Consider the following 42731-nt stretch of genomic DNA (forward strand, 5'->3'; position numbering starts at 1 on the left):
GACCAGGCACATCCACACGCTGTAGTACAGCATGATAAAGAACACCGTGACGATGATGATGATCGTCATGAGCAGGTTGGGCAGCGACTGGCTGATCATCTGACGTAGCGTGTCGATGTCGTTGGTGTAGTGGCTCATGATATCGCCGCGCTGGTGCGTGTCGAAGTAGCGGATCGGCAGGTCCTGCATGCGGTTGAACATCATCTCGCGCAGCTTCTCGAGCGAGCCCTGCGTGACGATAGCCATGGCGCGGTTCCAGAAGAGCGAGGACAGGACGCCGACGCCGTAGATGCAGGCGAGGGTGGTCACGAGCTGTGCGATTTTGGGCTGCGCGGCTTCCCAATCGCCCGACTGCCACGATTCGCTAATAATTTGCAGGGCGCTCTGCAGGAAGGTCGCGCCGATGGAGTTGATGATGGCGCAGAGCACCACGCCGGCGACGACGAGGGGCAAAAGCACAGGATAGAAGCCAAAGAGCGTCTTGATGAGGCGCGACATGGTGCCGCCCTTGCGGTTGAGCGCGCGCTCGGCGGTCGTTGCCTTACTCATGTGCCTCGCCTCCTTCCTGGGTCTGAGCTTGCGTTGCGGATGCCTCGGTGTCGGCCTCGACGGCCCCTTCGCCCTCGGCAGACATCTTGTTTTGAGAGGTAAAGGTCTCGCGGTAGATCTCGCTCGTCTTGAGCAGCTCTTCGTGGTTGCCGATCTGTGCGATGCGGCCGCCCTCCATGACAATGATGCGGTCTGCGTCCTGCACGGAGCTGATGCGCTGGGCGATGATGAGCTTGGTCGTGTTGGGCAGATAACTTGCCAGACCTGCGCGAATCTTGGCGTCAGTCTTGGTGTCGACGGCGCTGGTGGAGTCGTCCAGGATCAAGATCTTGGGGCGACGCAGCAGGGCGCGTGCAATGCACAGGCGCTGCTTCTGACCGCCCGAAACATTAGAGCCGCCCTGGTCGATCCAGGTGTCGTAGCCCTTGGGGAAACCGTCGACAAACTCGTCGGCGCAGGCCAGATGCGCCGCCTCGCGGACTTCCTCGTCGGTGGCGTTCGGGTCGCCCCAACGCAGGTTCTCGGCGACGGTGCCGCTAAACAGCACGTTTTTCTGCAGCACCATGGCGACCTGGTGACGCAGCGCGTCCAGGTCGTAGTCGCGCACGTCCACGCCGCCCACGCGCACAGCGCCTTCGGTGGTGTCGTACAGGCGGGCGATGAGGTTAACGAGCGTGGACTTGGCCGAGCCGGTGCCGCCGATGATGCCGATGGTCTCGCCGCTCGTAATGTGCAGGTCGATATCGTCGAGCGCCTGGCGCTTCGCATGCTTGGAATACTTAAAGCTCACGTGGTCAAAGTCGATGGAACCGTCGGCAACCTCGAGCACGGGCTCGGCGGGATCGGCGATCGTGGGCTCGGCGGCCAGCACCTCGGCAATGCGGTGTGCCGATTCGTCGGCCATGGTCACCATGACAAAGATCATCGACAGCTGCATCAGGCTCATGAGAATCTGGAAACCATAGGTAAAGGTCGAGGAGAGCTGGCCCACGTCGAACAGCGTGCCCTGGCTCGTGATGATGAGCTTGGAGCCCAGGTAGATGATGACGACAAACGCGCCGTTGACGCAGATGTTCATCATGGGGTTGTTAAAGGCGAGCAGCTTCTCGGCGCGGGTGAAGTCCATCTGGACGTCGCGCGCGGCGGTCGCGAACTTCTCCTTCTCAAAGTCTTCGCGTACGTAGCTCTTAACCACGCGCATGCCGGTGACGTTTTCCTCGACGGACTCGTTAAGGGCATCGTACTTGTGGAACACGCGCGAGAAGATGGGGCGCACCTTAAAGATGATAAAGAACAGTCCAAAGCCCAGCAGCGGAATGATGACCAGGTAGACCATGGCGACGCTGCCGCCCATGATAAATGCCATGGTAAAGGCGAAGATCAAGACCAGCGGCGCGCGCACGGCGATGCGGATGATCATCATAAAGGCCTGCTGCACGTTGTTGATGTCGGTGGTCAGGCGCGTGACGAGCGAGGAGCTCGAGAACTCATCGATGTTGGCAAAGCTGAACGTCTGGATTTTGTAGAACAGGTCGTGACGCAGATTCTTGGCGAAGCCGCAACTCGCATGGCTGCAGGTGATGCCGGCCGCGGCGCCAAAAGCAAGCGACGTAAGCGCGATGAGCACCAAAAAACCCGCGGTGGGAAGCATCTCGGCTACGGTGGCACCGTCTTTGATGGCGTCGATTAGGTTGGCGGTGATAAATGGAATCAGCATCTCGCAGAGCACCTCGCCAAGCACGAGCAATGGCGTGGCAACAGTGACTTTCATATAGTCGCGGATGCTGCCCATGAGGGTTTTAATCATCCAGTTCCTCCCAGGTTACACGGATTTTCTCGAGCATTTCGGCGAGCTGCTCGCGCTCGTCGTGGGTGAGGGCACTAAAGGCTTGCTCTCTAAAGCGAATGCGGGCCGCCTGGTCGATGCGGGCGTTTTCCCGGCCGGTTTCGGTCAGGCGAATGGTGAGCTGCCGTCGATCCTTGGGGTTACGGCTGCGCTCGATGAGGCCGTTGAGCTCGAGCTTGGACAGGATCTCGGAAAGCGACCCCGGCTTGAGGTCAAAGTGCATGCCGAGTTCCTGCTGCGACATCTCGCCGCCGGGTTGCTTGGCCAGCAGGCAGATGATGGGCGCCTTGCCGGACACGCCTCCGCCATGAAAATGCATGTAATGGCCGCAAAAGCCCAGGCCGCTCAGGATGCGCTTGGCGAGTTTGTCTTCGGCGCTGACCGCTTCGGGTATGTCTACCGGTTGCGACGGGTCACCGCCGGGCTCATGCGGAAGGACGAGTGGTTCAACACACATATCTAAGCTTCGCTCCTTTCTTTAGTTAGGTAGTGCAATTGTTTTGTGCCTAACTAATTTAGGAGTGCAAGAAATAAATGTCAAGGTACCAAACTTATTAAGTTACGGCGTTTTACCAAACGCCGTAACCGCTCGACGCTGCAAACGCTCCTAAGCGGCAATCTGATCCCTTGGGGACGAAGGAAAAGGTATCGTTTTGGGCTGCGATGATGCCTTTCGAAGCGGCCTTGCCAAAAACTATGCCTAATTACTACGATGAATCCAGCATCGCTGACCACAACAGCTGTTTCTGAAAAAACGCAAGCTATCTACCTGCGGTTTTGTTGGAGAGAAATTCGCTGTGGTTGGAGGCGGGCGGTTAAACGTAGTAAATAGGCATAGTTTTGAAATGGAGCTATATGAGTAGCATCAACTAGGCCGCTATGGAGCAAACAGCCCCCATTTCCGAAACCTTTCCGCAACAATTTGACCTCCACGGTGCCAGCGCCCGTTCACAACGTCCCCTGCGCTACACTTAGTCGCACTGTGGCGCTGCCGCGCCGCGCCCGAAACAAGGGAGACCCTCATGAAGAATACTCAGCTGCTGCTGATTAACGATATGTGCGGCTACGGCAAGGTCGCGCTTTCCGCCATGCTGCCGGTGCTGTCGCACATGGGCTACCGTATCCATAACCTGCCGACGGCACTTGTGTCCGATACGCTCAACTATCCCAAGTTCTACATCCACGACACCACCGAGTACGTGCGCCAGAGCCTCGCCATCTGGGAGGAGCTCGGCTTTGAGTTCGACGCCATCTCCACCGGTTTTATCGTGACCGAGGAAGAGACGCGTATCATCTCGGACTTTTGCCACCGCCGCGCGCAAAAGGGCACCAAGGTGTTCGTCGATCCCATCATGGGCGACAACGGCAAGCTCTATGCCGGTGTGCCCGAGTCCACGATTGGCCTTATGCGGCACCTGCTGGAGTGCGCAGACTACGCGGTGCCCAACTACACCGAGGCCTGTCTGCTCGCCGATACGCCTATTGCAGAGCAGATCACGCCCGATGAGGCCCGCGCCCTTGTGGACGCCGTGCGCGAGCTGGGTGCCAAGTCGGTGGTCATTACGAGCGCCGTGGTAAATGGCACGAACGCGGTTATCGGTTACGACCATGTGGCGGGGGAGTACTTCACGATTCCCTTTGAGCTCATTCCGGTCTATTTCCCGGGCACGGGCGATACGTTCTCGGCGGTGCTCATGGGCCGCGTTATGGCAGGTTGGAGTCTGCAGCGCGCGACGTCCGATGCCATGCGTGTGGTGGCTGAGCTTATCGAGCGCAATGCCGACCAAGAGGACAAGTCGGCCGGCCTTCCCATCGAGGCCTGCCTGGATGTGATTGACCATGAGTAACGCTGGCGAGGGCGGCGTCAAGCCTGCGGGCGAGAACAGGCCGCTCGGCGCGCCGCGTGGCAAGCGGCCGCGTATCCGCGTGAGCTGCGTGGACCAGCTGGGGACGTGCCGCTGCCACCATGGTCACAAGCCGGGCGACGTCTTTGACTTTGACCGAGACCGCGGCAAGATGTGCGCCATGGCCTGTCACGTGGGCTTTCCCTATATCGATATCCTGCGCTATGGCGGAACCGTGCCTGGCAACGAGCCTGGCACGGCAAAGTTCTGCTGCCCCGAGATTGATACGCTGAACGTCTGGCTTGCCGAGATCGTCGACGAGTAACCGAGCGAGGATTTTCTCCCGTCGAAATATCGAGCGTGGATTATCTCCCGTTTTGGGCGCAATTTCGCACTCAAAGTGGGAGATAGTCCTCGCTCGATTTGTATGCGAGAATCCCGACCTCACTTATGCCCATGCTTAGGCGCACGCGTCGTTGTTCTGTGCGCGAGTAAGCTCAAATTTCTGCATTTCATCCAATTTCGGTACTAAAAATCTCTGCATTTCATCGATAATAGTCGATATAAATATCTGCATTTCATTTATCGAGGCGATGGGAGAGCTCATGTTGCGCAGGAAAATCGCTGATGATCTTGATTGTTGGCAGAGATCCATTGAACGAAAGGCGTTGTTCGTCACGGGTTCTCGCCAAATCGGTAAGAGCTACTCGATTCGCGAGTTCGGTAAGTCAAACTACGCAACCTATATCGAGCTCAATCTCGCGGAAAATCGCCAGGCAAAAGATGCTCTTCTCGAGGCACGGGATGCCGATGATTTCATCAGCAGGGTGACGCTTCTTTCGGGAAAGCCGATAGCGCCAGGCAAAACGCTCGTGTTTATCGATGAGGTCCAAGAGGCCCCCGACATCATGACGATGGCAAAGTTCCTTGTTGAGGACGGGAGGTGCCACTGGGCGTTTTCGGGGTCAATGCTCGGGACCCAGTTCAAGGGCGTTAGGTCCTATCCTGTGGGATATGTTCACGAGCTTAGGATGTTCCCGCTCGATTTTGAGGAGTTTTGCTGGGCGATCGGGGTGAGCGAGGGAGCTCGCCAAACGATACGCGATGCGTGTATCAGCGAAAAGCCCATTCCTGATTACATTCATGACGCGATGATGGCAAACTTCAGGACCTATACCGTTGTCGGCGGAATGCCGGAGGTCGTGCAGCGTTTCCTTGACACGCAGGGCGACCTTGCCTCTGTTCGTCAGCTACAGTCAGAGCTCAACGAACAGTACCGGCGGGATATCTCTAAGTATGCAAGCGGGCGAGCCCTTCAGGTGCAGAGCATTTACGATCAGCTCCCTATTATGCTCGAGGGCGAAAACAAACGCTTCGTGCTCAATTCCATTGACCCCAAGGCGCATTACGACAAGTACCAGCGAGATTTTGTCTGGCTTGTCGATGCCGGCGTTGCTCTCAAGGCCGATATCGTAACCGAGCCAAAATCGCCCCTGCTCAAGACGGCGCGGCCATCGCAGTTCAAGCTATATCAATCGGATACGGGCATGTTGATGGCGCGCTACCCCGTTGGAGTCGCCCAGGCGGCGTATCTTGATAGCAAGGAGCCCAATCTGGGCGGCATTTACGAAAACGTGGTGGCCCAGCAGCTGGCTGCCCAGAATCGCCAGCTTTACTACTATCAGACGAAAAAGCGCGGCGAAGTGGACTTTGTGGTCGACGGACCGGATGGGACGGCTGTCCCGATCGAGGTTAAATCGGGCTCCTATTACCACGCGCACGCTGCGCTCGGCCATGTGCTTGATACGGCCGAATATGGCGTAAGGCTCGGGATTGTTTTCTCGAGAGGCAACGTTGAGCGCAACGGAGCTGTTCTTTATTTGCCGCTATATGCGACCTGGGTCCTTTCGGATGTTTTGGGCGACTCTTGTGCCGAGGGGATAAAGCTGGAGGTCAAGCCGGTCTAGGGCCAGTCCCGAATGTGACAAAGGAGCAGTCTCTTGGTCGTATCGAGTTCCACTGCCCGAGAAAATGAGCGTGGATTTTCTCCCGTTTAGAGCGCACTTGAACGCTCAAAGTGGGAGATTTTCCACGCTCGATCTGTATACGAGAGAAAATCCACGCTCGATGTATACCGATGACGCGGTTCGCGCGGTTTGTGCGCCCGCGAACCTACATCTGCTCGAGCATGGCAGTGCAACCGGCGAGCACATCGCGGTAGGTGGCATCGAAGTTGCCGGTGTACCAGGGATCGGCCACGTCGCCGGGGTGCTCGGTCCAATCGAGCAAGCGCGTAATCTTGCCGTCGGGGTCGTCGCCAAAGATGCGACGCAGGCCGCGCGCGTTCTCAGCATCCATATAGACAATGTGATCCCAGTTGCCATACTCTGTGCGACGCACCTGGCGGGCACGGTGCGCAACGACGGGAATCCCGACCTCGCGTAGCTTGGCAACGGTACCGTGATGTGGCGGGTTGCCGATCTCCTCGGTCGAGGTCGCGGCGGAATCAATGACAAACTCGCCCGCGCGCCCAGCGCGGTGCACCAGCTCGGTAAACACCGACTCGGCCATCGTCGAGCGGCAGATGTTCCCATGGCAGATAAACAGTACGCGTTGCATATGCGGTTTCCTTTCGATCGTCATCATCGAGCTCGAGTATCGCATCTACGCCTGCGCCTACGCCTACGCCCTCGCCCGCTTGCGCTCCCAGCGAGCCAACTTAATCGTCACCAGCGTGAGCATCCAGGCCGCAAGCGAGAACGCAGCGCCCACGGCGCCCACGTAGGCAATGCCAACGCTGCTTACCACGGCGCCGCCCACCGCAGTGCCAAACGAGATGCCGACGTTAAACGCCATGGGCTCAACCGAACTCGCGAGCACCATCGACTTGGGATGGCGGCTGCGCGCCACGTCCATAAAGTGTGTGATGCACGACACCGAGAACAGGTACATGAGCATCGCCAAGCTAAAGACAAAGACCAGCGCGAGCGGCATGGTGCCGCCCACAGCAAACAACCCGAGTAACGCCACAGCCTGCAGCACAAACGTCACGAGCAGCGCCTTCATGCCAAAGCGCGCATCAATCCATCCGCCCAGGATGTTCGAGATCAGGCAGAACACGCCGTAGGCCATGAGCGTGGTGCTGGCTTCGACCGTGCCCATGCCCAGCACCTGCTCCAGATAGGGCGTCATATAGCCGTAAAACACATAGACCGATCCCACGCCAAACAAGAAGATGAGCATGCCGGTGATGATACTCGGTTCGCGCAGCAGACTCGCCTGTTCGCGGAAGGTAGCGGGTTCGTCGGTCTGTCCGGCGCGCGGCATAAACGCCACGAGCGCTCCGCAGATCAGAACGGCAAAGGCCAGCGTGCCGTACATGGCAACGTGCCAGTCGAGCGTGTCGGCCACAAGCTTGCCGATCGAAGTGACAAAGACCATTGCTACGGAAAACGCACCATATACCACCGAGATGGCAAGCGAAGTTTGCTGCGGGGACAGCAGCTCGGGGATGTACGTCACACCCACGGCGAGCAGTGCGCCCGAGACGGATCCCAGGACAATGCGCGAGATAAAGAGCACCTGGAAGTTGGGCGCCAACGCCATGACCAGGTTGCCGAGCACAAAGACGATGCTGTAGTACACGAGCAACTGGTAGCGGCGGAATCGCCCCGTGCTGAGCGCAAGCACCGGCGTGGCGATGGCATAGACGAGCGCGAACACGCTGATGAGCTGGCCCGCAGTGGCAAGTGATACGCCGAGTTCCGTTGCCAAGTCGCTTTCGATGCCGATGACCACGAACTCTGAGCAGCCGAGCGAGAATCCCAACAGCACGAGCAGCGCCAGGCAGAGCTTGGTGCGCGCGGGGGAGAGCGCGGCGGCGGTTGACTTACTTTTAGACGTGGTTGCGGCGGTCAAGGTTGTCACTCCAATGTCGCATGAATAAGCGGGATTCAATCCCTGCAACTCTAACAGAATGTGCCAGGTGCCTGCCCCCTTTGTCGCAGGCTGTGCTTGCCTGTATAGTCGCAATACAGGTGAAAATGGTCTCAGGTACATTGCGGGCGACAGGAGATCCCATGGGTATGCACACGACAAAGGTTGCAGCAGGCGAGGGCAAGTTTGCGCTCGAGGCCCAGTTGACGGTGACGCCGCGAGGCATGGCGGTGTACGCCTGCTCGCCGGAGTTCGCGCACCTGGGCGCCACGGCGCAGGCCATTCCGCGCCCCGAGCCCGGCCGCACGGCGACAGTGAGCATCCTGGCTGTTCCGTGCCATCGAGACGAAATTCCGGCGCACGATATCGCGGCGGCGCTGGCCACGCGCTTTGGCGTGCCGGTCGTTGCGAGCACGGGCTTTCATGTTGAACAGGCGAGCGGGGGCGACCTGCAGCGCGTGCTCGACACCACCAAGGAGCTCATCGCCGCGCTCGAGGAGGCCGCAGCCCGCATTCTGCGCGCCGGCTGGGATGAGGGCGGCGCGGGTGCCGAGGTCGTGGCGGTCAATGCCGCGACCGGCGAGACGCTTGGCCCCGTCGACCGCATCGATGCCCATGCCGGTGAGGGCATTCTGCATCAGGCATTTCTGACGCTTCTGGTCGAGGGCCAGGGCGAAGACGCGCGCCTGCTGCTCTGTCGTCGCAGTCCGCTCAAACGCCTGTGGGGCGGGGTGCTGGCCGATGGCTGTGCCGGCCATCCGCTCCCCGGGGAAGACGTCGCGGCCGCCACGGCACGTCGCATCAACGAAGAGCTTGGCATCACGCGCGAGCCCGATCAGCTCAAGCACCTCGGACGCGTGGTGTACCGCGAGGACCACGGCGACGGCCGCTGCGAGTGCGAATGGTGCGAGGTGTTCGTAGCCCATGTTGAGCCGGGCGAGCTGCATATCAACCAAGAGGAGATCTCGGAGGTGCGCCCGGTCGCCCCGTCCGAGCTCGACGGCTACCTGCGGGGTCGCCCCGAGCAGCTGGCCCCCTGGCTCCGCGAGGCCCTCAGCGACCCATCCATCCGTACGGATCTCGCTATGTGAAACAAAAGACAGTCCCTTTGCCACATCCAAACCGTCACAACATTCGATGAAAATCTCGAAATCGAGGAAAAGCGTCGAATGTTGTGACGGTTTTTGCCCAGAGGATCGCTTCTCATCCAAAAATCCCGCTTGACTGTATTGCAACAACACAGCGCAACGTAAGGGGTGTCCGATAACGGGCGCCCCTTTTTAAGTGGCAACGTGGCTGCGAATCCGGAGCGCCCCCCAACAAGAAAGGTGGGGAGATGGAAGCGGAAAAGAAGGCGTTTAAGATCACCAAGCGCGAAATTGGCTTTGTGCTGGGTATCGTTGTCTTTTTGCTGGTGAAGTTTCTTCCTTTGGCGGAGCTGAGCTCGACGGTCGAGCTCACGGTCGGCGCTCAGACCTGTCTGGCACTGACGCTCGCCACGGTGGTGTTCTGGGCATGTGGCGTGGCGCAGTCGGGCTTTGTGGGCCTGCTCTACTGCGCGCTGCTCGTTCTGTTCAAGGTGTGCGTGGACGACACGGGCGCCGCGAGCATCTCGGCGACAGTCGCCTCCACGTTTAGCTCGTGGACCAAAGCCACCATGTGGCTCGTCATTGGTGCCTACCTCATCGCCAGCGCGGTCAAGGAGTCAGGCCTGGGCGAGCGCATCGCCTATGCGTTTATGCTCAAGTTCGTGCGCGACGCCAAGTCGCTCATCATCTCGATCTTCGCGCTCACCTTTGTGCTGTCGCTGCTGATCCCGCATCCGTTCCCCCGCGCCTTCCTCATCCTCGCCGTCGTCTCGGTCATCGCCGAGTCCGCCGGCTACGGTGACGACGACAAGGGTAAGCTCGGCTTCCTCGTGTTTGCCGCTGCTGCCCCGGGCTCCATGTTCTTCCTGACGGGCGACTCCACACTCAACCCGCTCGTCGCGCAGTACAGCGCCGAGGCCGGCGGCATGAGCCCGTCCTTCGTCGACTGGTTCCTGTACATGAGCGTGCCTATGCTGGTCGCGCTGCTGTGCACCCTGTTCCTGGGCCTCTTCCTCTTTAAGCCCAGCAAGGAGCTCGTTTACGATCGCGAGCAGATCGTGGCCAAGCAGGCCGCGCTCGGCATGCTCTCCGTCAAGGAGATCCGCACCATCGTGTGGCTTGTCATCGCCATCGCGCTGTGGCTTACCGTCTCGGGCGATTACATCGGCTGGGTGACACTTGCCATCGGTGTCGCGCTCGCCATGCCCATCATCGGCGAGGTTCTCACTCCTGCCAGCTGGAACGCTGTCGACATCAAGTCCCTCATGTTCCTGACGGCCGCCATGGCCGTGGGTTCCGTGGGCGGCGCCACCGGCATGAACGCCTGGATCGCCGACGTCGTGCTTCCCAGCTCCGTGCCCGAGAACATCTTCCTGTTCGCCCTGCTCGTCGCCGCGCTCTCCATGATCATCCACATGTTCATGGGCTCGGTCATGGCCGTGCTCGGTGTGTGCGTGCCGGCGTTCATCAGCTTCGCGGCCGGCTCCAGCGTAAGCCCGCTTGCCGTGGCGCTCATCGTCTTCACGTCCATCAACATCCACTACATCCTGCCGTTCCACAACCTGCCGATCCTTATCGGCGAGGGCAAGGACGCCGGCGGCTACACCTCCAAAGAGGCCATGCGCATGGGTATTCCCCTCACCGCGGTCGTCTTTATCGTCGTGCTGGTCGAGGCCGCCTGGTTCCACCTCTTTGGCCTGATGTAAGCAGTCGAGTGCTTGGCTGTAATTAGCCGAGTGCTTGAACTGCGAGTGCCCGAGCGCCCCATCTATGAGCGCTGCGGCCCCATTACGTTACCAAGCCCGGCGGCATCCTCGCCGCCGGGCACTCTCCCGAAAGGAGCATGCTATGTCCACTACCGATGCTTCCCAGATCCACGACCTGCGCTCCGCGCTCGACTTTTTGCGCGAGATGCCGGGCCAGCTGCTCGAGACCGACACTCAGGTCGACGCGGACGCCGAGGTCTCGGGCGTCTACCGTCACGTCGGCGCCGGCGGCACCGTTATGCGCCCGACCAAAGAGGGTCCGGCGATGGTCTTCAACAACGTCAAGGGCTTTGACGATGCCAAAGTCTGCATCGGCATGCTTGCCAGCCGCAAGCGCGTTGCCGCCCTGCTCGACCTGGACGAGGAGCACCTGGGCCTCGAGATCGGCAAGCGCTTCGAGAACCTGATCGCGCCCGAGCAGATCGCCGAGGGTGCGCACGTCGACTGTCAGGAGGTCGTGTACAAGGCGACCGACGAGGGCTTTGACCTGCGCAAGATCGTTCCCGCTCCTACCAACACGCCCGTCGACGGCGGCCCCTACATCACCATGGGCCTCGCCTACGGCACGAGCCCCGACGGCTCCCAGTCCGACGTGACCATCCACCGCTTCTCCTGCGTCGACAAGGATAAGCTTGCCATGTGGATTACCCCCGGCAGCCGTCACCTGGGCGCGTTCTTTGACGAGTACTGCCAGCGCGGCGAAGACATGCCCATCTCCATCTCCATCGGTTTGGACCCCGCCGTGTACATGTGCTGCGGTTTTGAGGCTCCCACCACACCGCTCGGCTTCAACGAGCTGCAAATTGCCGGCGCCCTGCGCGGCCACGCTGTCGAGCTTGCCGACTGCGTCACCGTTCCGCAGAAGTGCATCGCCAATGCCGAGTACGTGCTCGAGGGCTACCTCATGCACGACGAGACCATCAACGAGGACGTCAACGGCCACGGCTACGCCATGCCCGAGTTCCCCGGTTACACCGGCGGCGCCAAGGTCTGCCCGGTGATCAAGATCACCGCCGTCACCACGCGTGTCAACCCCATTATGGAGAGCTGCATCGGCCCTTCGCACGAGCACGTGTCCATGGCCGGTATCCCCACCGAGGCTTCCATCTACAAGATGGTCGAGACCGCTATCCCGGGCCGCCTGCTCAACGTCCACGCTGCTCCCTGTGGCGGCGGCAAGTTCGTTGCCATCATGCAGTTCAAGAAGTCGAGCAAAAATGACGAGGGCCGTCAGCGCAACGCCGCCATGCTCGCCTTCTCGGCATTCTCCGAGCTCAAGCATGTGATCCTGGTTGACGAAGACGTCGACATCTTCGACATGAGCGACGTGATGTGGGCCATGACCACGCGCTTCCAGGCCGACGTGGACCTCATCGCCATCCCCGGCTGCCACTGCCACGTGCTCGACCCGTCCAACGACCCCGCGTTCGACCCTTCGATCCGCGAGCACGGCATCGCCTGCAAGGCCATCTTCGACTGCACGGTCCCGTTCGACCTCAAGAAGAACTTCATCCGCTCGCAGTTCATGGAGATCGACAAGGACAAGTGGGCCAAGGAGATTGCTTTCTAGTAAGTAGCCCTACCAAGTAGTTAAGGAGTTGTCATGCCTGAGTCTTCTGTCCGTCCCCGTCGCATTGTCGTTGGCGTGTCTGGCGCCAGCGGTGCCGCGCTGGGCCTTGAGTGCCTCAAATGCCTGCGTCAGGCCGGTGCCGAGTCGGCGCTTGTCGTCACGCGCGGGGGAGAGATTACCATCGAGCAGGAGCTCGGCATGACGCTCGACGAGTTTGCGTGCCATGCCGATGTGGTCTACGACAACAAGAACATCGGCGCCGCCATCGCAAGCGGCACCTATCCGGTCGACGGCATGATCGTGGCGCCCTGCTCCATGAAGACGCTCGCCGGCATTGCGAGCGGCTACAGCGAAAACCTGTTGTTGCGCGCGGCCGACGTGCAGATGAAAGAGCAGCGCCGCCTGGTGCTCATGGTGCGCGAGACGCCCTTCAGCGCCATTCACGTCGATAACATGGCGCGCCTGGCGCGCGTGCCCGGCATCATGCTCATGCCGCCCATGCTCACGTTTTACAACGGCCCCGCCACGCTCGATGACGCGGTGCATCACATCGCCGCCAAGGCGCTCGAGGCCGTCGGCGTGTCATGTGCAAACTATAAGCGCTGGTCATAGGCGTCTTTAGGGTAGGATACGAGTAGTGTTTGAGCCCGCTGCCCCTGTGGGCGGCGGGCTTTGTGCGCAAAAAGGATGTGTCGGGAGGACCTATGCAGACGGGCATGTATGCGATTAGCGAGATGGCGAGTTTGTTTAACGTTTCGCGCCAAACGCTCATCTACTACGACAAGATCGGCCTGTTTAAGCCCGCCGTGGTTAACGAAAAAGGCTACCGTTTCTATTCGCCCACGCAGATCCCGCTCATGCGTCTGATCTGCATGCTGCGCGACCTGGGGCTCGAACTCGACGAGATTGACCGCCTGACCTCGACGTTCGACATTGGCGAGATGACCGATCACCTGCGCTCGCGGGTGCAGGCGCTCGACAAGCAGATTGCCGGGCTCAAGGCTGAGCGCACGAGTGTGCAGGAACGCCTGAGCTTTTACGACGAGGCAGTCTACTGGCGCGAGCGCGAGGGCAGTCCGGAACTCAAGCAATTCGAGCGCCGCTACGTGGTCTTTGAGGAGTTTCCGGGCGATATCGAGCGCGGTCGCTCGATGCTTCACCCCACGCTCATGCGGGCAATCCTGCGCATGCGCACGCTGACGGGCACGCGCCCCATGCGCGGTTGGGGCGCCATGCTGCGTCGCGAGGCGCTGCATTCCGACGATCCCATCGCCGGTGCCGGCTCCTTTGCCGTACTGCCGCGCGGTGCCGAGGAGCTGCTGCCGAGCGACGCTGCCGAGCTGGCAGAGATCGGCATCGAAGTGCTGCCCGAGGGCACATACCTGTGCATGAGCCGCTGGGGCATGCCGTACGAGCCCGAAGGCATCCGCGCCATCGTGGCCTGCATGGACGAGCACGCGCTCCAGCCCATCGGCAACGCCTTCGACTTTTGCTACCTCGATACCACGAGCTACGACGAGTCCCACCAAGAGGACTTCTGCTGCATCCAAATCCCCGTCGCCCTCCAGATGTGACAAGGGGACTGCTCCTTCGTCGCATTCGTGGTGTGGCTGCTGCCTAAACCGTCACAACATTCGGCGAAAATCTCGAAAACGAGGAAAAGCGTCGAATGTTGTGACGCTTTTCCTGTCTGTGCCGGCGAGCTCCCGTGTCATCTGGGGGTATAAGGCTAGCAAGTGTTTATTTGCGAGGCCAAGGGGGCGCCCCGTATGGATATCGATAACTTTGAATGGTGGTATAGCGAGGGCGAGGCTCCGGACGAGGAGTGGGACGAGCCCGCGCCGCGTGACGTGTCGAGCGACGAGGACGAGACCGGCAGCGATGCTGCTGTCGAGCCTGACGCCGCCTCCGATGCCGCCGAGCCTCTGACCTTTGAGCAGGCTTGGGCCCAGGCTGAGGCCGACGAGGCAAAGGCCGATGCCACGGCCACACTGGGTGAGCCAGCCGACATGTCCATCTCGCCGGCAAAGACCCCGCAGCCGCGTCACACTATCGATCCCGACAGCACGGCATCCTTCAGCATTCTCGACGTGCCCTCGCAGGGTGCCCAGGCGCCTGCGCCCACACATCGCCCCGATCTGGCTCGCGAGGAAGATGCGGGACGTCGCTCTCCGCTTGGCCCCATCCTTATCGCCTTTATGGCCGGCGTTATCGCATGCTCGGTAATTGGAAACGTCTGGAGCCATGTTGAACAACAGCGCAAAGACGCCGCCAAGGTCGAGATGTCTGTCGAGCAATCGCTCAGCCGCACGCGCTCGGTGCATGTATCGGTCGAGGTCAAGGACGGCGCGACGTGGGACACCGCGCGCGGCGACAGCCAGATGCTCGTCCATATCGTGGGTCGCACGCTCAAGGGGCAAGCGATCGACGAGTACCAATACGTCAATTCCGAAGGTGACGGCATCGAGCTCAAGCCCGGCGACTACGAGCTCACGGTCGATGAGCCGCCCGTCGCCACCGACGGCACGCGTTACCGTGCCTCAAAGCGCATGGTTCCGGTGAGTTTTAATTCACAGGCGCCCGATACGGTCGATAGCACGCCGCAGGGCGGGTTTGACCTTTACGCTATTGCTCAATAACTGCACCTGTCGCTCAACCCCGCCGCCAAGAGTGGGACAATAGCCCTCGACACTGTTGTTTACTTTTGGAGGAAGTAGCATGTCCACCGTCACTACCATCAAGCGCGGCGGCCTCACCGCGGCCATCGATTCCATGGGTGCCCAGCTCACGAGCCTTGCCCTCAACGGCAACGAGTACTTGTGGCAGGGCGACCCCGCCTTTTGGGGCAAGCATGCGCCGATTCTGTTCCCCATCGTGGGATCGCTGCGCAACAACACGGCGACGTCTGCGGCTGGCACCTGCGAGATGCCGCGCCACGGCCTCGCGCGCATCGTCGAGCACAAGCTGGTCGAGGTCTCCGAGGACGGCTCGTCCGTCACCTACGAGATCACCGACACGCCCGAGTCGCTCAAGGCCTTCCCGTTCCACTTTAAGCTCAACATGACCTATGCCCTGACCGGTGACGCCACGCTTACCCAGACCTTTGCCGTCACCAACACCGGCGACGTGGAACTGCCGTTCTCGGTGGGCGGCCATCCTGCATTTAACGTGCCCGCCCCCGGTGCCGAGGACGAGACGTTCGAGGATTACGAGCTGGCGTTTACCGAGGCCTGGACTAATGAGGCCCCCGTCATCACGCCCGATGGCCTCATGACGTTCGAGGGTAGCTACAAGGCCCCCGATAACTCGGACGTGCTGCCCATCACGCACCGCAGCTTCGATAACGATGCCATCATGTTCGCCGATACCCCGGGCTCCACGCTTACGCTGCGCGGCCGCAAGTCGGGCCACGGCGTCAAGATCGACTTTGAGGGCTTTAAGTACATCGGCGTGTGGTCTGCCGCCAACGACGCCCCGTTTGTGGCGCTCGAGCCCTGGACCGGCCACACCACCATGGACACCGAGGACGATGTCTTTGAGCACAAGGTCAACACCATTACGCTGGCGCCGGGTGCTACCGACACCCGTTCCTTTAGCGTTACCCTGCTCTAGAGGTTCCGCCGTTCTAACGAACGACGGACCGGTCGACGCTGCGCGCCACCCAGAGCGACAATTTGTCATTCAAAAGGCAAGGCATGACCAGAAGGTCTATGCCTTGCCTTTTTTATGCCAAGCGGTGCATGGGGGGACAGGCTGCTTTGCGCCAATCGTCCTCGTGTATCTATTATTTTTTCGCGCACATGCCGCGCTGCTGGTTGCGGGCGTATATCCTGTCTTATTGTCAGTAAGGCAAAATAGGGAAGGCATCAGATGCAACCTCGACTACAGCGCGACGCGCAGGCCCAGCCGGTGTGCAGTCGTCGCATCTTCTTGGGTAGCGCCCTCGCTGCGAGCGCTTCCGTCGTCGCCGGCGTGCTTGCCGGCTGCCAGCGCCCGTCCACGCTCAAAGTGGTCCAGCCCACGACGGGTGGCGGTCGCGACGACCTGTCCGATTCCGTGATCGGCAAGGACAAGATCCGTATCGGCATGGAGGCGGCCTACGCCCCGTACAACTGGCAGGTTTCCGAGGCCAGCGAGTACACTATTCCCATCGACAACGTGCAGGGCGCTTACGCCGATGGTTACGACGTGCAGATTGCGAAGATTGTCTGCAAGGCTCTCGGCGGCGAGCCCGTCGCCGTCAAGCAAAGCTTCTCGGGCCTTATCGACTCGCTTAACAACGGCCAGATCGACCTCATCATCGCCGGCATGAGCGCCACGCCCGAGCGCGAGGAGTCCGTTGGCTTTTCCAAGCCGTATTTTATCGGCTACTTTGGCCTGTTCGTAAAAGAGGGCTCGCCCTACCAAAACGCGACCAAGCTCAGTGACTTTAGCGGCGCCACGGTGCTCGGCCAAAAGGACACGATGCTCGATACCGTCATCGACGAGATCCCAGGCGTTGTTCACAAAAATCCGGTCGATTCGGTGCCCACGGTGTTCTCGAACCTGCTGCGGGGCACCTGCGACGCCGTGACCTACAACACCGAGAACGAGAAGGGCTATATGGCCCAAAACCCGGGCATCGTGCCCATTCGCTTTGCGGAGGGCGAGGGCTTTAAGCAGGAGGTTACGACAAACGTCGGCTGCCGCAAGGGCTCGGACAAGCTGCTCAAACTTATCAATAAGACGCTCAAGGGCATCAGCCAAGAGGAACGCGACCAGATGTGGGACGCGTGCCTCGACCGTCAGCCGGCATAGGGAGGCAGCATGAAAGCTATCAATCGTCTGGCCTCCTTTATCAAGGCCGACCACCGTTATGTGTATCTGGGCACGAGCGCTATCGCGGCGCTCGGTCTGGCGTTTAGCCAGCGCAACCCAACGCCGCTGAGCTTCTTGGCGCCCACGGGCGTGTTCCAGGATTGTCTCTGGGCGATTCTGTGGGCCTGGATCGTCGTATCGGTGGCAGCGCTCGTCACCAAGCTTATGCACTGGAACGACTATCGCGAAACGTCGCCGTTCGCATCCGAGCGTTGCCGTCGCGGCGCGCGCCTGGGCAGCTATGTCGTGGTTGCCATCGCGGCGATCTTCTTTATCGACCGCTGCGTCATGTCGTTTATCGACCTGGTGCAGGTGAGCATTGTCTCGGACTCCAATCCCAGCGACTTTCTGTCGAGCTTGGTCTACATGACCTACAAGAGCGGCGACTTCTTTATCCGCGGCATCGAGATCACCATCGCGCTTGCCACCTTCGGCACCGTCATCGCCTTCTTCTTGGCGCTGCTCTTTGTGTTCTTGCGCACCCAGACCTTCGATCGCGTCGACAACGACCTGGTGCGCTTCTTTAAGAGTATTGGCCGAGGCTTTGCGACCGTCTATTCCACCGTCGTGCGCGGCACGCCCATGATGGTCCAGGGTCTGCTCATCTATTACGCGGGCTTTACCGTTCTGCGCAGCATGGGCTTCGAGACCGCCCAGGCCAACCAGATCTGGAGTACCTTTACCGCGGGCCTCGTCACCATCTCGCTCAACTCTACTGCCTACATGATGGAGGTCCTGCGCGGCGGCATCGAGTCGATCGACCCCGGTCAGGCCGAGGCGGCGCGCTCGCTGGGTCTGTCGCAGTGGCAGGCCATGCGCAAAGTCGTGTTTCCCCAGGGCATTAAAAACGCGATCCCGGCGCTCACCAACGAGCTCATCATCAACATCAAGGACTCGTCGGTGCTCTCGGTCATCGGCGTGTTCGACCTCATGTACGCCACTACCACCGTCGCCGGCGTGTACTACCGCCAGATGGAGGTCTACTGCGTAGCGCTCGTGGTCTACCTGATCCTGACGTTCGTGGCAGGCCGCCTGCTCGAGGCCTTTGGTCGCCGTCTGGGTGCCGAGGCGCCCCAGACGCTGCCGAGCTCTAACTAGGAGGAGCAACCATGACTCAGAATAACTCCGCGGTTGCAGACGCTTGCGAGCCGCTTATCCGCGTCGAGGGCCTGCGCAAGAGCTTTGGCTCACTCGAGGTGCTCAAGGGCATCGATCTGTCCATCAATCCCGGCGAGGTCGTCACCATCATCGGCGCCTCGGGCTCGGGCAAGTCGACGTTTCTGCGCTGCCTTAACCTGCTCGAGACCCCGGACGCGGGCCATATCTGGTTTCACGGCCAAGACCTTACCGCCGAGCGCTGCAACATCAATAAACTGCGCGAGGACATTGGCATGGTGTTCCAGGGCTTTAACCTGTTCAACAACATGGATGTGCTCGACAACTGTACGCTCGCGCCCGTTATGCTCAAAAAGATGAGCAAGGCCGAGGCCGAAAAGGTCGCGACGGAGCATCTGGCGAGCGTGGGACTCGAAAAGTTCGCGCACGCCGCCGTGGGCCGCCTGTCCGGTGGTCAAAAACAGCGCGTGGCCATCGCCCGCGCCCTGTGCATGAGCCCGCAGATCATGCTGTTCGACGAACCGACCTCCGCACTCGACCCCGAGATCGTGGGCGAGGTGCTCGAGGTCATGCGCAAGCTCGCGGCCGACGGTATGACCATGGTTGTCGTCACGCACGAGATGGCCTTTGCCCGCACGGTGTCCGACCGCGTGGTCTTTATGGACAAGGGCGTGGTGCTCGAGGACGCCGCGCCGGCCGAGCTCTTCGGCAACCCCAAACACCAGCGCACTCGCGAGTTCCTCTCTCGCTATCTCGAAGACAAATAACCGACCGCAAACGCTTACGTTGCAGGGCCGCTCCCGTGGGGCGGCCTTTGTCGTCACAATCGAAAGGATGTCATGGCCGAGGTTTGGCGCTTCTTTGCGCATGAGGACGATTTTGCGGATATGGACGAGGCCGGCGCGTGCGAGCGCTTGGGTCGCGTGCTGTCGTTTCCGACCATCTCGAGCATGGATGCCGAGGCGGTGGACTGGCAGCCCTTCGACGACCTGCGCGCCTATATGCAGCAGGCCTGGCCGCACGTGTTTGCGGCGGGCGAGGTCGAGCTTATCGGCCATTCGCTGCTGGTGGCGCTTGCCGGCAGCGATCCGGCTCTTAAGCCCGTTATGCTCATGGGCCACATGGACGTGGTCCCCGTGGTGCCGGGCACCGAGGCCGACTGGACGCATGCTCCCTTTAGCGGACAGGTGGACGACACCTACATTTGGGGTCGCGGCGCTATCGACATGAAAGACCAGGTCGCAGGTATTCTCGAGGCGGTTGAGTATGCGTTGGTGCACGGCTGGGAGCACGAGCGCACCCTGCTGCTGGCTTTTGGCCAGGACGAGGAAACCACGCAGTACGGCGCGGGGGCGATCGGTCGCGTGCTCGAGGAGCGCGGTATTGAACTTGAATACCTGCTCGACGAGGGTGACTACCGTATTGTTTCGGCTGCCGAGTACGGCGCGGGCGAGGGCTGGCTTATGCATGCCGACCTTGCCGAGAAGGGCTACGCCGATATTGTGCTCAAGACGAAGAGTGAGGGAGGGCATTCGTCAAACCCCTACGGTGGCACATCGCTCGAGGTACTGAGCCGCGCTATCGCCGCAATCTGCGATATCGAGTGGCCGACGCGTGTGACCGATCTGCTTGCCGCACAGCTTGTCGAGCTGGGGCTCTGCACGGCCGACGAGATTGCCTCCAACAAGGACACCATCGTGTGCGAGTGCCTCGCCAGCAAAAAACTCTATCCGCTCGTGACCACTACCTGCGCGCCGACCCAAATCGAGGGCGGTAGCACCGGCGCTAACGTGATGCCGCAGGATATGTGGGCCAATATCAACTTCCGCATGCTCGAGGGCACGGGCGTGGCCGATGTCGCTACTCGCTGCCGCGAGGCCGTTGCCGCGGCGGGCCTTGCCGGGCGCGTGGAGGTCGAACTCGGCCCCGGCAGCTCCGAGCCCTCGCCGTCCCCGCGTGTCGGCGGGCCGGGGCTCGAGGCCGTCCGCACCATCGCCGCCCGCTATTTCCGTGATCCTTTGGGGACGGAGGAAAACGGATCATCGGCGGCGGGCGGGGTTCCTGTCAGCATCGTCCCCTCAACCGTGATTGGCGCCACCGATGCTGCCAACTACCAGCGCATTTGCCCCGAGTGCATTCGCTTCTCGGCCTTTATGGTCGACGATGACGAGTGCGACCGCGGCGTCCATGGCACTAACGAGCGCATCACCCGCCGCGCCTACCTCCAGGGCGTACGCTTCCTCATCGCCCTACTCCACACGCTCTAGAATCTGACAAAGCGACAGCCCCTTTGTTAGCCGTTGGGGGCGCTCTTAAACGACTAGTCGTTAAGGAACGTACCCAACGGCTACGTCCACTCATTCCGTGCGGGTTATATGCAGGTTTGCCTGCGCACGCTATCATGTATGGGTTAGATCGCAACTATGTACCCCACACGCGAAGGGATGCGCATGTATCTGAAGATCGACATGCTCTAGCTGGGCTTACCCCCGCAGCGGCGCCATGCGCCCCATCGATTCTGCCGATTTTCACCTTCACGCATATAAAGGAGTCCCGCCATGCGCGACAAGCTCGAAAAGATCATCAAGGCCTACGAGGAGCTCGAGAAGAAGCTTTCCGACCCGGCCGTCGCCTCCGACATCAAGGAGTTCACGCGTCTCAACAAGGAGTACGCGCACCAGTCCGACCTCATTGCCGCCTCGCGCGAGTACATCGGCGCGCTCGATGACATCGAGGCTGCCAAGGAAATGCTCCACGATACTACCGATGCCGATGAGAAAGAGATGCTCCAGATGGACATCTCCGAAAACGAGGCCAAGCTTCCCCAGCTCGAGGAAGACATTAAGTACATGCTCATCCCGAGCGACCCCAACGACGACAAGAACACCATCGTCGAGATTCGCTCCGCCGCCGGTGGCGACGAGGCGGCCATCTTCGCCGGCGACCTGTACAAGATGTACCAGCGCTTCTGCGAGTCGCGTGGCTGGAAGACCACCGTGCTCGATTCCAGCCCCAGCGAGGCCGGCGGCTTTAAGTCCATCGAGTTCAAGGTCGAGGGCGACCGCGTCTACTCCGTCATGAAGTTCGAGTCCGGCGTGCACCGCGTCCAGCGCGTTCCCAAGACCGAGTCCCAGGGCCGTATCCAGACCTCCACGGCAACCGTCGCCGTGCTTCCCGAGGCCGAGGAGATTGACGTCCAGATCAACCAGTCTGACCTGCGCATCGACACCTACTGCGCTTCGGGCCCTGGCGGTCAGTGCGTTAACACTACCTACTCCGCCGTGCGCATCACCCACCTGCCCACCAACACCGTGGTGCAGTCGCAGGAGCAGCGTTCCCAGATCCAGAACCGCGAGGTCTGCATGCAGATGCTGCGTGCCCGTCTGTACGAGATGGAGCTCGAGAAGCAGCAGGCAGAGCTCGGTGCCGAGCGCCAGAGCCAGATCGGCCACGGCAACCGTTCCGAGAAGATCCGTACCTACAACCAGCCCCAGGACCGCGTGACCGATCACCGCATCGGCTTCAACTCCACCTACAACGGCGTCCTTCTGGGCGACCAGCTCGGCACCGTCATCGAGGCACTCGCCGCCGCCGAGCGAGCCGAGAAGCTGGCACAGGCAGTTTAAGTTACGGCGTTTTACCAAACGCCGTAACGGCTCGACGCTGCAAACGCCCCTAAGCGGCAATCTGACGTTCAATCGTCGGTCGCGTACCAAAGTACGCTTCCCTCCTCTTTCACGTCACCTTGCTCGCTTAGGGGCGTTTTCGCTGATTTATGCTCAACCCGTGGCGGGGCACTCATTGGGGACAGACTTAAATGAGTAGTCGTTGGGGACGTTCTTAAATGACTAGTCAAACAAGAACGTCCAACGACTAGGTTGGGTACATTGCTTTGGGATGTTATTCAATCTGCTTTGATAGTTATTGAGCCGTTCACCTGCGCAAAGCAATGATCGGCATGCGTCTATCGCCGAAAATAATGCTTAAATTATCGTTCGAGAAGTCGTGGGGCGAGTTTTGGCGTGTCGTGCGTCAAGCGATGTGGCAAGTTCTTGGTTAGATATTGGTCAGTTTTGGGGCAACCTTGCCAAAAGCTTGACGGATGCAGATTTAGACGTCGACGAATGAACACTCTAGGCAGGCTCCAAGCAAAATTCTGGGCTGATTCTCGATAATCGCCTTTAATCGCCCCTTGCCAAGCGCTGGCCTCGCTTACAATCTGCTCCGACATTCGCGCGCCGTCCGGCGCTTAAGAGGGGAGGGCCCCATGGCAAACGAGATTTGGACCATCAAGCGTTGTCTCGAGTGGACCAAGGAGTACCTGGCCGAGCGCGGCGAGGAGCATCCCCGTCTTTCTGCCGAGTGGCTGCTGTGCGCGGCCACGGGCCTGGCGCGTATCGACTTGTATATGCGCATGGACGAGACGCTTAACGCAGCCCAGCTCGAGACCATGCACGCGGCCGTCGTTCGTCGCGCCAAAGGCGAGCCGCTGCAGTACATCACGGGCAGCACGCAGTTTCGCATGATCGACGTCGCGTGCGCCCCCGGCGTGCTCATCCCGCGCCCCGAGACCGAGATGCTCGTCGAAGAAGTCCTGAACTATCTGGATACCGAGGTGCTGAGCCCCGAGGCCGCTGCCCGTCAGCGTGTTGAGCTGCCTTGGAACGATGAGGTCGAGCAGGCACGCAAGGCCGAGGCCGCATTGGCCGACGAGCGAGCGACGGCCGAGCGCCGTGCCGCCAACCTCACAGCTGCCGACGAGGCGGCGCTAGGCGGCGATGTGCTGGGCAGTCGCGCTTATGCCGAGGAACTGGCCGATCGCGAGGTCGAGGAAGCCGCCGCGCAGGCGGCAGAAGCCGAAGCGGCAGAAGCAGAGGCCATGGAAACCCCCGAGCCCGAGCTCGACGAATACGGCATCGCCATTGAGGACAACGACCAACAGGCGACTCCCGCGCAAGATGCCGCCGAGGCCAACGTATCTGCCCCAGCCGAGCCCCGCACTGCCCGCGTTCTCGAGGTCGGCTGCGGCACGGGCTGCATTTCGCTCTCCCTTGCCTGGGAGCGCCGCGGCCACGTTACCTGCACTGCTACCGATATCGAGCCGCGCGCCATCGATCTGGCCACCAAAAACCGTGATGCGCTTGGCCTCACGTCCGACGAGGTCGCCTTCAGCCTCACAAACCTGGTGAGTTCCATTCCCCGCGAAGAGTGGGGCACCTTTGATGTGCTCGTCTCCAACCCACCTTACATCCCGACCGACGTCATGCGCTCGCTGCCGCATGAGGTCAAGGACTTTGAGCCCGATCTGGCGCTCGAGGGCGGTGCCGACGGTCTCGATATCTTCCGCCGCCTGCTCAACGCGGCGCCCTACATGCTGCGTGCCGGCGGCCTGTTTGCCTGCGAGCTCTACGAGGGCGCGCTCGACGCCGCGGCCGAGCTCTGTCGTCAAGCAGGCCTTTCGGACGTGCGTATCGTCCACGACCTCACCGATCGCCCCCGCATTGTCCGAGCCATCGTCATCGAGCCCAAGCAACGCCAGTAATATTTATTAACTGGTTAGCAAAAATTATAAAGTAGTTTATAATTAGGACGGCTGAAAGAGGTCGGCCCATGCAACCTCCTACCTTTCGGGAAATCATTGCCCTACTCAAGCACGATGGATTCGTGAAGGTCGCGCAAGTCGGTAGTCATGCTAAGTATGTTTCTGGTGACCGCGTTGTCACCGTGAACGGCTCTGGTGGTGATCGACCAAAGAAGGGCACGTGGGCAAGTATTCGTCGCCAAGCTGGATGGTAGTTGGAGGCAAAATGAGGCAGCGATTTACCTATGACTGCGTTCTCATAAAAGAAGACGATGGTTACTGCGCTAGCTTCCCGCAGATTCCCGGCGCCTTTGCCGATGGCGATACGCGCGAAGAAGCGATTGCCCATGCCACCGAGGCACTGATGGCGTTTTTGGCCGACGACCTCAACAACGGTTTGACTCCGGCAGGGTACGAACGCTCGGCCGAGGTCGTGGCCCTTTCAGTCGAAATCGACCACGAGGACGCTCGGGAAGCGGCGTGCCGAACATTTAAAGACGCAGCGCTGGACCTCAAAGTCTCCGCTCCGCGGATTACCGCGCTGGTCAAAGCCGGAAAGCTCGATGTTGAACTCGTCGACGGCCGTCGGATGATAACGATAGACAGCATCGAGCGTTACGCCGCCCAAGAACGTCACGCCGGCAGGCCAAAGAAGTTCGACGCAGTCCAATAACCCCCTCACTTTCACCGACTACTAGAGCCGCTCACCAAACCAACATGCGCTCTGGGCAAATAGGTTGAACGTTTCGTGCGAGAATGCCCCACAGTAAACAAACTTGCACCAGAGCGTAAGGGGCTGGCATACACATGCAGACGGTCTATCGGGTATACGAGGGAACGCGCGAGCCGCATCGGCTTGCCGTCGAGCGCACGGCCGAGGTGCTCGGCCGCGGCGGCCTGGCTTTGATCCCGACCGAGACCGTCTACGGTGTCGCCGTGGCAGTCAACGCCTTCTCGGACGCCGTGCCCCAAGATACAAGCGAATTCCCATCGTGGCCGCGCGATCCGCAGGCTGCCGTCAATGGCGCCGCAGTTCCTGCGCTCGGCACCGGCTATCGCCGTATCTTCACTCTCAAGCAACGTGAACTCACGCAAACCGTCGCTTGGCTGGTCGATGGCGTCGAAGCACTCGACCGCTATGGCGTGGATATCCCGGAAGATGCCCGCGTACTCGCGCGACGATGCTGGCCGGGAGCCCTGACTATCGTGGTCAAGGCAGCCCCCTGCGTGCCGACCTTTATGCGCGCTGCCGACGACACGGTGGCACTTCGCGCTTCGGCCTCGCCCGTGGTGCAGGCGCTCATTCGCGCCTGTGGCAGCCCCCTTGCCTGCACTAGCGCCAACACGCATGGCGCGCCCGCGCCGGCAAGTTTTATCACGGTGGATGGTCGCATCCTGGAGGGGGTCGATGTTGCCGTCGACGCCGGTGAGACCCCGTGTCGCGACGCCTCGACCATCGTGTCGTTTCAGCACGGCGAGCTCCAGATCCTGCGCCAAGGCGCACTTCCCGCATCAGAGATCGAACGGGTCCTGTCCGACCCGATGCAATAGAAAGGTTTAAGCGATGTCGTTGAATCTGGGCAGCCTGGGCATGGAAGATGCCTCGTTTGACTTTGGCGGTTCCTACATCATGGCGCTCGACTGCGGCACCACCTCGGTACTTGCGACCATCGTCGACGAGTACGGCTGCATCGTCGCGCAGGCACGTCGCAGCGTCAAAACCAGCTTTCCGCGTCCCGGCTGGGTGGAGCAAGACCCCATGGCGGTCCTTGCTAGCCAGATCGCCGTCATGATGGAAGTCCAGTTTAAGAGCGGTATCCACTCCGACCGCATTGCCGCCATCGGCATCTCCAACCAGCGCGAGACCACGGTGGTCTGGGATCGCGTGAGCGGTCAGCCGATCTATAACGCTATCGTATGGCAGTGCCGCCGTACCGCACCTCTGATCGACGAGCTTGTCGAGCAGGGCGCAGAAGGGCTGGTGCGCTCCCGCACGGGACTCACGCTCGACCCGTATTTCTCGGCCTCCAAGGTGCAGTGGATTCTCGACAACGTCGACGGCGCACGCGAAAGCGCGGCGGCGGGCGACCTCATGTTTGGCACCATCGACACCTGGCTCATCTACAACCTCACCGGCGGCCAGGTCTTTGCCACCGACTACACCAATGCCAGCCGCACGGCACTCTTTAATATCCATACGCTCGATTGGGACGACGACCTGCTGGCACTCTTTGACGTTCCACGTTCCATGATGCCCGAGGTTCGCTGGAGCTCGGGCGACTACGGCCGCGTCGCGAGCGACATCATGACCAACATGCCGCCCATCATGGGCGTGGCGGGTGACCAACAGGCGTCGCTGTTCGGCCACTGCTGTTTCCGTCCCGGCCAGACCAAAAACACCTATGGCACGGGTTGCTTTATGCTCATGAACACCGGCGACGAGATCGTCGAATCCAAGAATGGCCTGGTCTCCACCATCGGTATCGCTGCGAACGGCAAAGTCAGCTATGCGCTCGAGGGCTCTATTTTTGCCGCCGGCTCAACGATGAACTGGCTTCGCAACAACATGGGCATCATCTCGAGCGTGAGCGAGTCGGCACAACTCGCTGCTTCGATTAGCGACAACGAGGGCTGCTACTTCGTTCCCGCCTTTGCGGGTTTGGGTGCTCCCTGGTGGGACCCGCATGCTCGCGGTATCGTGTGCGGTCTGACCGGCGCCTCGAGCCGTGCGACCATCGTACGTGCCGCCTGCGAATCCATGGCATATCAGAGCTACGACGTGCTGCGCGCCATGGAGCAGGACGTGGGGCTTTCGATTGAGCGCCTGTCTGTCGATGGCGGTGCCTCGCGCAACGAGTTCATCATGCAATTCCAGGCCGACCTGCTGGATATCCCCGTGCTGCAATGCGAGACGGTGGAGACCACGGCAATCGGTGCCGCGTACTTGGCGGGTCTTGCCGTCGGCTATTGGGAAGACCTGGAAGAGCTGGAGCAAAATGCCCAGATCGTTAGGACCTTCCTTCCCCACATGTCCGCCGAGCGCCGCGAGCAAAACCTTGCGGGCTGGCGTGATGCAGTCAGGCGCTCGCTCAGCACCTCACAGTAGGGCTGCGATGGGCTGCTCGATACAACAAACCGCTAAACTAATGCATGGCGTGCGGCGGCAACATTGCTGCGCGCCTTGTCAGCAAGGCCGTTTTGCGGCCGCAACGAAAGGGGCAATCAATCCATGACCGTCACCTACGATGCGTCCCGTGTGACGCTTGTCGATCACCCGCTCGTCCAGCACAAGCTGTCGATCCTGCGCGACAAAAACACCGGCACCAACCAGTTCCGCCAGCTCGTGCGCGAACTCGCGCTTTTTGACGGCTACGAGGCCATGCGCGACCTGCCTATGGAAGACGTCGAGGTCGAGACCCCTATCACTACCGCCACGTTCAAACAGCTTGCCGGCAAGAAACTCGCCATCGTGCCCATCCTGCGTGCGGGCCTTGGCATGGTCGACGGCATCCTCGACCTGGTGCCCTCCGCTCGCGTGGGTCACATCGGCATGGAGCGCGACGAGGTCACCCACGAGCCGCACGAGTATTACTGCAAGATGCCCAAGGATATCGACCAGCGCATCTGCCTGGTCGTCGACCCCATGCTTGCCACGGGCGGTTCGGCCGAGATGGCCATCAGCTACCTGCGCGAGCGCGGTGTCAAGGACATCCGCATGCTGTGCATCGTCGCGGCCCCCGAGGGCCTCAAGTCGCTGACCGAGAAGGACCCAGATGTGCATATCTATACCTGCGCCATCGACGACCATCTCAACGAGGCTGCCTACATCGTTCCCGGCCTCGGCGACGCCGGCGACCGCATCTACGGCACGCTCTAGTCGCTGGGCTAAACGGCCGCGGCTGCAAATACGAAGAAACGGTGCGCGCGGACGAACAAAAGGCGACCGCGCGCACTCCTGTTAACGGACGTTTTGCCCTGCAGGGTTCGAGAAAAACGTATTACCGTACCTGCGGCATAAAGAAGGTCTTAAGAAAACGAACAGGTGCGTATTAACCGATGCTTTTTCGGTTGTACTTTAGCGATTGGCTCGTACAATAGTCACCAATGTTTGGCGGGAACTGTTCTGTGAAGCGTTAAAAAGGAAGGTGAGGACGCCAGTGTTTCAGATAGCCGATCTGCTCGCTATCGTTGCAGGCGCCATCGCGGGCGCAATTGCCTTCCTTCCCTTTGTCTTTACGCTCAAGCCGGTTCTTGACGATAAACAGAATGCGGACATGCTCAAGGGTATGGTGAGTCTGGCGGTCTCGGCAATCGCCCTGCTCGTCTTTACCTTGGTTGTGTTTGTGTTGTTCGGAGAGGCATTTCGCATGTTCCTCCTGGGCGAGGCGATCGGCTTCGTGGCCTTTATGGCCGCCTGCGCGGTTCGTGTCGCCAAGGCGCTGCGAGATCCTCATGAGGTCGAAAGGTAAGTCGTGGAAATTTTTGAAAAGCTGCCTGATGAGATTAATCATCTGGTCAGCGAGTTCAGCTCCACCCCTGTCGTGGGCGATCTGAGCTGCGGCATCACGCAGTACTCGTTTTGGCTGATCGTCTCCACGATCGTGCTCCTGATTGTCCTGGCCGTGTTCAAGAAGAAGCAGACCCTGGTTCCCAAGGGCTTCTTCGTCAACGGTTTCGAGTACATCATCGAGTACGTCGAGAACGATATCGGCAAGGGTGTCGTGGGTGAGAACTGGAAGAAGCACTTCCCGTTCCTGTGCTCGCTTTTCCTGTTCATCCTGATCAATAACATGATCGGCCTGATTCCGGGAATGAAGCCCGGCACCGGCGCAATCGGCTCCACCGCCGCACTCGCCATTTTCGCCTTCGTGTACTTCATCTACTACGGATGCAAGGCTCACGGCGTGATCGGCTACATCAAGAGCCTCGCCCCGCAGGGCGTGAGCTTCCCGACGAACGTGCTCGTGTGGGTCGTCGAGCTTTTCTCGACCTTCCTGCGCCTCATCACGCTCGCCGTCCGTCTGTTCTGCAACATGTTCGCAGGACACGTGGTCATGGGCTCGTTCGCCATCATGGCGAGCATGTTCATGCAGCCGCTGCTTCAGCAGGTTTCCGCGGCCCACGCCGTTGGCGCCCTGCCTTCGCTGGCCTGGCTTGCCATCCTCATCCTGATCTATGCGATCGAGCTTGTGGTCGGCGCCATCCAGGCTTACGTCTTCACGGTCCTTACCGCCGTGTATGTCTCCGAGGCAGAGGAGGTCGCGGAGGAGGAGTAGTCTTCCGTTCGCGCCTTAAAGGTAAGGTAATTCGTTAAACCGCCGGTGCCCGTACCCATGGAGCCCGGCAGTTATAAAAAGGTTATCCTGCGTGAAATAAGACACGCACGACAAAGGAGGAATCGTGGGAGTTATCGGTTACGGTCTCGGTGTTATCGGCGCTGGTCTTGCTATCGGCCTGTCTGCTCTGGGTGCTACGGGTGCTATGGCCCGTCAGCCTGAGGTCCAGGGCCGCGTGTTCACCGTCTTCATTATGGGCTCCGCCTTCGGCGAGGCTCTGGCTCTGATCGGCTTCGTTGTCGCGCTGATCGTTAAATAGCACGGAGCGTCAAGTATGAATCTTTCATCCCAGAAGAGCGCGATCGCACTCTCCGCGTCCGCGGCCGCGCTGCTCATGCCGGTTTCCGCGTTCGCCGAGGACGGCGCTGCCGGTGCGGACATCCTCATCCCTAAGATGGCGGAGTTCATCCCGGCGCTTATCGCCTTCCTGATTATCTGGATCGTGCTGGCCAAGGTCGCCCTGCCGGGCATCATGAAAACCATGGAGGAGCGCGGCAAGAAGATCGAGGAGAGCCTCGACGAGGCCGAGAAGACCAAGCAGGAGGCTATCGCCAAGCGCGCTGAGTCCGACTCGATCGTCACCGACGCCCGTCGTCAGGCTGCCGACATCGTTCTCGAGGCCCGTAAGGACGCCGAGTCCGAGCGCGCCCGTATCATCGAGGCTGCTCACAAGGAGGCCGAGGAGATCATCGCCAAGGCCCATACGACCGTCGAGGACGAGCGCAAGTCCATTTACGCCGGTGCCGCGAGCTCCATCGCCGACCTGTCCGTTGCCGTCGCCACCAAGATCGTGGGCGAGGCACTCGAGGACGATGCCGAGCAGAAGAAGCTCATCGAGCGCTACATCCAGGAAGCAGGTAGCCTGAATGCCGACTAGCCGCTATCAGGACAAGGTGCTCGAGACCTACGCGCGCTCCCTTCTGGAAGCCGCTAAGGCCGAGAACCATGTGTTCGAGGACCTCGAGATGATCGAGCGCTTGGCTTCTGCCAGCCCCGAGATCATCGCCGTGCTCGACACCATGTCCAAGCGCGACCAGCTCGACCTTCTTCCCAAGGTGGCAGCTGCCTTTAAGTATGTTGCCGAGGAAGACGAGGATGTAGTGGGCGTGACCGTCACCACGGCGATCCCGCTCGACGACGAGCTGCGTCAAACCATCACTAAGAAATGCGAGCAGGACTTCGGCCGCAAGGTATTCCTTATCGAGCAGGTTGACCCGTCTATCGTGGGCGGCCTGGTGCTCGAGGCCCGCGGCGAGCGTCGTGACATTTCCGTCAAGACGCAGCTGCGCATCGCGCAGGAGACCCTCGCAAACTCTGCTAATTCGTACGGAGGTGAAGCCTAATGTCCGAAACCCTCAATGCCCAGGATATCGCCAAGAAACTGCAGGAGCAGCTCACGAGCCTCTCCGCGACGGTCGATACGCATGAGGTTTCAACGGTCGACGAGGTAGGCGACGGCATCGCGCGCGTCTCCGGCCTCAAGAGCGCCATGGCAGGCGAGCTTCTGGAGTTCAAGAGCTCCGATACCGGTGAGACCGTCTTCGGCCTTGCCCAGAACCTTGACCGTGACGAGGTCGGCGCCGTTCTGTTCGGTGCCGTCGACTCCATCAAGGAAGGCGACGAGTGCCGCACCACTGGCCGCATTATGGATATCCCCGTGAGCCGTGCCATGCTCGGCCGCGTCGTCAATCCGCTCGGCCAGCCCATCGACGGCCTGGGCGACATCGTCGCCACGCACCGTCGCCCCATCGAGTTCAAGGCTCCCGGCGTCATCGATCGTACCCCGGTGTGCGAGCCGGTTCAGACCGGTCTGCTCGCTATCGACTCCATGGTGCCTATTGGCCGCGGTCAGCGTGAGCTCATCATCGGCGACCGTAAGACCGGTAAGACCGCCATCGCCATCGACGCTATCCTCAACCAGCGCGGCAAGGGCATGGTCTGCATCTATGTCGCCATCGGCCAGAAGGCCTCCACGGTTGCCAACATCCGCGAGACCCTCGCTCAGCACGGTGCGCTCGACTACACCATCATCGTTTCGGCCACCGCTGCCGATTCCGCCCCTATGCAGTACATCGCGCCTATGGCCGGTGCCGCTATCGGCGAGTTCTTCATGTACAACGGCGAGGACGGCAAGCCCGCCAGCGAGACCAACCCCGGCGGCCACGTGCTCGTCATCTACGACGACCTGTCCAAGCAGGCTGTGGCCTACCGTCAGATGTCGCTGACGCTGCATCGTCCGCCCGGACGCGAGGCCTATCCTGGCGACATCTTCTACCTGCACTCTCGTCTGCTCGAGCGTGCCGTCAAGATGTCCAAGAAGAACGGTTACGGCTCCATGACGGCACTGCCGATCATCGAGACCCAGGACGGCGACGTCTCGGCCTACATTCCGACCAACGTCATTTCCATTACCGATGGTCAGATCTACCTGCAGTCCGAGCTCTTCTTCCAGGGTCAGCGCCCGGCAGTCGACGTGGGCATCTCCGTGTCCCGCGTCGGTGGCGATGCGCAGACCAAGGCTATGAAGCAGGTTGCCGGCAACCTTCGCCTGGACCTCGCTTCGTACCAGGAGCTCGCTGGCTTTACGCAGTTCGGCTCCGACCTCGACGAGGCTACTCAGAAGCAGCTGACCCATGGTGCTCGCATGACCGAGCTCCTGAAGCAGCCGCGCTACAAGCCGTTTGAGGTTGGCGAGCAGATCGTTACGCTGTTCGCTGGCAACGAGGGCTTCCTGGATGACCTGGAGATCGCCGACGTGCTGCCCTTCCGTGCCGAGCTCATCGAGTACATGGACAATGGCTTTGGTTCGCTGCTCGACAAGGTTCGCGCCAAGAAGATCGATGATGACACCAAGGCTGAGCTCTTGCGCGTCATCGGCGACTTCAAGCAGCAGTTCATGGCCAAGCACCATTCGGATGTTTCTGGATCAGAGGAGAACTAAGCCCCATGGCCAACCTTCGCGACATTAAGAAGCGAATCTCCTCGGTTACCACGACCAAGCAGATCACGCGCACGATGGAGATGGTCTCTACGGCCAAGATCCGTCGTGCCCTCGATCGCTCCAAGCAGGCCGAGCCCTATAAGGAGGCGCTGACCGACGTCATGTTGACGGTCGCCGGCGACGCCTCCTGTTCGGGCACCGATCCCATGCTGCAGAAGCATGAGAGCGTTAAGCGTGGCCTGATTGTCGTCATTGCTTCGGACCGCGGCCTTGCCGGCGGTTTCAATACGACGGTGGAGCGCACGGCCGAAAAGCTCGCCGCTTCTTGGGCGAACGACGGCATCGAGTGCGAGATTATTGCGTGCGGACGCAAGCCGGCCACGTATTTCCGCGACCGTGCAAACGTTGTCATGCACTTTGAGGGCAATTCCTCCGAGCCCGATTTTAATCAGGCTCGCATGATTTCCTCTCATATCTGCGATGCGTATCGTGCCGGTGAGCTTGACCGTGTCGAGCTTGTCTACCACCACGCCAAGAACCGCGTGGATCAGGAGCTTCGCGTCGAGCATCTGTTGCCGCTCGACCCCGAGATGATCGCTATGGCCCACGGTCCGCGTAAGAACGAGACCGACGCCCCTAAGCGCATCTCGTCCACGTTCGAGTTCGTGCCCTCTCCCGAGCATGTTCTCGGCAAGCTTGTGCCGTCTTATATCCTGACGGTCATCTACCAGGCCCTGATCGATTCGGCGGCTGCCGAGCAGGGTGCACGCCGCAAGGCCATGCACTCCGCGACGGAAAACGCCACCGCGATCATCTCGACCCTTACCCGCACGTATAGTCGCGTGCGCCAGGCTTCGATCACGACCGAGATCAACGAGATCGTCGGCGGAGCCTCAGCATTGGAGGAACAGTAATGGCTAATAACACCGTAAAGCTTGCGGTCGAGGAAGCCACCAAGAAGACGACTGCCGGTGATGGTCGCATCGTGCGAATCATCGGCCCTGTCGTCGACGTCAAGTTTGACGGCGCGGTGCCCCCGATCTACAACGCGCTCACGGTCGAGGCCGAGACCCCGATCGGTCATCTGAGCACGATCCTCGAGGTCGAGAGCCAGCTTCCGGGCGGCGTCGTCCGCACGGTCGCCATGTCCTCGACCGACGGCCTGCAGCGCGGCCTCATCGCCACCGATACCGGTGAGCCCATGAAGATGCCCGTTGGCCCCAAGACGCTCGGCCGAATTTGGAACGTTATGGGCAAGCCCGTCGACGGCAAGCCCATGCCCGAGGTGGAGGAGTTCTACCCCATCCACCATGCAGCGCCCCGTTTCGACGAGCTCACCACCAAGACCGAGATCTTCGAGACCGGCATCAAGGCCGTCGACCTGCTCGAGCCCTACATCCGTGGCGGCAAGACGGGCCTGTTCGGCGGCGCCGGCGTCGGCAAGACCGTTCTGATTCAGGAACTCATCAACAACCTCGCCCAGGAGCACGGCGGCACCTCGGTGTTCACCGGCGTCGGCGAGCGTACCCGCGAGGGCACCGACCTCTTCCTCGAGATGAGCGAGTCTGGCGTTATCGACAAGACCTGCTTGGTCTATGGTCAGATGAACGAGCCGCCCGGAGCGCGTCTGCGCATCGGTCTGGCCGGCCTTACCACCGCTGAGTACTTCCGCGATCGCGGCCAGGACGTTCTGCTGTTCATCGACAACATCTTCCGCTTCTCCCAGGCGGGTTCCGAGGTTTCCGCACTGCTGGGCCGTATGCCGTCCGCCGTTGGTTACCAGCCCACGCTGGCAACCGAGATGGGCGACCTCCAGGAGCGCATTACCTCGACCAAGACGGGCTCCATTACCTCCGTCCAGGCTGTCTACGTCCCCGCAGACGACCTGACCGACCCGGCGCCTGCCACGACGTTTACGCACCTCGACGCCACCACGGTTCTTTCGCGTAGCATTTCGTCGCTCGGCCTGTTCCCGGCTATCGACCCGCTCGCGTCTTCCTCCGACGCTCTCGATCCCTCGATCGTCGGCGAGGAGCACTACCGTGTCGCCGTCAAGGTCCAGGAGCTCCTGCAGGAGTACTCCGACCTTCAGGACATCATCGCCATTCTGGGTATGGACGAGCTGTCCGAGGAGCAGCGCCTTACGGTCAACCGTGCCCGTAAGATTCAGCAGTTCCTCTCGCAGTCCTTCCACGTCGCCGAGAAGTTCACCGGTAACCCCGGTGTCTACGTCCGCGTCGAGGATACCGTCCGCTCTTTTGCCGAGATTGTCGACGGCAAGGCCGATGACCTGCCCGAGCAGGCTTTCCGCTATGCTTCCACGATTGAGGACGTGCGCGAGCGCGCCCGCAAGATGGGGGAGAAGTAGGTTATGCGTATCCGCATCGTGTGCCCCGTGAGCTGCGCCTATGAGGGCGACGCTGCGTTTGTGTCGATTCCGTCCACGGATGGCGAGTTTGGCGTCCTGCCTGCTCACTCCAGCGAGATCTGCACGATCGACCGCGGTTACGTTCGCGTTTCCGATAAGGCCATGGGCACTGTCGACCACACGTTTGCCGTGGCCGGCGGCTATGCCCAGGTTGCGGACGATGTCGTGACCGTTCTCGCCGAGCGCGCTTGCGATTTGGCGACCGTCGATGCCGACAAGCTTAAAGCTGATACTCAAGGTTTTGAAGAGAAGCTGGGTAATTTGTCGGAGGATGATGCACGCCGCGCCTACCTCTATAATGAAATCGCATGGTGTAAGCTCAAGCTTGCCCAATAGTCAAACGATTTAGCGTTCGACCATTTGCGAACACATCATGCCCGGGATGGCCCAGCCACCCCGGGCATGCTTTTTGAAAGGGTAGACCTTGGATATTATCCGCGTTGAGGGTGGCCACGCCATCGGAGGCTCCGTGCCCGTCTCGGGTGCCAAGAACTCCGCGCTCAAACTCATGGCGGCAACGCTTCTGGCGCCGGGCAAGACGACGCTGCAGAACGTGCCCGATATTTCCGATGTCCACGTGATGGGCAAGGTGCTCAAGGGCATGGGCGCTACGATCGATGTTCTCGACGAGCACACGCTCGAGATTGATACCTCTCAGGTCGATTCATGGGAGGCCCCCTACGAGCTCGTTGCCAAGATGCGCGCTTCCACCGCCGTCATGGGACCCCTGCTGGGCCGCTTCCATCGCGCCAAAATTGCCATGCCGGGCGGCTGCAACCTGGGTGCTCGCAAGATCGATATGCACATTCTTGGTCTTGAGGCCCTGGGCGTTGAGTTCGATACCGCCCACGGTTACATCAACGCTAATGCGCCCCAAGGTCTGCGCGGTACCACCGTCACGCTCGAGTTCGCCAGCGTCGGTGCGACCGAGAACCTCATCATGGCCTCTGTGCGCGCACAGGGCACCACGGTTATCGACAATGCCGCCCGCGAGCCCGAGATCGTCGATCTCGCTAACATGCTCAACGAGATGGGCGCCAAGATTGTTGGCGCCGGTACGCCCGTCGTGACTATCGAAGGCGTGGAAGAGCTCCATCCCGTTACCCATCGCGTGGTGGGCGACCGCATCGAGGCCGGTACCTTTATCGTTGCCGGTGCGTTGATGGCCGACGATCGCGGTGTCGATGTCACGGGCTTTTGCCCCATTCACTTGGGCATGGTGCTCAAGAAGATGGAGCTCATGGGTATCGACTGCGAGCGCGTCGAGGATGGCGTCCATGTGAACCGTGCCGAGCGTATCAAGCCGGTCGACATCCAGACGCTTCCGTTCCCCGGCTTCCCGACCGACATGCAGGCGCAGATTATGGTGCTCTCCGCCCTTGCCGACGGCAGTTCCGTTATTACCGAAAACATCTTCGAGAATCGCTTTATGTTTGCCTCTGAGCTGGTGCGCATGGGTGCCGACATTCGTATCGAGAGCCATCATGCCATGATTCATGGCGTCAAGGGCTTCTCGGGTGCACAGGTTACCTCGCCCGATCTGCGCGGCGGAGCGGCCCTCGTCGTAGCGGGCTTGATCGCCGACGGGACGACCGAGGTTTCGGCTATCCATCACATCAAGCGCGGCTACGAGCATTTTGTCGAAAAGCTGCAGGCGCTTGGCGCGCATGTCGAGCATGCTACCGTCCCCGATCCCGTCATCTACTAATACAGGTTGCCTATGTTTAATAAAAAGCCCCTCGCGGATACCACCACTCGAAGACCCTCAACTGGTGCGCAGGCCAAGATCTACAGTCGCGATAACGTGGCTCGTTATTCCGAGCGAGCTCGCCAACGTCGTCGTAGCCACACGATTCGCCACGTCGCGCTCATTGTCGTGCTTGGCGTGCTGCTGAGTGCCACTACCGCTGCCGGCCTGTGGTTTGCCACCATTATGGGCAAGCTCGGCGATCCTAATGTCATTACCGACAATCTGCGTCGGGTTCTGGTTGACACCGATGAGGCAAAGGATCCGTTCTACGTGCTGCTTCTTGGCACCGACGGCCGTCCGGGCGAGGATACGTATCGTGCCGACTCGATTATCCTGGCACGCATCGACCCCACGCAAAAGCAGGCGACGCTCATTTCCGTTCCGCGCGACACCAAGGTCGAGTACAAGGGCGAGACCATGAAGATCAACGCCTGCCATACCGTTGGCGGCGCCGAGGCCATGGTCGAGGCGGTCAACGAGCTGTGCGGTGTTCAGATTTCCCACTATGCCGAGGTCAGCTTCGACGGTATGCAGGCGCTGATTGATTCGGTTGGCGGTATCGACATTAACGCAACCGATGATGTTGACGACCCCGAGCACCTGGATATTAAGATTACCGCTGGCCAGCAGCATATGGACGGTGCCACCGCCCTTACCTATGCCCGCTGCCGCTACACCTATGCCGACGGCGATTACACGCGCATGCGCCACCAGCGTCAGGTGCTTGGCGCCCTTGCCAACCAGATTCTCAATAACTTCGATGCCACGAAGATCTTTGGCCTGGTTAATTCGCTGTCCGATATGCTCGTAACCGATATGAGCGTTCAGGATATCGTGGCTACGGTCAATGCCATGCGCGGTATGGATGTCGACGGTATCTACTCGGCCAACCTGCCCTCGTACGCCGACGACAGCACCATGATCGATGGTGTGAGCTACGTCTTTGTCTACGAGGACGAGCTCAAGGAAATGATGGAGCGCGTCGATGCCGGCAAGGATCCCAAGGGTCCCAACACCATGGGTCTTTCCGACGGTTCCAGCTCTACGATCGGTGACCTCAGCAACAACACGTCTGACGACTACGCAAACGGTACCGCAACCTCATCGGTCAGCTCTGACGATTCTGATGACTCAAGCGATTCGAGCGATTCGGACTACTACGAAGAGCCCACCGGTGACGGCAATGGCTACGAAGCCAATTATTAGGGTTACGCGGGCTTACCAGCCCGCGTAACCAGTTGACGCTGCAAACCCGCCAGAGCGGCAATCTGCCTTTCAACTTCGGCGGCATGATCAAAAGATCAATGCCGCCTCGTTTCAAGGCACCTTGCTCGCTCTGGCGGGTTTTCGCTGTCGTTGCCAAAACATCGGCGTTGCCTTGGTCCGGACTAGTCGTTGGGTAGTCATTGGGGACGTTTTTAAACGACTAGTCAAACAAGAACCTCCCCAATGACTACCCACAAAGCGAGAGTGGATGTCGTCATTTTGCGGCACTTGGGGACGTTCCTTTTGTGCCGGCAGTTTGGGACACTCCTTGCGTTAAGAGGCTGGCGTGCGTCAACCTGTTCTCATTGCAGCAAAAAAACGCCCCGTTCTTGGTTGAGGACGGGGCGATTCGTCTTTTGGGCTTATGCAGCCAGGCTTATGCGAAACGGGCGACGAGCTCCTGCAGGACGTCGGTCATCTTGACGAGCGAACTGACCGGGACGAACTCGTTGACGCCGTGGTAGCAATAGCCGCCGGTGGAAAGGTTGGGGCAGGGCAGACCGCGGAACGACAGCTGCGCGCCATCGGTGCCGCCGCGAATCGGCAGCACTTGGGGCTCAACGCTGCAGGCAAGGTAGGCTTCCTTGGCAACATCAATAAGCTCGGGATAGTCACGAACGATCTCGGCCATATTTCGATACTGCTGCTTAATCTCGACCGTCACGCGCCTCTCACCCAGACGCTGGTTGAGCATCGAGGCAGCGGCATCAATAAGGTCGAGTTTCTGCTGGAACTTGGCGGCGTCATGGTCGCGGACGATATAGCGCGCTGTGGCGTGATCGACGGTTGCAGATACACCCTCAAGGTGATAAAAGCCCTCGTAGCCTTCCGTATACTCCGGGCGCTGCACGTAGGGGAGCAACGCGTTGAAGTCGCAGAACAGATTGCCTGCGTTGACCATACGGCCTTTGGCGTCGCCCGGGTGGATGGACTGGCCCTCAAAGCAGACGGTCGCCTCAGCGGCATTAAAGCACTCCCACTCCAGCTCGCCGATGGGGCCACCGTCGACCGTGTAGGCGTACTTGCAGCCAAAGGTATCGATATCCAACAGCTCGGCTCCGTGGCCGATCTCCTCGTCAGGGCAGAAGCAAATGCCGAGTGCGGGATGGGACAGAGAAGGGTCCTGAGCGATACGCGCGACAAGCGACATGATCTCGGCGACGCCTGCCTTGTCGTCCGCGCCCAGCAGCGTGGTGCCATCGCTGCAGACCAGGTCCTCACCCGCGAGGTCGTTCAGGGCGGGAAGCTTGGCGGTACTCATGGCAACGGGCTTACCGTCAACCGTGCCGCAGACCAGGTCGCCGCCTTCGTAGTGCACGATGTGCGGCTTCACGCCGGCGCCCGGTGCAACTTCGGTGGTGTCGAGATGGGCGATCAGGCCCAGGGCGGGCTTGTCCTCAGCGCCCACACTTGCGGGGATATGCGCGCAGACATAGGCGTGCTCGGTCACGTGGGCATCTTTCGCACCAAGCTCGCGCAGCTCTTCAGCTAGCACGTTGGCAAGGTCAAACTGAACGGCGCTCGAGGGTACCTGGTCGCAGTTTGCATCCTCGGACTGCGTGTTGATCTGGACGTAGCGCAAAAAGCGCTCGAGGACATCGGGGTTCGTGGTGGTGTTTTCCATAAAGACCGCTCCAATCTTGGTCGTCGTGTGCAACAAGAACTCTAGCACGGTATGCCACGGCATACCGCGACGCTTGGATGGGGTAGAATCAGCCAATGAATGCAGAAGGGACGGAAGATCATGGATACGACAAATAGCTCGCGCGAACTACATCTGACGGCGGCGAACGAAGACTACTTGGAGTGCATGGTTCGCATTGAAAGCGAAGAGGGGGAAACCAACGGCGTGCGATCGGTCGACATCGCGCAGCGCCTTGGCGTCTCCAAGGCATCGGTCAATAAAGCGGTTTCGGCGCTCAAAGCATCCGAACTTGTCGAGCAATCGCACTACGGCAAGGTAGTCCTGACCGATCGCGGCCGCGAGGTTGGTACGGCTATCTGGTACCGTCATCGCCTTATCCGCACGTTTTTGGTTCAGGAGCTCGGTGTCGAATTTGAGCGAGCCGATTCCGAGGCCTGCATGATGGAGCATGCGCTTTCCGAGGACACGATGAACCGCTGGCTCGCCTATCTCGAAAAGCAGGGAATCAGCGTCGAGGAATAGCGGGATATATATGGATACGAGTTATTACAACCGCTTTGGTGCCGAGGAACTTACGCGCCGCTTGTCGAGCGAGACCTTGTTGGCGCAGGGCCCCATGGGCAGTGTTCTGTTGAGTGAGTACGATGCCGCCGACATTCCACCGGCGTTTTGGAATCTGGCAGAGCCGCAGACCGTTTCTCGTATTCATCGCTTGTATGTCGCCGCCGGCGCGCAGGTGCTCATTACCAACACCTTTCAGGCATCAAGCTATGCCCTCAAGCACGATCAGATTGCGCCGTCCGTGGCGGAGGTCAATCGCGGGGCCGTCGACGATGCCCGCCAGGCGCACCCTCAGCTGCTACTGGGCTCGATGGGCCCGATCGGTATTGAGTGGTTTACCGAAGACTCTGTCGAGTATCGTGAAATCCGAGGCATTGCGCGCGAACAGGCGCACGCCTTGCTCAATGCTGGTGTTGACGGTCTGCTGATCGAGACGGTGACGTCTATCCGTAATTTGCAACCCATGCTTGCCGGCGCCCGAGATGCCGCCGACGGCATGCCTGTCCTGGTGAGTTTTGTCGTTGACGATAAAGGCGACCTGTTGGGCGATGGCCTCAACATCGAGGCAGCCGTTTTGTACGCCGAAAAACACGGCGCAAACTCGGTTGGTGTTAATTGCTGTTCGCTTGCGGCCGCGAACGCGGCGGTGCCCAGGATGGTTGCATCGGCGACTACTCCCGTCACGGTGCGTCCCAACGTGGGCGATCCGGTCCAGACTCAGGATGGCCCCGTATGGCACGAGAACCCCGAAGCTTTCGCGCGCGCATGCATCGAATGGAGACATGCCGGTGCCGCAATGGTGGGCAGCTGCTGTGGAACCACGGCAATCACTACGGCAGCGATGGCCGAGGCGCTCGATATATAAAGGTCGAAACCGCTCCATACGGGGCGGTTTTTTTATTGCTTGCACATCGGCGGTAGCATTTGCCCAAATGGTGAATGCCGGTTTTGGCAGGTTGCTGGGCGAGCGTTGCGGGTATACCCCATGCGTACCATGATCCAAACACTGTGAGGTGTCTGCGCGTGTGCGCGATAATTCATTTTGGAACTGACGGTTGGCGCGCCCGCGTCGACGACGACTTTACCGTCGACAACGTTGCCCGCATTGCCGATGCCGTCGGCGAGTTGTGGCAAAAGATCAATCCCGGCAAAACAGTATATATAGGGTTCGACACCCGGCCGCAGGCGCGCGAGTTTGCTGAGCTTGCGGCAGGCGTGCTTGCCGCTCACGGATTGGACGCAGTGCTCGCATCTCGGCCTGTTCCGACCCCCGCCCTTACGTGGGCGGCGGCGTATGACGGCGAGGCCTGCGGTGCGCTCATGGTGACGGGATCCCATCATCCGCAGGGGTATCTGTGCCTTAAGCTGCGCATGGGAGATGGCTCGACGGCCAATCAGGATGTCATCGAAGAGCTCGAAGAGACTATGGCCCCCGAGTCGATGGGGATCGAGGAACGCTATCGCACCGCGGATATTATTCCTGACTATATGCAGGCGGTGGCATCGTTTGTCGATGCCGAGGCCATTCGAGCCGCTCACCTGCGTGTGGTAGTTGACCCCATGGGCGGCGCGGCCCAGGGATATCTTGCCGACCTGCTGCGGGAGCTAGGCGTCGAGGTGCACGAGATTCATGCCGGACAGTCGTCCGATCAAGAGGACATTTGCCCCGACCCTGTTGAGCCGTGGGTGGACGCTTGCGAGCGTGCGGTTGTCGAGGACGGGGCGTGCGCAGGCCTGGTGACCGACGGCGATGCCGACCGTATCGGTGCGGTCGACGAACGCGGTAGATATATTCATCCGCATCAAATCATGGCGCTTGTTTTGGGCGACCTCGTTCAATTCCGCAATTTGGAGGGGCGTGTCGTCGTCAATCTCTCGTGCTCGACGCTAGTGCGTCGCATTGCCGAGGCGCTTGGCTGTCGTGTGACCGTTAAGCCGGTCGGTTTCAAATATATAGCTGCAGAGATGAAGAAGGGCGGCGTCCTCATGGGAGGCGAGGAGGCCGGCGGTATCGGCATCGCCGCGCATATGCCTGAGCGTGATGGAATCCTTGCTTGTCTGATTCTGTGTGAGCTTATGGCAAAGACGGGCGCGCCTTTGGGCGTTTTGGTCGATCAGCTCGAGGCCAGTTTTGGTAAGACGAGCTATGGGCGTCGCGATTTGCGCCTTGAGGCCGAAGACGCCGAATCGCTGCGAACGCTGCTTCCTGGCATGAATCCTAAATCGATTTGCGGCAAGGCGCCGCAGGCTGTAAGCCATATGGATGGTTTACGTTTGGCATTCGAGGATGACACCTGGCTGCTGATCCGCCCCAGCGGGACCGAACCGGTGGTTCGCGTATACGCCGAGGGGTTCTCGGTGGAGGAGCGCGATGAGTTGCTCGATGCCGGCTGTGCCTTGGCTAAGGGAGCCTATCAGCTTTAGCCATATGACGCTTCACTATAAAGAGGCCCTCGGTGAGCGGTAGAGAACGGCTGGCAAACGTAAGCAGGGTTTTAATATGTGTAGGAAATGTGTACGCCCAGATTCCCGCCCCCGGCGCCCCTCCGGTCTGGCAATATATCTCCTTGCCGCGCGGCCCGGTCGGACCGGATCAGCCGCACAGCGTGCACCTTGAGAACCGGATACTGCGAGGATGGACACATTCAGTG

Annotated in this window: 40 protein-coding genes (1 of these 40 only partly in view); 34 read left to right on the forward strand and 6 right to left on the reverse strand. The window is 60.4% G+C overall.

Annotated elements, in window-relative coordinates; all coding sequences use genetic code 11:
• The 3 genes in view from AAAT03_RS07195 to AAAT03_RS07205 are tightly spaced (each overlapping or abutting the next) and all read right to left on the reverse strand, a layout consistent with a single transcriptional unit that may run on beyond the window.
• A protein-coding gene (locus AAAT03_RS07195) for an ABC transporter ATP-binding protein (protein ID WP_117582975.1) crosses the window boundary here: on the reverse strand, positions 1-549 show its beginning. Its footprint begins 1371 nt before the window's first position; 549 of the gene's 1920 nt are visible here — the first part of the coding sequence; it begins with the start codon at positions 547-549; its stop codon lies off the left edge, out of view.
• The gene (locus AAAT03_RS07200; RefSeq protein ID WP_349102983.1) at positions 542-2356 is read right to left on the reverse strand and encodes an ABC transporter ATP-binding protein; all 1815 of its coding nucleotides are present in this window, start codon (positions 2354-2356) and stop codon (positions 542-544) included. The genes AAAT03_RS07195 and AAAT03_RS07200 overlap by 8 nt, the downstream gene beginning before the upstream one ends.
• Positions 2349-2852 (reverse strand): MarR family winged helix-turn-helix transcriptional regulator, encoded by a 504-nt coding sequence (locus AAAT03_RS07205; protein ID WP_117800283.1) that lies wholly within the window; start codon positions 2850-2852, stop codon positions 2349-2351. The genes AAAT03_RS07200 and AAAT03_RS07205 overlap by 8 nt, the downstream gene beginning before the upstream one ends.
• Positions 2853-3417: 565 nt before the next feature.
• On the opposite strand from AAAT03_RS07205, the gene AAAT03_RS07210 reads away from it, so the two are divergent.
• The 3 genes from AAAT03_RS07210 (at position 3418) to AAAT03_RS07220 (ending at position 6206) form a co-directional block, all read left to right on the forward strand.
• Complete coding sequence (locus AAAT03_RS07210) at positions 3418-4242, forward strand: PfkB family carbohydrate kinase (RefSeq protein ID WP_117773877.1); 825 nt, start codon at positions 3418-3420, stop codon at positions 4240-4242.
• A complete protein-coding gene (locus tag AAAT03_RS07215; RefSeq protein ID WP_199412187.1) occupies positions 4235-4564 on the forward strand; it encodes a TIGR04076 family protein in 330 nt (109 codons plus the stop codon). The genes AAAT03_RS07210 and AAAT03_RS07215 overlap by 8 nt, the downstream gene beginning before the upstream one ends.
• Before the next feature lie 280 nt (positions 4565-4844).
• The gene (locus tag AAAT03_RS07220; RefSeq protein ID WP_349102984.1) at positions 4845-6206 is read left to right on the forward strand and encodes an ATP-binding protein; all 1362 of its coding nucleotides are present in this window, start codon (positions 4845-4847) and stop codon (positions 6204-6206) included.
• A 205-nt stretch (positions 6207-6411) separates the two neighbouring features.
• Here the strand turns inward: AAAT03_RS07220 and AAAT03_RS07225 are convergent, their stop codons facing one another.
• Together AAAT03_RS07225 and AAAT03_RS07230 are read right to left on the reverse strand one after the other, a co-directional pair.
• On the reverse strand, positions 6412-6858 hold the full coding sequence (locus AAAT03_RS07225) for a low molecular weight protein-tyrosine-phosphatase (RefSeq protein ID WP_271729445.1): 447 nt from the start codon (positions 6856-6858) through the stop codon (positions 6412-6414).
• Between the two features lie 63 nt (positions 6859-6921).
• Complete coding sequence (locus AAAT03_RS07230; RefSeq protein ID WP_349102985.1) at positions 6922-8157, reverse strand: MFS transporter; 1236 nt, start codon at positions 8155-8157, stop codon at positions 6922-6924.
• Positions 8158-8318: 161 nt separating this feature from the next.
• Here AAAT03_RS07230 and AAAT03_RS07235 point away from each other — a divergent pair, with 161 nt between their 5' ends.
• From AAAT03_RS07235 to AAAT03_RS07370, 28 genes are all read left to right on the forward strand, one after another.
• Complete coding sequence (locus tag AAAT03_RS07235) at positions 8319-9266, forward strand: NUDIX domain-containing protein (protein WP_349102986.1); 948 nt, start codon at positions 8319-8321, stop codon at positions 9264-9266.
• A 245-nt stretch (positions 9267-9511) separates the two neighbouring features.
• A complete protein-coding gene (locus AAAT03_RS07240) occupies positions 9512-10969 on the forward strand; it encodes an SLC13 family permease (RefSeq protein ID WP_349102987.1) in 1458 nt (485 codons plus the stop codon).
• A gap of 142 nt (positions 10970-11111) precedes the next feature.
• The gene (locus AAAT03_RS07245) at positions 11112-12599 is read left to right on the forward strand and encodes a UbiD family decarboxylase (protein ID WP_349102988.1); all 1488 of its coding nucleotides are present in this window, start codon (positions 11112-11114) and stop codon (positions 12597-12599) included.
• Between the two features lie 33 nt (positions 12600-12632).
• On the forward strand, positions 12633-13211 hold the full coding sequence (locus AAAT03_RS07250; protein WP_117800286.1) for a UbiX family flavin prenyltransferase: 579 nt from the start codon (positions 12633-12635) through the stop codon (positions 13209-13211).
• 92 nt (positions 13212-13303) lie between these two features.
• Positions 13304-14173 carry a MerR family transcriptional regulator gene (locus AAAT03_RS07255; RefSeq protein WP_349102989.1) on the forward strand — a complete coding sequence of 290 codons (870 nt, stop codon included), beginning with the start codon at positions 13304-13306 and terminating at the stop codon, positions 14171-14173.
• A 195-nt stretch (positions 14174-14368) separates the two neighbouring features.
• A complete protein-coding gene (locus tag AAAT03_RS07260) occupies positions 14369-15238 on the forward strand; it encodes a hypothetical protein (protein ID WP_117646269.1) in 870 nt (289 codons plus the stop codon).
• 79 nt (positions 15239-15317) lie between these two features.
• Complete coding sequence (locus tag AAAT03_RS07265; RefSeq protein ID WP_349102990.1) at positions 15318-16211, forward strand: aldose 1-epimerase family protein; 894 nt, start codon at positions 15318-15320, stop codon at positions 16209-16211.
• A gap of 258 nt (positions 16212-16469) precedes the next feature.
• The gene (locus AAAT03_RS07270) at positions 16470-17396 is read left to right on the forward strand and encodes a transporter substrate-binding domain-containing protein (RefSeq protein ID WP_349102991.1); all 927 of its coding nucleotides are present in this window, start codon (positions 16470-16472) and stop codon (positions 17394-17396) included.
• Positions 17397-17405: 9 nt separating this feature from the next.
• Positions 17406-18554: an amino acid ABC transporter permease gene (locus AAAT03_RS07275; protein ID WP_349102993.1), complete on the forward strand. Its 1149-nt coding sequence runs from the start codon at positions 17406-17408 to the stop codon at positions 18552-18554.
• Between the two features lie 11 nt (positions 18555-18565).
• Complete coding sequence (locus AAAT03_RS07280; protein ID WP_349102994.1) at positions 18566-19339, forward strand: amino acid ABC transporter ATP-binding protein; 774 nt, start codon at positions 18566-18568, stop codon at positions 19337-19339.
• Between the two features lie 72 nt (positions 19340-19411).
• Entirely contained in the window at positions 19412-20839 is a 1428-nt protein-coding gene (locus tag AAAT03_RS07285) for a M20/M25/M40 family metallo-hydrolase (RefSeq protein ID WP_349102995.1), read from the forward strand.
• A gap of 291 nt (positions 20840-21130) precedes the next feature.
• Positions 21131-22198 carry a peptide chain release factor 1 gene (gene prfA / locus AAAT03_RS07290; RefSeq protein WP_055252487.1) on the forward strand — a complete coding sequence of 356 codons (1068 nt, stop codon included), beginning with the start codon at positions 21131-21133 and terminating at the stop codon, positions 22196-22198.
• 641 nt (positions 22199-22839) lie between these two features.
• Positions 22840-24114, forward strand: a complete 1275-nt coding sequence (locus AAAT03_RS07295; protein ID WP_349102996.1) for a HemK/PrmC family methyltransferase — start codon at positions 22840-22842, stop codon at positions 24112-24114.
• Between the two features lie 220 nt (positions 24115-24334).
• Positions 24335-24826, forward strand: coding sequence for a type II toxin-antitoxin system HicB family antitoxin (locus AAAT03_RS07300; protein ID WP_349102997.1), 492 nt, complete (start codon positions 24335-24337; stop codon positions 24824-24826).
• A gap of 134 nt (positions 24827-24960) precedes the next feature.
• Entirely contained in the window at positions 24961-25704 is a 744-nt protein-coding gene (locus AAAT03_RS07305; RefSeq protein WP_349102998.1) for an L-threonylcarbamoyladenylate synthase, read from the forward strand.
• A gap of 13 nt (positions 25705-25717) precedes the next feature.
• Complete coding sequence (glpK, locus tag AAAT03_RS07310) at positions 25718-27259, forward strand: glycerol kinase GlpK (protein ID WP_349102999.1); 1542 nt, start codon at positions 25718-25720, stop codon at positions 27257-27259.
• 123 nt (positions 27260-27382) lie between these two features.
• On the forward strand, positions 27383-28030 hold the full coding sequence (gene upp / locus AAAT03_RS07315; protein ID WP_040359658.1) for a uracil phosphoribosyltransferase: 648 nt from the start codon (positions 27383-27385) through the stop codon (positions 28028-28030).
• 280 nt (positions 28031-28310) lie between these two features.
• Positions 28311-28622 (forward strand): hypothetical protein, encoded by a 312-nt coding sequence (locus AAAT03_RS07320; RefSeq protein ID WP_035138788.1) that lies wholly within the window; start codon positions 28311-28313, stop codon positions 28620-28622.
• Between the two features lie 3 nt (positions 28623-28625).
• Complete coding sequence (gene atpB / locus AAAT03_RS07325; RefSeq protein WP_349103000.1) at positions 28626-29429, forward strand: F0F1 ATP synthase subunit A; 804 nt, start codon at positions 28626-28628, stop codon at positions 29427-29429.
• Positions 29430-29553: 124 nt separating this feature from the next.
• Positions 29554-29748 (forward strand): ATP synthase subunit C, encoded by a 195-nt coding sequence (locus AAAT03_RS07330; protein ID WP_022094262.1) that lies wholly within the window; start codon positions 29554-29556, stop codon positions 29746-29748.
• 15 nt (positions 29749-29763) lie between these two features.
• Positions 29764-30366 carry a F0F1 ATP synthase subunit B gene (gene atpF, locus AAAT03_RS07335; RefSeq protein ID WP_006235712.1) on the forward strand — a complete coding sequence of 201 codons (603 nt, stop codon included), beginning with the start codon at positions 29764-29766 and terminating at the stop codon, positions 30364-30366.
• The gene (locus AAAT03_RS07340) at positions 30356-30832 is read left to right on the forward strand and encodes a F0F1 ATP synthase subunit delta (RefSeq protein ID WP_006235713.1); all 477 of its coding nucleotides are present in this window, start codon (positions 30356-30358) and stop codon (positions 30830-30832) included. Before atpF ends, AAAT03_RS07340 begins: the two co-directional genes overlap by 11 nt.
• A complete protein-coding gene (gene atpA, locus AAAT03_RS07345) occupies positions 30832-32430 on the forward strand; it encodes a F0F1 ATP synthase subunit alpha (RefSeq protein WP_035138794.1) in 1599 nt (532 codons plus the stop codon). The genes AAAT03_RS07340 and atpA overlap by 1 nt, the downstream gene beginning before the upstream one ends.
• A 5-nt stretch (positions 32431-32435) precedes the next feature.
• Positions 32436-33344, forward strand: coding sequence for an ATP synthase F1 subunit gamma (atpG, locus tag AAAT03_RS07350; RefSeq protein WP_089573102.1), 909 nt, complete (start codon positions 32436-32438; stop codon positions 33342-33344).
• Entirely contained in the window at positions 33344-34798 is a 1455-nt protein-coding gene (gene atpD / locus AAAT03_RS07355) for a F0F1 ATP synthase subunit beta (protein ID WP_006235717.1), read from the forward strand. The genes atpG and atpD overlap by 1 nt, the downstream gene beginning before the upstream one ends.
• A gap of 3 nt (positions 34799-34801) precedes the next feature.
• Positions 34802-35194, forward strand: coding sequence for an ATP synthase F1 subunit epsilon (gene atpC, locus AAAT03_RS07360; protein ID WP_349103001.1), 393 nt, complete (start codon positions 34802-34804; stop codon positions 35192-35194).
• Positions 35195-35282: 88 nt separating this feature from the next.
• Positions 35283-36566: a UDP-N-acetylglucosamine 1-carboxyvinyltransferase gene (murA, locus tag AAAT03_RS07365; RefSeq protein WP_349103002.1), complete on the forward strand. Its 1284-nt coding sequence runs from the start codon at positions 35283-35285 to the stop codon at positions 36564-36566.
• Positions 36567-36578: 12 nt separating this feature from the next.
• Positions 36579-37814: an LCP family protein gene (locus AAAT03_RS07370; protein WP_349103003.1), complete on the forward strand. Its 1236-nt coding sequence runs from the start codon at positions 36579-36581 to the stop codon at positions 37812-37814.
• Positions 37815-38250: 436 nt separating this feature from the next.
• On the opposite strand, the gene pepT is transcribed toward AAAT03_RS07370, so the two are convergent.
• Entirely contained in the window at positions 38251-39498 is a 1248-nt protein-coding gene (gene pepT / locus AAAT03_RS07375; protein WP_349103004.1) for a peptidase T, read from the reverse strand.
• Between the two features lie 120 nt (positions 39499-39618).
• Here pepT and AAAT03_RS07380 point away from each other — a divergent pair, with 120 nt between their 5' ends.
• From AAAT03_RS07380 to AAAT03_RS07390, 3 genes are all read left to right on the forward strand, one after another.
• Entirely contained in the window at positions 39619-40041 is a 423-nt protein-coding gene (locus tag AAAT03_RS07380) for a metal-dependent transcriptional regulator (RefSeq protein WP_349103005.1), read from the forward strand.
• Positions 40042-40051: 10 nt separating this feature from the next.
• The gene (locus tag AAAT03_RS07385; protein ID WP_349103006.1) at positions 40052-40945 is read left to right on the forward strand and encodes a homocysteine S-methyltransferase family protein; all 894 of its coding nucleotides are present in this window, start codon (positions 40052-40054) and stop codon (positions 40943-40945) included.
• A 158-nt stretch (positions 40946-41103) separates the two neighbouring features.
• Complete coding sequence (locus tag AAAT03_RS07390) at positions 41104-42504, forward strand: phosphoglucomutase/phosphomannomutase family protein (protein ID WP_349103007.1); 1401 nt, start codon at positions 41104-41106, stop codon at positions 42502-42504.
• The last annotated feature ends 227 nt before the right edge of the window (positions 42505-42731 follow it).

Origin of the sequence: Collinsella sp. CLA-AA-H167, from assembly GCF_040095305.1 — a bacterium.
Taxonomy (GTDB): Bacteria; Actinomycetota; Coriobacteriia; order Coriobacteriales; family Coriobacteriaceae; genus Collinsella.

What these genes read in the sequence shown, in the direction of transcription:
- AAAT03_RS07245 (WP_349102988.1), top strand. Translation starts at nt 11,112, where the DNA reads ATGTCCACTACCGATGCTTCCCAGATCCACGACCTGCGCTCCGCGCTC.
- AAAT03_RS07385 (WP_349103006.1), top strand. Translation starts at nt 40,052, where the DNA reads ATGGATACGAGTTATTACAACCGCTTTGGTGCCGAGGAACTTACGCGC.
- AAAT03_RS07210 (WP_117773877.1), top strand. Translation starts at nt 3,418, where the DNA reads ATGAAGAATACTCAGCTGCTGCTGATTAACGATATGTGCGGCTACGGC.
- atpA (WP_035138794.1), top strand. Translation starts at nt 30,832, where the DNA reads ATGTCCGAAACCCTCAATGCCCAGGATATCGCCAAGAAACTGCAGGAG.
- atpG (WP_089573102.1), top strand. Translation starts at nt 32,436, where the DNA reads ATGGCCAACCTTCGCGACATTAAGAAGCGAATCTCCTCGGTTACCACG.
- glpK (WP_349102999.1), top strand. Translation starts at nt 25,718, where the DNA reads ATGTCGTTGAATCTGGGCAGCCTGGGCATGGAAGATGCCTCGTTTGAC.
- AAAT03_RS07295 (WP_349102996.1), top strand. Translation starts at nt 22,840, where the DNA reads ATGGCAAACGAGATTTGGACCATCAAGCGTTGTCTCGAGTGGACCAAG.
- AAAT03_RS07275 (WP_349102993.1), top strand. Translation starts at nt 17,406, where the DNA reads ATGAAAGCTATCAATCGTCTGGCCTCCTTTATCAAGGCCGACCACCGT.
- atpF (WP_006235712.1), top strand. Translation starts at nt 29,764, where the DNA reads ATGAATCTTTCATCCCAGAAGAGCGCGATCGCACTCTCCGCGTCCGCG.
- AAAT03_RS07370 (WP_349103003.1), top strand. Translation starts at nt 36,579, where the DNA reads ATGTTTAATAAAAAGCCCCTCGCGGATACCACCACTCGAAGACCCTCA.
- prfA (WP_055252487.1), top strand. Translation starts at nt 21,131, where the DNA reads ATGCGCGACAAGCTCGAAAAGATCATCAAGGCCTACGAGGAGCTCGAG.
- pepT (WP_349103004.1), bottom strand. Translation starts at nt 39,498, where the DNA reads ATGGAAAACACCACCACGAACCCCGATGTCCTCGAGCGCTTTTTGCGC.
- AAAT03_RS07225 (WP_271729445.1), bottom strand. Translation starts at nt 6,858, where the DNA reads ATGCAACGCGTACTGTTTATCTGCCATGGGAACATCTGCCGCTCGACG.
- AAAT03_RS07280 (WP_349102994.1), top strand. Translation starts at nt 18,566, where the DNA reads ATGACTCAGAATAACTCCGCGGTTGCAGACGCTTGCGAGCCGCTTATC.
- AAAT03_RS07285 (WP_349102995.1), top strand. Translation starts at nt 19,412, where the DNA reads ATGGCCGAGGTTTGGCGCTTCTTTGCGCATGAGGACGATTTTGCGGAT.
- AAAT03_RS07305 (WP_349102998.1), top strand. Translation starts at nt 24,961, where the DNA reads ATGCAGACGGTCTATCGGGTATACGAGGGAACGCGCGAGCCGCATCGG.
- AAAT03_RS07200 (WP_349102983.1), bottom strand. Translation starts at nt 2,356, where the DNA reads ATGATTAAAACCCTCATGGGCAGCATCCGCGACTATATGAAAGTCACT.
- atpC (WP_349103001.1), top strand. Translation starts at nt 34,802, where the DNA reads ATGCGTATCCGCATCGTGTGCCCCGTGAGCTGCGCCTATGAGGGCGAC.
- AAAT03_RS07250 (WP_117800286.1), top strand. Translation starts at nt 12,633, where the DNA reads ATGCCTGAGTCTTCTGTCCGTCCCCGTCGCATTGTCGTTGGCGTGTCT.
- AAAT03_RS07205 (WP_117800283.1), bottom strand. Translation starts at nt 2,852, where the DNA reads ATGTGTGTTGAACCACTCGTCCTTCCGCATGAGCCCGGCGGTGACCCG.
- AAAT03_RS07340 (WP_006235713.1), top strand. Translation starts at nt 30,356, where the DNA reads ATGCCGACTAGCCGCTATCAGGACAAGGTGCTCGAGACCTACGCGCGC.
- atpD (WP_006235717.1), top strand. Translation starts at nt 33,344, where the DNA reads ATGGCTAATAACACCGTAAAGCTTGCGGTCGAGGAAGCCACCAAGAAG.
- AAAT03_RS07380 (WP_349103005.1), top strand. Translation starts at nt 39,619, where the DNA reads ATGGATACGACAAATAGCTCGCGCGAACTACATCTGACGGCGGCGAAC.
- AAAT03_RS07270 (WP_349102991.1), top strand. Translation starts at nt 16,470, where the DNA reads ATGCAACCTCGACTACAGCGCGACGCGCAGGCCCAGCCGGTGTGCAGT.
- AAAT03_RS07220 (WP_349102984.1), top strand. Translation starts at nt 4,845, where the DNA reads ATGTTGCGCAGGAAAATCGCTGATGATCTTGATTGTTGGCAGAGATCC.
- upp (WP_040359658.1), top strand. Translation starts at nt 27,383, where the DNA reads ATGACCGTCACCTACGATGCGTCCCGTGTGACGCTTGTCGATCACCCG.
- AAAT03_RS07265 (WP_349102990.1), top strand. Translation starts at nt 15,318, where the DNA reads ATGTCCACCGTCACTACCATCAAGCGCGGCGGCCTCACCGCGGCCATC.
- AAAT03_RS07260 (WP_117646269.1), top strand. Translation starts at nt 14,369, where the DNA reads ATGGATATCGATAACTTTGAATGGTGGTATAGCGAGGGCGAGGCTCCG.
- AAAT03_RS07235 (WP_349102986.1), top strand. Translation starts at nt 8,319, where the DNA reads ATGGGTATGCACACGACAAAGGTTGCAGCAGGCGAGGGCAAGTTTGCG.
- AAAT03_RS07240 (WP_349102987.1), top strand. Translation starts at nt 9,512, where the DNA reads ATGGAAGCGGAAAAGAAGGCGTTTAAGATCACCAAGCGCGAAATTGGC.
- AAAT03_RS07215 (WP_199412187.1), top strand. Translation starts at nt 4,235, where the DNA reads ATGAGTAACGCTGGCGAGGGCGGCGTCAAGCCTGCGGGCGAGAACAGG.
- AAAT03_RS07255 (WP_349102989.1), top strand. Translation starts at nt 13,304, where the DNA reads ATGCAGACGGGCATGTATGCGATTAGCGAGATGGCGAGTTTGTTTAAC.